The organism is Bacillus sp. L75, from assembly GCF_003676355.1.
Taxonomy (GTDB): Bacteria; Bacillota; Bacilli; order Bacillales; family Bacillaceae; genus Bacillus; species Bacillus velezensis.
This window is the reverse complement of record NZ_ML064907.1, coordinates 1-57,671: the sequence shown is the minus strand read 5'-3', so window position 1 is coordinate 57,671 and position 57,671 is coordinate 1. Positions and strand designations below refer to the sequence as shown.

Sequence of the window (57,671 nt, the reverse complement as noted above, 5' to 3'; positions counted from 1 at the left end):
CGGCTTCCTCAAGCTCCCGTCCGCTGTTTACGATCCGATAAGGCGCGACTTGACAGCCTGCTGACTGGATCGCCTTTTTTTCCGTTTCCCTGTTTTGGGTGATGAGCAGCAGCTCGCTTCCCTGGGGAAGATATGCATGTTCTTTGAGCCAGTTGAGCGCCTCGTAATCGATATTTTCAAATTCATAGGTAATGATGTCACTGACTCCGGCCAATTTTTGAATCGCTTCACGGTCATTGTACTGGGCGGTAATCTCAATATCGGCGATCTGTCCGCAAGGCGAGTCTTTCACGGGATCGACGACAGCGACTTTATAGCCCATTTGTTTTGCGGCGACAGCCATCATTTTTCCGAGCTGTCCGCCTCCGATAATGCCGATGACGGCGCCGGGGTAAATCGTTTTTTTATCAGACAAGCTGATCACTGCTTTCCAGCACCGTTTGTTTTGTCGCATTTCTTCTCGCCTCTAGTTTATCCGCAATGTCATCGTCAAATGCCGACAAAATTTGCGCGGCTAACAGACCCGCGTTCACTGCGCCCGCTTTCCCGATCGCCGTCGTCGCGACCGGCACGCCGCCGGGCATCTGTACGATAGACAGAAGAGAATCAAGCCCGTTAAGCGATTTTGTCTGAACCGGTACGCCGATCACCGGCAGCGTCGTTTTGGCCGCCGTCATTCCCGGCAGATGCGCCGCTCCTCCGGCTCCGGCAATAATGACTTTTAAGCCCCTGTCTCTGGCGCTTTCTGCATATTCAAACATCAAATCAGGCGTCCGGTGCGCGGATACCACCTGTTTTTCATAAGGAATGTGAAGTTCGTCAAGTATGTCGCATGCATGTTTCATTGTCTCCCAATCGGAAGTGCTTCCCATGATGATTCCTGCTAGCGGCTGCATTCTGTTCCCACCTTCTCATGCTTTGTTTTTCAGAAAAAAAAGCCCGGCTTATATTGCAACTATGAGGAAGCAATACAAACCGGGCATGGCGCGCGTATCGTCAGTCGTTCGCTTCTGCGATATCCATGTCAGCTGTTTATCACTTTCCTGCATAGTCCGGCCGTTTACGGCAGCCGGGTAGAAACTTATGGGCCATATTCCCAAGATTATATGAGGTCGTGTTTTGATTTCATGTTTATCTTAACAACGGACTTGGATAATGTCAACGACATTATCGAACGATATAAAAATTCTTTCTTTTAATGTTCGTGTTTAGATCAATTTCCCTTCAAATACGATTTTTTTCCCGCAAGGAACGACTTGAATTGATCCATTTTCTTTCTTTTCTGTAAAGATCGGCTCTTCCATCCGCCGGACGGGCATATAACCCTCTTCCTTCATTAAAGTGAGAATGGTGTCAATCGTTTCATCTTCCGTTACTTCAAACCGTTTCTTTTTTGGCTTTGTCATTCCTTAATTCTCCTCTTCTTCACTGCTTTCACCCAGAATCCGCCGTGGATCGTTTTCGGCTCAAAGGCGATGATAAACGCTTTTTCATCAAGCGTTTTAATCGTATCATAAAGCTGAAGCTCATATTTGCGCGGCGTCAGAATCTGCATGGCGGTCCGGTCTCCTTCAAGTCCGCCCGCAACCCAGCTTGTAACCCCGTATCCTTTTTCCCGGAGCTGTTTCGGCAGGTCCAGATCGAGCTCCTTCGTAATGACGTTGACTGTAATATAGCCGAGCGCCAGTTTTTCCTCAATTTTCATTCCCACTATAACACCGATGCCGTAGCCGAGCGCATAGGCAATGACGTTTTGAATTTGATTCAGATTGCCGAGCACAAGACTCAGGCCGGTCACATACACAAGGATTTCAATCGTACTGATGCCTGCGGCGAAATAGCGCTGTCCCTTTAATGTCAGAATCATCCTGATCGTAAAGAAAGAGACATATATAATGTTAATGATGAGAATAATGAGAACCATACCTATACTGTTGGATAAAATCGTCTGCATCACTGATTCCCCTCCTCTGATACTTTGAAAAGCATCAATCCTTCAATTAAGGATAGTTTACCCTCTTTTCATCATTTTCAAAAGAAAAAAAAGCCCGCCCCGCAAGGCAGACTTTCAAGCTCTTATCAGTGAAGCTCGGCTTTTTTCAATCGTTTGACGGCTTCATATTCCTTCTCAAGTTCACTCAGCGTGTACCCGGACAGTTCCTGAACATGGTCTTGATAAAACCCTGAGCGGATCAGTTTTGTCCTCAGGTGCTGTTTTTTCCGATTAATGGCTTCTCGCAACAACGGGGCCATCTTCATCATCCCTTTCCGAATCATAAAGAGTAGTGCCGCTTTCGAATTGCTGTTGCTCTCATCATATCTCGGCCGGGTCCTCAAAACAACACGCTTTATTAGAAAAATTTGTAAACATTGTGAAAGACAAATTTCGACTTATAAAGGGATCAGCGAAGCAGTAAAGTACTCTGAAATAAGCGGCCATGTCACAGCCGTAAAAATGAGCATGATGATAACCGCCGCGGAAATACAGTACATCACGTCAGCCGCAGGCTTTTCAGCCGATTTGTATAGAATCTGCACAAACTGCACCATCGCCGAGGCGGCCAGAAACAAGGTCAGCGCCGTAAACACCACGGTGATGACCGGCAGATTCAATACCGCGAAAATCATCCACACGATAGAGCTGGCGACAGCCGGAACCAAAAGCGATCCGACCCCCGCGGCCGCATCCCGCATCGTGATTTTCTGTTTCATCATATAGCGAGATACAAGCCAGACCGCGCCCGCCGCAGCGGCAAAAAAGACGAGCGTATACACGAGAACGACGGTAAAGCCGTCAAAAAACGTATGATGCCGCTCCCCGTATCCGAGAGGCCTTTGCTGGCTTGCCCTCAGCTGAAACCAATTTCCGATTGAGAAAAAGATACTGAATACAAGCATTGAAATAAGAGCATATTTAAAGCGGGAAAAGCCGTCTTCCCCAACGACCTTCACCGGTGATGTCAAAATGCGCAGCGCGAAACGGCAATAACGTTTGACCGCGGCCCATGCAGAAGCGAGTTTTTCCGTAAAAGCCGGAGCCGGGCGCCGTTCCTTTTCTTTTTTCTTTTGCTTTTGATAACGTCCCGCATTTCTGGACATTCTCGACAGCGGTTCTTCATCAGTTCCCTGATGCTGTTTTTCTTCTTCCAACGTTTCTTTTCTTTCTTCCGTCATGTCAGCAACTCCTATCAAAAAAATACGGCGGAATTTGTTAAACAAGAAAATAAAACACTTATATAAGGTACCGAAGCGTCCTCAAACAGTCAAGCGGTTTTCTTCACCCGGACACCCACATGACGTTTTATAGTATGTATTGGTTTTACGGAATAGGACAAAAACAAAAAACCGGCTTAACTCAGCCGGTTTTTCCGTTATTTCAAGAAGATGAAATACAGGATAAAGATGACGAACAGCCCGTACATAATCGGGTGAACGCTTTTTCCTTTTCCTTTGCAGATCATTGTAATCGGGTAGAATATAAAACCGATCGCAATCCCCGTCGCAATGCTGTACGTCAGCGGCATCATAATCATCGTTAAGAATGCCGGCACAGCCACCTCGAATTTATCCCAGGCGATCTTACCGAGCGGCGCCACCATCAGCGCGCCGACAATAATTAAAGCCGGAGCCGTCACATTCGTGGTGACAACTGACAGAAGCGGCGAGAAAAACATCGCCAGCAAAAAGAGAATGCCCGTCACAACAGCCGCGAAGCCGGAGCGCGCCCCCGCCGCAACGCCTGAGCTGGATTCAACATAAGAAGTCGTTGTAGACGTACCGAGTACGGCTCCGATAACGATTGATGTTGAATCCGCCAGAAGCGCTCTTCCCGCACGCGGAAGTTTGTTTTCCTTCATCAGCCCGGCCTGTGTCGCTACAGCCACCAGCGTTCCGGCCGTATCGAAAAACCCGACGAACAAGAAAGTTAAAATGACAATCAGCATTTGGACGGAGAAGATATCCGGAAGATGCATCCACGCCTGTCCGAAAGTCGGCGCAAGACTCGGCACGCTGCCGACAATGTGCGTCGGAACCGGAATCAGTCCGCAGACCATGCCGGCAACCGCCGTCAGAAGCATTCCGATAAATACGCCGCCGTTTACGCGAAGCACCATCAGAATGACCGTCACAATAACACCGAAAACCGTCAGCAGTACAGGGCCGCTGTGAATATTGCCGATAGACACCAAAGTCGATGAGTTTGCTTCAATAATGCCCGAACCCTGCAAACCGACAAATGTGATAAACAAACCGATACCCGCGCCGACCGCTAATTTCAGCTCAGGCGGAATCGCATTAATGATTTTTTCCCGCAATCCCGTCAGCGAAAGCGCCACGAAGATAATTCCGGAAATCAAGACGCCGGAAAGCGCAGCCTGCCATGAAATCCCCATGCCGAGGACGACAGAGAAAGCAAAAAACGCATTTAATCCCATACCCGGCGCAATCGCGATCGGATACTTTGCAATGAGCCCCATTAAAATACAGCCGGCCGCAGACGCCAAGGCTGTAGCGGTGAACACCGCGCCCTGATCAATTTTTAATGCTTCGGGAAATCCTTTCACACCGTTTAAAGACAATGTCAGCGGATTGACGAACAGAATGTACGCCATTGACAAAAAGGTCGTTAAACCGCCGATGATTTCATTACGATAGCTTGTCCCCAGCTCATCAAACTGAAAAAATTGCTTCAAGCCAATTGCCTCCTTCATTCTCTCCCATTTATTCTGCCCGTTATCCGCCAAATAAAAAACGCCCCAAATACATTTGGGACGCTTGACTACATACGTTCAGTCTGAATAAATAAGAATGGATTATTTATATCAAACGATTGAGATTGATCCGTAGTCAAGCCATTTACGGTAGCTTGGTAGAAACTTGCGGGCCATATCCCCGCCATTATACGATATCTGCATATTTGATTTCTGAGTCTATTGTATCAATTCAATTTTGAAAACTCAATAAAAAAACGAACAATCCCGTTGAAAAAAATTGGTTTATTCGTTAATTGACCAAAAATGGAAGACGGCAAAAGCCGCCTTCCTGACATCATTTTCCATCCGCAGGCCGGACCGGCACCGCGAATGTGATTCCGCTGTCATCCGCCAGCAAGTTCATAACCGTTTGATTGACGTACAAAGCATATGAATCGAATGAAAAATCGCGCAACGAATAGTCTTTATCGGATGAATCATCTAATTCAAAAACGGATTCCATTTCACCCGTTTTAAGGTTCGTGACTTTCGCCTTATTCCCTTTCAGATAATAGCCTTTTTCATACTCATTAAGCGATGGCCAGGTTTTCATTTTTTTCGTATTGCCGAGACCGATTGACTCACCGACATTGATCAGCTGATCTTCATCCGCCTTGCTGTAATTAATTCCTGTGAATTGATAATCGACGATCACCCGTCTGCCTTGCTGTTTGATCTTTTTGACGGTAATGCCGACATGATGATGTTTCGTTTCATAACTGACAGGCAGTTTTGTTTTCAGAGGCACGATTTCTCCAGGCTCTGATTCTGTTTTTATATCGCCCGTTATGAAAAGTGTTTTCGCTTTCGGGTCTATCGGTTTGCTGAATTGAGTTTGGCCGCGTATTCTTTTCCCGCCGCCGGGAAGATTCTTTCTGCCGCCAAGTTCAATATTCGACGCCGTCATTTCATAATGGTTTCCGGCATCATCCGTTGCCTCGTCAATCGAGATGGCATCATTTTTGGCTGCATCAGAGAAGTCGATAGAATACAGGAGAGCCGATCCCATCGTTCCGTTTTCCGCCCGGATATCGAAAAAGCGGTATAATCCGTGATTTACATTCACAGCTTTCGTTCCTTCAAGAGAAACGGACTTTTGTTTTTTGATCGGAAGTGTAAAGCGCCAGTTTCCGGGGATATCCTTGATTTGTGTAATGACAAGCGGAAGCTTATCACCGTCTTTCAGCTTTGAGCCGTCCGTGAACAGGCGAAGCTGCCCCGCGTACCGCCCGTCTTTCATTTTTTTCATATCACTGCTGTCATAATCCTCTGCTAACATATTCCGTGGATCTTTATAATCAACTTGAAAAGAGATGCTCTCCTCATCTGATTTCAAATTGTCAACGGTAAAATTGTAAACGAGCTGTCCGCTGTCGTAATACACACTTTTCACTGTCACCGTAATCCCGCGTGATTCCGCTTTCTCATTCAGTTTTGTCACCAAATTGCTTTTAAACAGCGCAGAACCTGCCTTATCCTGAAACAGACTGTAAATTTGTCCGGCAACAGGAATGTTTCCCATAGCCGTGTTAACGGAGGGCATGAATAAGCCTGAGGACAAATACAGAATAAACAAAGCAGCAGCAACCGCGAGTCCGTTTATCACTTTTCGTCCCCATCTCCGTCTGACGGCGCCTTCTTTTCCGGCACGGACAACAGCGCTGGATATCACGTTTTTCAACTCAGCTTTCGGCACGTCAATGTCCTGATACAATTGCTTCATTTGATGCTTTTCCATATATGTTTATCCTCCTTTTCCAGCTCCTGCTTCAATGCTTTTCTCGCCCTGTGGAGATGCGTTTTTACAGTGCCTTCCGCCATACCGGTCTGTTCAGCGATCATAGCAATCGAGAAATCTTGAAAATAATAAAGCTGAATGGTCAGCTGTATATGTTCGTCAAGCGTTTCCAAGGCATTCCGAAGATCTATGTATTCTTCAATGTTCTTATTCTCCGCGCGTGTATCATGTTGCGGCTCAAACGGGATGACGTCTCCGTGCTTTTTCCTCATCGCAAAAATCGTATGAAGCAAAATCCGGATCAGCCACGTTTTAAAATATTTCGGCTCCTTCAGCTGCGCGATATGAAGAAAAGCCTTGTAAGCCGTTTCCTGAACAGCGTCCAGTGTATCTTCCTTGTGATGCAAATAGAGATAAGCTGTTTTATATAAAGTCTCCTGATGAGCTGTGATCAGTTTTTCAAAGGCTGCGGCATCACCTTTTTTCGCCTTTTTGATCAATCGTTCTTCCTTCACCTTATCCACCTCCTATGCTGTTAGATATGAATCAGGGCAAAGCGGTTTCAAAAAGATGAAAAAAAACGCCTCTTTTTTAAAAGAGACGTTTTTTTATCTTCATTTATTCCCACTCAATGCTTTCTAAACATTATAAGAATTAATTTATTGAATATCAAGCCTTTTGGGGTTTGTAGTTCCTTGATTTAGAAGTTACCATTAAAAATATTGCTCCCCCGTGTTCTGAATATTATGGGAGGGGGTAAATACTGTGATTTAGTGTTTTAGTTGACCTTATAATAAAAAAAGCGCACTAAATCGAATTGAAAGGTGCAAAAACATGATTACAAATCAACAATTAGTCATAAACAATTTGGAAGAAAAATTAAAATCATTTACCCATACAGTTAGCGGAGAGCTTACAAAGGAAGAAGATTTCATCATAGCAAATACAAAAATCCCCACTGATACATTCAATGTAATATTACCGAAATCTCCAAATATCAAAAATACAGTTAAGATCAGACATGGAATCGATAATTTTTCATATAAAAAATATCCCTTTAGTATATGGATTGATGCTCAGTATTTAACTGAGGATTGGACAAAACTTATACAAGAATATGATCTAAAAGAAGCGGAACGTAATGTAATGATGAAACTTGAAAATACTCTTAATGTTGGGCAAAGAATTTCCCATCAGCTTATGATTACTGCTGTGAAAAATGATGAAGAACTTTTAAAATATATAGACATATTCACGAGCTTATTTGAGGGTACACCAGAAAAAGATGCACTAGAAAGTTATTTTAATACGTTTTCACAAGTAAAATTAGGTTCAGAAGTTCAGATGTTTATTGGATGCATAGATGAAATGCCTGTAACTACCGGTTTATTAATAGAAACCAAAGATAGCTATGGTATTTATGATGTGATGACAAAAGAAACATTTAGAGGTAAAGGAATTGGCAGTGAAATGTTTCAATTTCTTCTAAATCAAACAAAGGATAAACAAAAACCAGTTGTATTACAGGCTTCAGAGGATGGAAAAAATATCTATAAGCGATTTGGATTTATAGATGTCGGAGAAATGGTTGTATTTGAATAGAGGGTTTCTTTAATTTGCTTAATTTGAACAAACTTTATTCTAAAACAACATTAATTATTATCCCATTGTGGAATACTTTTTCTTTAAAATTCACGATTCAATTAATAATATTGGATCAATTGTTGCTATAAAAGAAAAAAGAGCTTAGAACCCTTATAAACCAAGGATTCTAAGCTTCTTTTGACTATTCCCACTCAATCGTTGCAGGCGGCTTGCTCGTAATGTCATACACGACGCGGTTGATGTGTTTCACTTCGTTGACGATCCGTGTCGAAATCACTTCAAGCACATCCCAAGGGATACGCGCCCAGTCAGATGTCATGCCGTCAATTGATGTTACGGCACGGATACCGATTGTGTAATCATACGTTCTCGCATCTCCCATGACGCCGACGCTGCGGATGTCAGGAAGAACCGTGAAGTACTGCCAGATGTCGCGCTCAAGGCCGTGATTCGCCACTTCTTCACGCAGAATCGCGTCTGATTCACGAACGATTTCAAGTTTTTCTTCCGTTACTTCGCCGAGTACGCGGATGCCAAGTCCAGGGCCCGGGAACGGCTGACGCCATACGATATCATCCGGAAGGCCGAGCTCTGTGCCAAGCGCGCGCACTTCGTCTTTGAAAAGGGTGTTCAGCGGCTCGATCAGTTCAAACTGCATATCTTCAGGAAGTCCGCCGACATTGTGATGCGATTTGATCGTTTGCGCCGTTGCAGTACCGCTCTCGATAATATCCGTGTAAAGCGTTCCTTGCGCTAGATAATCGATGCCTTTAAGCTTGTCCGCTTCATCATCAAATACGTAAATGAATTCGTTGCCGATGATTTTGCGTTTTTGCTCAGGATCAGAAACACCTTTCAGCTTGTTTAAGAATCTGTCTTTCGCATCAACTTTAATGACATTCATATTAAAGCCTTCGCTGAACGTTTTCATGACGCCTTCCGCTTCGCCTTTACGAAGCAGGCCGTGATCGACGAAAATACAAGTCAGCTGGTCGCCGATCGCTTTATGAATTAAAGCAGCCACAACAGAGGAATCAACACCGCCGCTTAGCGCGCAAAGAACCTGCTTGTCTCCGACTGTTTCACGGATTTTTTGCATTTCGATTTCGATAAAGTTTTCCATTGACCATTTGCCTTCACAATCGCAAACGCCGAATACAAAGTTTTTCAGAAGATCATTGCCGTATTCAGAGTGGCGCACTTCCGGGTGGAACTGAACGCCGTACCAATTCTTGTCCGCTTTGCTCATCGCTGAATTCGGACAGTGATGGCTTGTTGCGTCAACAGTGAAGCCTTCTGGAACTTCTACAACCAAATCGCCGTGGCTCATCCAGACAACTTGTTCTTCCGGAAGATCTTTGAACAAGTCAGGAGTTCCTTGAATCTGAATGTTGGCTTTTCCGTATTCGCGCTGGCTTGCCGCCTCGACTTTTCCTCCGAGATAATGAGTCATCAGCTGCATGCCGTAGCAGATGCCTAATACAGGAATATCTAGTTCAAAGATTTTTTCGTCACAGCGGAAAGATCCTTCATCATATACACTGTTCGGTCCGCCTGAAAGGATAATTCCTTTTGGATTCATTTCTTTGATTTCCTCAGCTGTCAACGTATGGGGGTGCAGCTCGCTATATACGCCAAATTCACGGATCCGGCGGGTAATCAGCTGGTTATACTGACTGCCGAAATCAAGAACAAGAATCATTTCATTCACTAACTTCGTCATGGTTGTCACCTAATCTCCTCTAAGTTTTTGACACAGAAAAAACGGAGGACAAACGTTCAGCCCTCTGTCGCGCAAGACTTGTCCGGAAGCCCGGCTTTTTAACGCTCCCGGGCTCCCATTTAACATTCATTTATTCTAACAACAGGACGATATGCGGTCAAGACTATCTTGTTTTAATTATATTTTCCCACAACTGTCCCGATTCATTCCAAAGCTCCGCTGCATTATCCCTGCGGTATAAGGCCCGCTCATAGAGCAGCGTCAGCTCGGACATGTCGTTTGTATGGTACGCCTCGTCAATCCTCGCGGCAAAATCGCGCAGTGTTTCTCCGTCTCCCCTGCTGAATCCTTTTCGTTTCAGCTGGCGGAGCAGCGCGGCATATGCGTCGAAAAAGACGTCTTCATCCGTACGCCGCTTCAATCTGGCTGCTGTAACGTGCGGAATCCAGCGCGCCCGGAGCACCCAGGCGAGTGCCGCCGCGGCTGAAATCACGATGACGATGGCTGCATACGGCCATAGCTGTGCCGCGGTTTTGTTGTGGATCACAGGCTGCGGTGCCGCGCTGTGATCCCGCTTTTTCGGCTTTTCCTCTTTTTCCGGCTTTGTTTCCTGACGCTGCTTGTCAGACGGTTCATCCGAATTTCCCGCTGAGCCTCCGCTGTCTTTTGCCGCCGTATGATTTTGCTCTGACGTAAACTCCGTCGGATTGGTGAAGCCTTTTGTCGGCTCAAACGTCACCCAGCCCTGATCGGGAAAATACACTTCTACCCACGAATGGGCGTTGTTGTTTGTGACTTCATAAATGTGGCCGTTATGGTCGCCTGCCCCTTTATATTCGCCGGATGTATAGCCCTTCACCCAACGGGCGGGGATTCCCGCAGAGCGGAGCAGCACGGCCATTGCCGATGAAAAGTTATCACAATATCCTCTTTTCGTTTCAAACAGAAATTGATCGACATAATCCTGATTGTGCTCCGGAACCGCGACATCCTGTGTATTATACGAAAATGCGGAAGATCCGAGATAATCCTCGATCGCCTTCGCTTTATCGAACATATTATGGTGATCCCGCGTCAGTCTGTCCGCAAGCTGTCTCACTCTTTTCGGAAGGCTGTCGGGGACCTGTAAATACCGGTCATTGAATTGATTCTGCTCACGGTATCGTTTCACTTTCACTTTTCTGAGATCATTCAGCTTAAAGACGGGCGCCTGAAAAGTCACCGTGTACCGTCCCATATTGCGGATGTTGCCCACTTGTTCACTGACCGGCGTAATTTGCTCGGTGTTTCCGTTCATTTCAAGCTGAATCGAGTGCTTCGGTTTAATATTGGAGACGCCGATCGGATACATGACGTGATTATAGAGATAATTTTCATCAATGGACACCTGTGCCGTATACCGTCTCGTCTGCACACTCCGGTCAAACCATATATCTTCCACGTTGCCGCCGTTCAGTTTATAGGACATGCCCTGATCGGTCTCCACCCAGCCTTTCCCCGTGTATGTATCCTTCGTTTCCACCCGGAAGTACGCCCGTTCTTTTCCCTTCCATGTAAAAACCGGCGTATCATCCTGCTGAAAAGGGCCGCCCAATGTTTCATCATGATTGCCGTAGCCGATTTTGCTTTCGGCGGCGGGCACTTCCTTGTGGTTTGTTATTTTTTTAAGAAACGGCACGGGGTCCGGCCAGTTCGGGTCTGATTTCGGAGCCGCCAGCCCGAACACGACGGAAGCGCAGATAAACAGCATCAGCGGCAGAAACCATTTGAGTATCAATCTTTTTTTAAACGCTATGTGTTCCGTAAGCCGGATGCGCTCCATATACAAAAGCCCCATCATCAAAAAGCCGATAAAGACGATCCGGATGACGGCGTACGCGGCATCATAAGGAGTAAACGTATCAAGCACGGTGATATACGCCACCGTCATGATAAAAAAGAATAATATTTTCCGCTGATAGATCACCCAGTAATGCAGCAAATACACGAGCAGCCATAAAAGCACAAAAAACAGCAATGTGCGGAATGACGGATTCATGTCATTCCATCTTCCGGACCCGATGTGGCGGGCATTTTGCATCACGTCCCGCAAAAAAGAAACGAGCCATTCCGGCTGAAAAACCGAACCTTTATAAAACAGGATGTGAATACTGATCAACGTAAACAGAATGCAGGACGGCACGGTGACGTACCACCTCATCCGGAAGAATGACAGCAGAAATGCCAAACCGATAAAAACGATGAAAAAACCGGTATGTTTTGTATCTGTAAAATTGTGCAGCGGCCTGAGCCATTCCCATAACAATAAAAAAGCGAGAAAATAAAACAGCAGCAGACTCAGCCTGCTTCCCTGGTTCTCGTCATGCGGCATGGCGCGCCACCTCTCTTTCTAAACAACATGGGACACCCGTTTGTCCCTGATCATTTGCACCTTAATATTTTTTTGAGCGAAGATGAGAGCGAGTTTCCGTTCTTTCTCTGAAAGCGCGGCATTCGTTTCTTTCGCCAAAAACACCGTCATGTCAGCACGGCCGGGCTCAGCCTGTTTGAGAAGGTCTTCTGTAAGACTGCCCGTCACGACGGCAATGGAAGCTTTGCGGACGCGCGGATCCGCCAGCTCTTTTCCTAAACGCCCGCCTGCATCAGCTTCTTCCGATTCTGAAGCTGATGCCAGGTAACGCAGCATCTTTCTGAAATGCCGGTCTCCCTCCCGGACGGGAAATACGGTCCGGTCGCTCCCCAATGAAATAAATCCTGCGGGAGAGCCCTTCACAAGCGCCGTGTAAAGCAGGGATGCCGAAGCTGATACCGCGGCTTCAAACGATGGGGACGGCCTGCAGTCCAAAAGGAGAGTCATATTCACACTCTGCAGCGGGTCAAATTCCTTCGTCATCAGCTCATTTCGCCGCGCTGATGTTTTCCAGTCAAGTGCGGAAAACCGGTCGCCCGGCTGATAATTTCTGACGCTCGCAGCCATTGCGGAGCGGTGTACCTGAAACGGAGCGCCGGCAGCCGCACCCTCTTCTCCGGATGCGGCCTGCGGCTTATAGTGAACAGACCCGTACGCCGGGAAAACCAGAACCGTATCCGTAACGGAAAACGACGCCGTCTTGTCCAAAAGCCCGAGAACATCTCCCGTCCGCACTCTTATCGTATGTAAATGATGCTCTCCGCGCGGCACCTGCGGCAGCTCATATTGTAACGTCAGCTTCCTTTGAAACCACGGGAACACGAGCTGTTTCGCACTGCGCCTCTCGCCAAGCGTTTCCGGCATCACATCTTCAATGACCATATATGTCAGCGGAAACGGCAGGCGCCTCGTCAGCCTGATGGTGACAGACAGCCTGTCGCCTGAGGTTAACTGGGCGGAGGACACGTCACGCGTCACCTGAAACGCCCGCAGCGGGTACACAGCGACCAGCCCGGCGTAAACGGTAAACGGCAAAAACGCATAAAATAAAAACCAGCTCACAAATCCGCCCTGAAACATGGCATAAGAAAAGACAGCCGCCGTCAGTAAGGCCAACATAAGCAGCTTCCAGCCATATAGAAGCCAATGCATCTTCTTTCTCATTAGCGGACCGACATCCTTTGAACGGGCACTTTTTCCGTTTGCATGATGTCTTCTATAACCGCTTCCGGGGTCACATCGTTAAATTTCGCCTCGGCGGTCAAGATCATTCTGTGCGGCAGCGTATACGGAGCCAAATACTGGACGTCATCAGGAATGACGTAATCGCGGTCATGAAGCAGCGCGTACGCCTGCGCGGCTTTCATTAATGAGATTGAACCGCGCGGACTTACGCCCAGATGTACGGACGGATGCCGGCGGGTATGCTGAGTAATGCCGACGATATACGCTTTAATTCCATCATCCACCCGCACCTGCTCCAATTTTTGCTGAAGGCTGATAAACTGTTCTTTAGAAATGACGGGCTCGATTGTTTCAAGCGGATTGCGCCCTTCCTGCAAAGACAGAACTTGAAGCTCTTCCTCGGCAGTCGGATAGCCCATGCGCAGCTTAAATAAAAACCGGTCAAGCTGGGCTTCGGGAAGCGGATACGTTCCTTCATATTCAACCGGGTTTTGTGTGGCCATGACGAAAAACGGCTCAGCCAGCCGCATTGTCTTTCCGTCAATCGTGACATTCCCTTCCTCCATTGCCTCAAGCAGGGAAGACTGCGTTTTCGGAGAGGTTCTGTTAATTTCATCAGCCAGCACGATATTCCCCATGATCGGTCCAGGGCGGTATTCAAATTCCATCGTTTTCGTATTATAAATAGAGACACCCGTCACATCTGACGGCAGAAGATCCGGCGTGAACTGAATCCTCTTAAAGTCAGCTCCGATCAGCTTGGCCAAAGCGCGGACCATCATCGTTTTTCCGACTCCCGGCACGTCTTCCAGCAGCACATGCCCTTTTGCGAGAATGGCGGCCAGACTGAGTATGGCGATATCCCGTTTTCCTATGATGATGTTTTCAATATGCTCAACGGCTTTCTCCAGCAGCGGATGCAGCTCTTCTTTATAAGCCATTCTTCTCCTCCTAGTCATCTCTCAAATTTCAATTATCGTAACCTAACTTTACCACAAAATATAAACAGTATAAAAAAACGTTTCCAGCGAATTGTTTCCAGTCTGAAAAAGGAAAAAGCTCCCTTTAGAAAGGAAGCTTTATTTCAGCTGGAGAGGCTCCATATGAACGTGTGAATGGTCAATGGCATGTTCATCTTTCATCTTGCGTTCTACCTCATTTGCGATCTCATGACTCTCTTTAATGTTCAGATCTGACGGCACTTCAATGACGACATCAATATGAACGGAGCTGCCCAGATATCTCGCTTTAATATCTTTTAAACGGCTGACGCCCGCAATCTGTTCAATCGTCTTTTTATAATCAGAAATATGTTTGACATCAAAACCGTCAGTCAGCGAATGAGAGGATTCCTTAAAAATATCCCACGCGGTTTTGCAGATGATCAACCCGATGATAAACGCGGTAACCGTATCCACCCAAGCCAAATGGAACTGTGAAGCAAAAATTCCGATAAACGTGCCGATACTGACGAGCGCATCTGATTTATTATCAGCGGCCGCAGCTGAAAGCGCCTGGCTGTTTACCTTTTTCGCAAGCCCTTTCGTATAGCGGTAGACCATCAGCATCACGACGGCGCTCCCCGCGGCCGTCCAGGCGGCTATCATATCCGGTGTTTCCTCTTTAACGGAAAAAATAGATTGCGCGGCGCTGAACAGCACTTGCATTCCGACAAGCATCATAATAATGGAAGCAATGAGTGACGCGACGGTCTCCGCCCGAAAATGGCCGTAAGGATGATCTTCGTCAGGAGGTTTCTGAGAGATGCGCAAACCGATGAAAACAGCCGCAGATGCCACGATATCAGTCGCATTATTTAAACCGTCGGCCTGAAGCGCTTCTGAGTGAAACAAATAACCGATCACAAGCTTCACAGCCGACAATGCCGCATATGCGCCAATACTGACAATCGCTCCGGTTTCGCCTTTTTTCAATTCATGATATCTCTCCACTGAAAATCCTCCTTCCCGTTCAATTTTTCCTTCATTATCATACAAAGCGAGGACACAGTGGGTCTATAGAAACATGATTCACTTTCCACAGAAAAATAGTAAGCATAGAACATTTATGCGCTCAGGAAACTTATTTTCATTCACAAAACCCCTCTCATCCCAATCGTATCAAGGATTCTCGCCAACCCATGTTCATGGAATTATTTTCAAAAGCATTAAAACACAGAAATAACAGAAAATTATTTCTTTTCCTTCCGGCACTTTCTGCTGTACGGACGAGAAAAAATGTCATATTTTCTTACATCATTTTCAACTGCCTGTGGCATTTATGATAGAATAATACTTGTCTGAATATTCAGCATAAACAAACCAAAAGGAGGCAAAGAATGAATCAGCCTAACTCTTTATCAAAGGGATTAAAAACCCGGCATATGACTATGATTTCAATTGCCGGCGTGATCGGCGCCGGATTATTTGTCGGAAGCGGATCAGTCATTCATTCCACTGGACCCGGAGCGATTGTCTCCTACGCTTTAGCAGGATTATTAGTGATTTTTATTATGAGAATGCTGGGGGAAATGTCCTCCGTCAACCCGACAAGCGGTTCGTTTTCACAGTACGCGCATGACGCCATCGGTCCTTGGGCCGGTTTTACGATCGGATGGCTGTATTGGTTTTTCTGGGTCATCGTCATTGCCATTGAAGCCATTGCAGGCGCCGGAATCATACAGTACTGGTTCCCGGGCATTCCGTTATGGCTGACGAGTCTGCTTCTGACCGTGCTGTTAACACTGACGAATATTTATTCAGTTAAATCGTTCGGCGAATTTGAATACTGGCTTTCCTTAGTGAAGGTAGCGACGATCGTTGTCTTCTTAATCGCGGGATTTGCGTTCATTTTCGGAATCGTCCCCGGCAGCAAACCGGTCGGGCTGGAAAATCTGGCGGGCAGCGGCGGATTTTTCCCTAAAGGTCCAAGTTCCGTTCTGCTCGGCATCGTCGTTGTCATTTTTTCTTTCATGGGATCTGAAATCGTCGCAATCGCAGCGGGAGAAACGTCAAATCCGGTCGAATCCGTCACAAAGGCGACCCGCTCAGTCGTTTGGCGGATCATTATTTTTTACGTCGGTTCCATTGCGGTTGTGGTCACACTGCTGCCGTGGGATTCAGCCAATATTTTGGAAAGCCCCTTCGTTGCCGTTTTGAGCCATATCGGGGTTCCCGCTGCCGCTCAAATCATGAATTTTATCGTCCTGACAGCCGTTCTGTCCTGCCTGAACTCCGGGCTTTATACGACGTCACGGATGCTGTATTCACTGGCGGAGCGAAATGAAGCGCCGCGGCGTTTTATGAAACTGAGCAAAAGAGGCGTACCGGTTCAAGCCATTATCGCCGGCACCTTTTTCTCCTATATTGCCGTTGTTATGAACTACTTTTCTCCCGACTCCGTATTTTTGTTCCTGGTCAATTCATCAGGGGCGATCGCACTGCTCGTCTATCTCGTCATCGCCGTCTCACATCTGAGAATGAGAAAGAAAATCGAACGGACAAACCCTGAATCTCTTAAAATCAAAATGTGGTTTTATCCGTACTTAACCTACCTGACGATCATCGCCATTTGCGCCATCTTGTTATCTATGCTGTTTATCAGTTCAATGCGGTCTGAATTTCTGCTGACAGGATTTATTACTCTGCTGGTACTTGCCTCATATGTATTCCGCAAAAAACAAAAACCGAAAGAGAGCGCTTCCGAAAGCCGGATTGCGCAATAACCGCAAACACCCCCCTCAAAAAAGGGCGGGTGTTTTTTTAACCAACCTGTTCAAGGCAGCATTAACTGTAGTACAGGATTTCAATAAATGATAAGGACAGGATGAAAAATGGCACTAGAAAAATTTGCAGATGAACTGCCGATTATCGAAACACTCCAGCCGCAGAAGAAATCAGACGGCAGCACGTATTATGAAGTCACGATGAAGGAATGCTTTCACAAGCTGCACCGCGATCTCCCGCCGACCCGGCTGTGGGGGTATAACGGTTTATTTCCCGGCCCGACGATCGACGTGAACCAAGATGAAAACGTCTATATTAAATGGATGAATGACCTTCCGGATAAGCATTTTCTGCCAGTGGATCATACCATTCACCATTCAGAAAGCGGCCATCAGGAACCCGATGTCAAAACCGTCGTCCATTTACACGGAGGAGCAACGCCGCCGGACAGCGACGGCTACCCGGAAGCATGGTTCACAAAGGATTTTAAGGAAACGGGTCCTTATTTTGAGAGAGAGGTATACCATTATCCAAACAAACAGCGCGGGGCTCTGTTATGGTATCATGATCACGCCATGGCGATTACGAGGCTCAATGTGTACGCCGGGCTTGCCGGGATGTATATCATTCGCGAGCGAAAAGAAAAGCAGCTGAAGCTTCCCTCCGGAGAGTATGACGTACCGCTTATGATTTTGGACCGCACATTAAATGACGACGGTTCCTTGTCTTATCCGAGCGGACCTGCTAACCCTTCCGAAACGCTGCCCGACCCTTCCATCGTCCCGTTTTTTTGCGGAAATACCATTCTCGTCAATGGTAAAGCGTGGCCGTATATGGAAGTTGAACCGCGGACATATCGTTTCCGCATCCTTAATGCCTCCAATACGAGAACATTTTCTCTCTCGCTCAATAACGGCGGGAAGTTTATCCAAATCGGTTCTGACGGCGGGTTGCTTCCCCGCTCTGTCAAAACACAATCTATCAGCTTAGCCCCGGCAGAGCGGTATGATGTGCTCATCGATTTCTCCGCCTTTGACGGAGAACATATCATTTTAACGAACGGCACCGGCTGCGGGGGCGACGCCGATCCGGATACAGACGCCAATGTGATGCAATTCCGCGTCACAAAACCGCTGAAGGGAGCAGACACAAGCCGGAAGCCTAAATATCTTTCAACAATGCCTAATGTGACATCAAAGAGAATACACAATATCAGGACGCTTAAACTCACAAATACGCAAGACAAATACGGCCGGCCCGTTTTGACGCTGAATAACAAGCGATGGCATGATCCTGTGACAGAAGCGCCGAAGCTCGGCACAACGGAAATCTGGTCGATTATCAATCCGATGGGGGGAACACATCCGATACACCTGCACCTTGTTTCCTTCCAAATCCTTGACCGGCGCCCTTTTGACTTAGAGCGTTATAACAAATTCGGCGACATTGTGTATACAGGCCCCGCCGTCCCGCCTCCTCCAAGTGAGAAAGGCTGGAAAGATACCGTGCAGGCGCACTCGGGAGAGGTCATCAGAATCGCGGCGACCTTCGCTCCTTACAGCGGACGCTACGTATGGCACTGTCATATTTTAGAACATGAAGATTACGACATGATGAGACCGATGGACGTCACGGATAAGCAGTAAACAAATATCACCCCTTTTAGAGAAGGGGATTTTTTATTTATCCAAAAAGAAAAAATAAGAAGACACTTATTTGCATATACTGTAATAACAGGAAGACGATGCACCCTCATTGGAAATCTGGATAAAAAAAGGAATTAGGAGATTAGGGAAAAGTATGAGACAATGAAGGAGTGCACGAAAATTCATAAGGGAAGAAGTGACTTTATGTCTTACTACAACAAACGTAATCAGGAACCGCTGCCTAAAGAAGATGTCAGTACGTGGGAATGCACAAAAGAGGACTGTATCGGCTGGAGCAGAAAGAATTTTGCCGGCAGTGATACCCCGACTTGCCCCCTTTGCGGCAGTAAAATGATCGACGGCGTCCGTTCGTTGGTAAATCTCCAAAACAATAATCAAACGGCATCAAGTTAGACCTCCCTTTTACGAGTCTCAACATAGAGAAGGCCTCCATGTCTCATGAGAGGCCTTTGCGTTATCATTTCCTTTTATGATGCAAAGGAGCAATGAACATGAAAAACGATCGGCAGCAGAAAGATCTGAAGGAAATGGCAAAACGGCGGAAAATGAACCTTGCCGCACAGTCATTCATCGAAACGCTTCATTTTGCCGTTCCGATTCTCCGTTTTTTCAAATGGCTCGCCTCAGCCGCAGCCAGCTTTGTTCATTAAAAAACACCCAGCGGGCGCTGAGTGTTTTTTTCATGATTGGATGACGGAAAAACTGTTGATAATGCCGTTGTCATTTTCCCAGACTTTTTCGCATTTTTTCGTATCCAAATGATAAGCATAAATGGTCCGGACCTTCGCATTCCGCCCCGTTTCATCCTTCAGACGCTTAGCGCCTTTTGCTTCCGCCATGAAATAAATGATGCTGCCGTCTTTAGAAAACTGAGGCTGGGCATCAATCAGCGGAGCGAAGTCCTTCCCGTTTGAGATAATCGTTTCATCTTTTTTCGTTTTGACATTCATCAGACGGATGGACGCTTTTTGTTCCGTCCCTTTTTGGGTATAAGATGTAAAGACAAGGTTCTTTCCGTCCGGTGACACCGCCACGTCGCTGATAAACTGTTCAAGGTTTGTCAGATCCTGAAGGTGTTCGCCCGCTCCTGCTGCAAACCGGATATTCGTCGGTTCAGGGTCAATCCCCTTCTCATTTGCCTCATCCGTTTTTTGATAATCCTCTTTTACGGAATAATGCAGAAGCGCAAAATCGTTTTGGCTGCGGTTATAAAAGAAGCTGCTCACACTGTCGTCTTTCTCATCGGCGGCGGGATACAGATTTTCATAACGTTTCGTTTTCAAATCAAAAGATGCGAGACGGAAAATATCTTCATCCGCTTTTCCGAGACGGAAATAAATGTGCGTCAGATCCTTTGATAAAAACAGACTGTCAGCGCTTGCCGTTCCTTTATAAAGCACCGTCTTCTTTTTCGTCTTCAGATCAAGCTTATAGAGACGCATCTCATTTTGGTCATTATTCCCGACAAAATAGAGCACCTGATGGGCGTCATCCAGCGCAAACGCCGGATATGCCGAAAGCTTTTCCTCGTACAGCACGCGGCCGTCCTCGTAATATTTCGTCATCAGATCTTTGTCTGTAATGGAAACAAGCAGCTTGTCATGGCCGCCGGAGACAACGGCTTTCCCGCCGCCGTCGCTTTTTCCTTTAATCAGTAAAACGGACGCGATGACCGCCGCCGCCAAAACGGCAGCCAGCAACATCCAGATCCATCGTTTCTTCTTCATTATCAATCTCTCCGTCAATCAGAAAAAGCAAGAATCAGTGTCCTTGCTTTTTAAGATGGTCTATTTTAATAGCTGTAGTGTCCGGATACTCTTCCTTTGCTTAATGGATATCCGAGCGCTTTGAACGCTTTCGGGCTGACATCCAATACGGCATTCGGCAGACGGCCTACATCATTTTTGTATACGGTGATAACCTTTTTCGGTTTTGCTTTCGCATAAGCTCTGATTTTCGTTCCGTTTCTCGGAACGTCAAATCCTAATTTTGTCGCGCAATCCCAGTGCCCCAGTTTTTTACCGGAAGATCCTTTTTTACCGACTCCATTATACCATGTAATATTTCCGTTCACTTTTTTAGCACTTGCATCAGAAGAGTAACTGATCGCTCCCAGCGTGCTTCCTGCTAAAATCAATAAGGCTAAGAATAACTTCTTCAAGCTTTCGTCCTCCTGATTCTTTATTCTAGGCAAAATTATACACCAAGAAGACGATTATAATATTTCAATCACTTTACATGTTCATTACAACGTGATGAGACATGCACATAACGACGGCACAATTTCCCGTTCTATATAATTCCATGGTAAATTATACTACAAAATTTAATTCATTAGCGTTATAATATTCATAGAGTATTTCTGCATTCAATATGGACTTTTTATAAGGCCTATTGATAGTTGCATAATATGATATATTTTGAGAAATCAGGCTTTAGGAAGCAGGCACTTTATTCCTTTTAACCGTGGTTCATATTGATCATGTACCTATACTCGTTTCAATCAGACTAGGAGTGATAATCAATGAAAGCGGCAAGATGGCACAATCAAAAAGACATTCGAATCGAAAACATTGATGAACCTAAAGCAGAACCGGGTAAAGTCAAAATTAAAGTCAAATGGTGCGGGATTTGCGGAAGCGACCTTCATGAATATTTGGGAGGCCCGATCTTTATTCCGGTCGGCAAACCTCATCCGTTAACAAACGAAATGGCGCCCGTCACGATGGGTCACGAATTCTCAGGAGAAGTCGTTGAAGTGGGCGAAGGCGTCAAAAATTACAGCGTCGGCGACCGTGTCGTCGTGGAACCGATTTTTGCCACACACGGACATCAGGGAGCCTATAACCTTGATGAACAAATGGGATTCTTAGGCTTAGCTGGAGGCGGCGGCGGATTTTCTGAATATGTATCCGTTGACGAAGAATTGCTGTTTAAGCTTCCTGAAGAGCTTTCTTACGAACAGGGCGCGCTTGTTGAGCCGTCAGCGGTAGCGCTTTACGCCGTCCGCCAAAGCAAATTAAAAGCGGGCGACAAGGCGGCGGTTTTTGGCTGCGGACCGATCGGGCTGCTTGTGATTGAAGCCCTGAAAGCGGCCGGCGCCACAGATATTTACGCGGTTGAACTTTCACCGGAACGTCAGGAAAAAGCGAAAGAACTCGGCGCTATCATCATTGATCCGTCAAAAACGGACGATGTCGTTGAAGAAATCGCTAAACGCACAAACGGCGGCGTTGATGTTTCTTATGAAGTAACAGGCGTTCCTGTCGTTCTCCGCCAGGCGATCCAGTCAACAAACATTGCCGGTGAAACGGTTATCGTCAGCATCTGGGAAAAAGGAGCGGAAATTCATCCGAACGATATCGTCATCAAAGAACGGACCGTAAAAGGCATTATCGGATACCGCGACATCTTCCCTTCCGTTCTTGCATTGATGAAAGAGGGCTACTTCTCAGCAGATAAGCTCGTCACGAAAAAAATCGTGCTCGACGATCTGATTGAAGAAGGCTTCGGCGCTTTAATCAAAGAGAAAAACCAAGTGAAAATCTTAGTCAAACCGAACTAAACCGTTCAGCTGAATATCAGACACATCCGAAAAAGAGCCGTTCCGGCTCTTTTTTTCATCTCATCGTCTTTCCTTCCTTTTCCTTTTAAAAATGATCCCCTCTGCGCAAACTATTTTTTACCCTGTCCCGTCTATCCTTAGGCAACAGCCTATGATACGTATTTTAAAAAAAGGAGCCCTTTGAAGCAATGAAGAACGAAACAGCCAAAGCGTCGCTTGTGACGTGCATAACTGAGCGCAAGGAAGACTTTTACCGGCTGGCGTACAGTTACGTAAAGAACAAGGATGACGCGTTAGATATTGTTCAAGAATCAATTCAAAAAGCGCTGACATCGGTCGAATCCGTCAAAAACCCCGATGTGATCAAAAGCTGGTTTTATAAAATTTTAGTGCGCACGGCCATTGATTTTCTCCGCAAACAGAAAAAACTGAAAGTGATGGATGATGAAACGATCGAGTTTTTAAGCCGAGGAAAGGAAGATCACTACAAGGACACAGACCTTCACGAAGCGCTTGATGACCTGCCGCATCAATATAAAACCATTATCATTCTGCGTTTCTTTGAAGACCTGAAATTAGAAGAAATCGCGGACATCACGGGGGAAAACATCAACACCGTCAAAACACGCCTTTACAGGGGGCTGAAGCTCATGCGCATTCAGCTGACGAAGGAGGATCTTTCTTAATGGAAAAGAGATTAGAACAATTAAGAGAAGAGTATAAAAGTGTGCCCATTCCTAAGGAACTGGACAGCATTGTCGAAAAAGCCCTTCAGCAGAAACCGAAGAAAAAACGAATCGTGATGTGGCCGACATCCGCGGCAGTCGCTGCGGCCGTCTTATTTACCGCCGTTGTCAATATCAACCCGGATGCCGCACAAGCCATGTCTAAAATCCCCGTCATCGGCAAAGTCGTCCAAGCCATCACATTCACGGAGATGAAGGAAGAAAAGAACCAATCAAGCATTGATGTGAAAACGCCTGCTCTGTCCGGCCTTTCCGATCATAAACTCGAAGACAGCATCAACCGGCATTATATGAAAGAAAGCAAAGAGCTGTATCAGGAATTTATGAAGGCGACCTCAAAAAGCAAAAAAGGCCACCTCAGTATTTACAGCGATTATGAAACCGTTACTGACACAGCGGATTTGATCTCAATCCGCCGTGATATCGAAAAAACGCAAGCTTCCTCTTATACGCAAAGCCGTTACATCACGATTGATAAAAAGAATGAGGCCGTGCTTACGTTAAAGAGCTTATTTAAAGATGACCGTTATATTAAAGTCATCAGCGAAAATATTAAAGAACAAATGAAAAAACAGATGAAAGAAGATCCGAATAAAATATACTGGGTCGAAGATAATGATATGTCGGAGCCTTTTAAAGCCATCCGCGCCGACCAGAATTTTTATATTACAGATAAGCACAAACTTGTCATCTCATTTGATGAATACGAAGCGGCACCCGGATATATGGGCGTTACAGAGTTTACAATACCGACCTCCGTCATCTCCAAGCTGCTTGTCGGAGACCGCTACATCAGATAAAGAAAGAAAAAAATCCATGATATCCGCAGATCATGGATTTTTTCTTTCGTCCCGCAACAGCCAAGATGCACAAGGGACCCTTTTCATATATCAGACGCCGGACGGGGGCTGAAAAGTTTAAGAAAATCACAGCATTTCATTCATTTTTTCTGAAACAAAATCCCCTTCCGAATGCGTCTAATTAACGGAACAAATGGAAGACTGTACAGAAATCTGCCATAGCCATCCGCAAAACAGCGAGAATTTCCGCACACATTATTGGAGGAATACCATGTCAGACAAGTCACTGCATCACCGCTATATTCCCGGACTGGATGGACTTCGCGCCTTTGCCGTCCTCGCAGTTATCGCATATCATCTGAATTTTAACTGGGCCGACGGCGGTTTCATTGGTGTTGATGTCTTTTTTGTTTTATCGGGGTATTTAATTACATCTATTATATTGCCTGCCCAAGGCAATGCCATCACCCTTGATTTGCGTGATTTTTGGGTGCGCCGGATCAGGCGGCTTCTGCCGGCGGCTTATCTCATGATTATCACGACGGTCATTTGGGTCGTATTGTTTAACAGCGAGCTCCTGCATACCGTACGCGGGGATGCGGTCTCCTCACTTTTTTACATAAGCAATTGGTGGTTTATCTTTCATCAGCTTTCTTATTTCGACAGCTTCGGCTCCCCTTCGCCATTAAAAAACCTTTGGTCGCTGGCGATTGAAGAACAGTTTTATATCATATGGCCCTTCCTGCTGCTTGCGGGAATGTACATATGTAAAACACGGGCCCGGCTTGCGGCCGCGGTCATGTTCCTCGCGTTATGTTCGGCAGTCGTAATGAGTATGATGTATGTGCCCGGCGGAGATCCGAGCCGCGTTTATTACGGGACGGATACCCGCTCATTTGAATTGCTGATCGGCTGCGCTTTAGCTTTAGTGTGGCCGATGAAACGATTATCTTCCAAACGGCTGCCGAGCAGCATGAAACACCTGCTTCACGGGACGGAGCTTGCCGCTTTTGCCGCGCTGCTGCTTTGCGTCTTTTACACGGATGAATATGAACCCTTCCTGTACAAGGGCGGCATGCTTTTGATCAGCATCACCGCAGCGGTTCTTGTCGCATGTTTATGCCATCCGAGCAGCTTTTTGGGACATGTTCTTTCATGGAAGCCGCTTCGCTGGATCGGAACGAGATCATACGGAATCTATCTTTGGCATTACCCGGTTATCGTACTGAGCACACCCGTGCAGGAAATCGGAAATCCGGTTTATTGGCACTGCGCCGTCAGAATCGGCGCCACTTTCATTCTTGCCGAGCTATCTTACCATTTCATTGAACAGCCGATCCGCACTGCGGGCTTCCAGCCATTTTTACGCCGCGTGTTTCTGAACCGCTTTTTGGAATGGAAGACGTCCTCTGTCATCAGCAGAATGTCGCTCGGCCTCATTCTTGCCGCCATTCTCGTATTTGCGGGCGGGCTGTCAGGAATAGCCGAAGAGAAAAAACAGCCGCAATGGACGTACGCGCAAAATGATCAGCAAGAAACCGCCGCCTCTTCGCACAAGACGGCCGATCACGATCAACCGGCAAAAGAAGATGACAGCAAGAAAAAACACGGCGGCGAAAAAACGGATACCGCGTCAGACAAAAACAAGAAAGAACCAACAGACAAATCAAATACAAAGAAAAACGAAGAGAAAAAGGAACAGTCATCTCAAAAAACGGCTGATCCAAAACAAACACAGCCTCAGCAAGACGTGCTGGCCATCGGTGACTCGGTGATGCTGGACATTGCGTCATACCTGCGGCAGTCCCTCCCTCATGTCACCATCGACGGAAAGGTAGGAAGACAAGTCTCTCAAGCACTCCAGCTCACTTCGGAATATGCGTCATTTAATCAGCCGAACAAAGCGGTCATCATCGAGTTAGGGACGAACGGCTATTTCACAAACAGCCAAATTGAATCACTGATCAGCTCCTTTTCAAAAGCCGATATCTATCTTGTCAACACACGTGTGCCGCGGCAGTGGGAAAGCAAAGTAAACGAATCATTGCGCCGGCAGGCCGAGTCACGGAAAAATGTGACGCTTGTCGATTGGCACGCAAAAGCATTGCAGCACCCTGAATACTTCACACCGGACGGCGTCCATCTCATACCTGAGGGGTCTAAAGCGCTGACATCCCTCATCGTTCAAACAATGAAATCATGACAAAAAAAAGAGGCCCCAAAAAGGCCTCTTTTTCGTATATCGTCAGGCAAGCTTCTGTCCGCAATTCGGGCAAAAATTCGCGCCTTCCGTTTTCGTTCCGCAGTTCGGACAAAATTTCGGCTTAGCCGCTCCTTCCGAGCCGTTCGCCGGTGCCGTCCCCTGATTCTGCTGACTTTGATTTTGCTGCGGCTGGTTCTGCTGATTTTGGTTCATTTGGTTCATCATTTGATTTGCCGCATTCATTCCCATCATCATGCCCGCCATGTCTGAGGCGGCGCCGCTTCCGCTCATTTTGCCGGATGACATTCCGTCCGTCATGGAAATCTGCTGATAGCGGTTCACATCGCCCACCATGCCGTAAGAAGCGTTTTTCGTAATCATATCCTGAACTTCCTGCGGATAATTAAAGCTCATAATATTGAAGCCCGTAATCGACATGCCGTCTCCGATCAGCTGCATATCAAGATCTTCTTGAATCCCTTTTCCGATTTCAAAGGAATTCGACTGCAGATTGAACATGTCTTTTCCTTCTCTGGTGATCCATTTCATCAAAAGCTGATCGAGAATAGACGTAATCCGGATTTTAATGTCCTCCACTAAATAGCTGTCTTTGACACCCGCAATCTTATCAATCAATCCGATGTAGTCAATGACCTTGAAGTTAAATGTGCCGTTTGCGCGGATCGGCATACCGCCCGGCATACCTGCCGCCGGAATGTTGATGGCGTTTTTTGTGCCCCACTTCACGGTGAACTCCTTCGTATTCACAAACAGCACTTCAGCCCGCATGCCGCTGTTAAAGCCAAACTTAAACCCTTTTAGTGTAGATAGAAACGGAATGATTTCTGATTCGATATCATAATCGCCGTCATCACGGAAAATCCCTTCAATCTTCCCGTTGTATAAAAAGATGGCATCCTGTCCCGGCCGGATGATCAGACGGCTGCCTTTTTTAATTTCACGGTTGTTCCATTTATAGAAAACCATGTCATCTCTGAATTCTTCCCATTCCACCACATTTGCTAACTGATTTCTGAAAAAACCCATGTATGCTCAAATCCTTTACATATAATTTAAAAACTTCCCTTGCTTCCGCTGTAACTCGTGCCGCCCCTCGTGACTCCGCCGTCATTGTCATTATCTTTATCAGGCTTTTTTTCTCTTGTAACGTCGGTTCGGATATATGTGTCGTGCTGGCTCAGCACTTCAGACGTATCGTGATCCATATACGTGCTGCCGGTGACGGTGACCTTGCCGCCGGAATTGTACACCATCACAGTGACGGCGATTCCGGCCGCGGCTGCGGCAATAATGAGCTGAAACCACCATGTGAGCAGCAGATTGTCAGACTTGTCGTCCGGGCTTTTCCCCATATCTTTATAAGCCATCTTGATGTAGGTCTGAAACGCCTTTTCATAATGGCCTGCGGAAATATCTGACGAGATCGTATTTCTGATCGTATTCAGCCGGCTGTTATTCAAATACGTCTCCGCCTTTTTATATCCGGAGATAAATACTTCCCGCTTTTTCATATCAATGGTCAAAATCGCCGTGCTTCCGCTAAAATGACTGTCATAAAAATCACCGGCGTACTGCTCGATGTCCTTACCGCCCGTTCCGTTTGCGGTAAGAATGATAAAATCGGTATGGCGCTTTGCCCCGAGCTTCCCGGCCAATTCCTCAAGTTTCTTCGTTTCATCCTTCGTTAATAAATGAGCATTGTCATAAACATATTGCTTCTGTTCCGCGGCAGACGCCGATGTATGTAAAGAAAAAGACATCATCAGAAAAAGGACGAAACAGAAGAGACACGCTTTTTTTATCGATACTTTCATCAAAAACCGCCTCCTATCATAAGTGAGACGAGTCTTAATGCTAAAAACGCACCGGCGGTTATGCCGCCGAACCACGCGGCCACTTTTCCGGCACTGATCGGCGGTTTGCCGACAACCTTGCCCGTCTGCCCGTTCATCGCAAAAATGTGCTCAGCCCGCTCATAGTCGTAGCTGACCATCCAGACCGGAAGCAGTACGTAAAAGCTGCTGATTTTATCGGTCTGAATCTGCTCATCCGTAATGTCAGCCGTCGTATATCCGGAGAAGGTGGATCTGATATAAGAATCAATATAATGGCTGATTTTATCCTTCGCCCGCGGAAAGAGATCGTCATCGGTATAATTGTACTTTTCCGCAATATATCCCGCTAAATAGGCCGTATTAAACTCCTTCAGCTCACTGTATGAGTAAGGCTCCAATTTGTCCATTAATTCATCATTCATTTTTTCTGAAGCGTCGACCGGAATTTTGAGATAATCAAGATTGATATCGCGGTACGCGTTGTAATACTCGGTCTCCGTCACCCGGTATTCTCCATCTTCATAGTGATGCACTCTCGTACAAACGGCATTGACCTGAACCTTGCTGTTTAAGTCAAACATCCAAAACGGCACGTACATGCCGGTTATGCTCTTCACCCGATCGGCAGTCATAAACCCTTTCGGTGTCAGACGGCCGTTTCGGCACCACTTTTTAAAAGCGCTCATGGCTTCTTCCTTGCTGATCGTAAAAGGGATCACCATCGAAGGCGCGAGATTTCCCGATAATCGGTCGGCGAGAACGGCGGCTCCTCCGCAAAACCCGCACGTCGTGGCCGTCGTTTCCGCCTCAGTCATTAATACCGCGCCGCAATTTTCACAGCGGTACTCGTTCGCCTCATTTTCGGAAAATCTCGTCGTTATATACTCCTTTGGCAGGCTTTCAATCTGATCCTGCCGCCCGCAGCTGTGACATGTCAGCATGCCGGATGAACTGTCAAAGACCATATCATCGCCGCAGTTCGGGCATTTATAAGAAATGATCATTCTGTTTCTCTCACTTTCTCTTTATATCGGACAAAGCTGCAGCCCGCTGTCTATTGATCTTTACTGAAAAGCATTTTCTGCTTAAGCGCCGCCAATTCATCATCGACACTGCTTTGATTGCTGTCATATTTAGCCGTCAGATCGTCAATATCGTCTTTCGGAGACGCGTTCAGCTCAGCCATCGCATTGGCATGATCAAGCGCTTGGTTGACCTTGTCTTCCATTCTGCCGAAAGCTGTCATCGATTGGCCCGCATTTGACACAGAGGACCCCAATTTGTTCATTCTCTCCTGCGTTTTTGCCACAGACCACTTCGCTTTGATGGCATTTCTTCGCGACTCAAGCTCTCCGATATCAGCGACAAGCTTGTCATGCATTTTGCGCATTTGAGACGCGTTGGAAGAAGCGAGCTGATAAGCCGTCTGCAGCTCGGTCAGTCTTGATTCAACAGCCGCTTTCCTTTCCAAAAATGTCCGCGCATCAGCTTCATTGCCGGCCTGCAATGCTTTCATCGCATAATTTTCCATCTTTTCGGCATCAGCCTGGCATTCTGTTAACGCTCTTTTCGCCCGCTGTTCCTCAGCCATGACAGAAGCCGTCTCCGCTTTCACTTTTCCTAAATCACTGTTCAGATTCCGCAAATATTGATCAACCATTTTTTCAGGGTTTTCAGCTTTATCCAGCAGCGCATTGATATTGCTTGACATGATGTCTTTAAATCTTCCTAAAATACTCATTTTTCATTTTCCTCCCAAAATTAAATAGTAACAAGTTCACAGTTATCTATACTGTTTTTTTCAAAAAAAGTTTCATTTTCTCTTTAATTTATGTATTTTTATATGAAAATAGTCTCATTCAGCCCATTTGTGCCGGCGGAAATTCTTTATGACCAGATACAGTGAGAACAAAAAATAAACAAACAGCCCGATCATCAACCCGCTCATTAACGGATAATGTTTCGCAGCATACACAAAGAAATCAAGCTGCGAAATCTGTTCAGGACTTGTAATCGTATCCGTCCCATTCAAAAGCTTTGAAAATTTCGCCGTATCATTCCAATCAAACGAATCAGAAACAAGCTCACTCCCCTGATACCAATTCACAGCGGCGAGACATAAAAAACAAAAAACAGAAAACGCGCATTGCACAATAAGAAAAACATGTTTCATGAAAAACATTCCTCCGCGGTTCAATATCATGGGCCGTCACACTATACATGACGGCAGCAGCAGAAACTTGGTTTTACTCAGAACTGATAAAAACGTGATTGTATGTACTTCACATCGGTTCAATTTACTGGATGCTTTTCTAAAGTATACCGTATATCGAAAAGGGTTTCAGACCTAAATAAAGAGGATGCTTCCCGAAGTCCGATGACTTTCAAGAAGCATCCTCGATATTTTACAGAGTCACTCCAACCTCTTTTAAGCTCGGCAAAGCATCAATCGCACCGATTTTAGTGCACACGAGCGCCCCCACCTTATTGGCAAATGAGACAATATCACGCAGCTTCGCAAAATCTTCGGCTGCCGTCTGAATCTCATCCGTGCGCGCCAGCTGATACAGCGCCGCGCCGACAAACGCATCTCCCGCTCCCGTTGAGTCTATTGATGTCACCGGAATGCTCGGAATGATGTCAATATCCTTCCCATTTGAAAGAAGGGTACCGCTTTTCCCGAGTGTCACCGCAACAATGCCGGCCCCGAGCTCATGAAGAACCGCAACACCTTCTTTATGATCCTTCGCACCGCTGATGATCTCAAGCTCTTCGTCACTGACTTTCACAAAATCACTTACGGCAACGGCTTTTTTTGCGGTGTTTATAAACTCTGAAACTCTTCCTTTCCATAAATCCTCACGGTAGTTAGGATCGAAGGAAATAAACTGTCCATTGTCTTTCGCAATCGACATCAGCCGTAAATAGGCTGAGCAAAACGGATCAGATAACAATGCCGTCGCTGACCCGAAATGAAGGATTTTGGCATCGTTTACCTTTTCCAGATCAATATCATCCAGCGTGAACAAAGCGTCCGCTCCTCTGTTAAACACAAAGTCGCGCTCCCCATTTTGTTTTAATGAAACAAACGCAAGCGTTGTAGGCGCTTTCTCATCCATGACGAGCATAGAGGTATCGACATGTGCGGCGTCCAATGTCTGCTTCAGAAAATACCCGAACGGATCTTTGCCTGTTTTTCCGCTGAAAGCCGCGTCTCCGCCCAGCTTAGCAATGGCTGCCGACACATTCGCCGGTGCGCCACCGGCACTTTTTAAGAAATTACGCCCTTCCGTCAAATCAACATCCACATCGGTACAAAAGAAATCAATTAACAATTCTCCAATACAAATAACAGATTGGCTTCCCACATTATCACACTCATTTATCAATTCTCGATTATAGTTTCAGTATAGTGCTTTCTGTCATAAATACAACCGTTTACATAGAATATTTTAAATTTTACGTATACTTATCTGGCAGCCCTTTGTTCCAGATCAGACATCATCTGCTGATATTTTTTTTCAGTTAAAGGATAAAAAGAAATAAGAATAATAGACAGCAGAATGAACAATCCCGGGATGAGCGCATTCATATTTTTAATCGCATTCAATGACGAGGCCGTCTGATCGGTATTCGCGGCATATCCGGCGATTCCGAGATAAACGGCCGAAAATGACCCGGCTAACGCAACTCCGAGCTTATTGATGAAACTCATGCTCGAAATCACCACGCCATCAGCCCGGACTCCGGTTTTCCATTCCGCATAATCGACACAATCGGCAACCATTCCCCAAGCAAGCGTATTTAAAGGCGTCGTAAAAAATCCCGAAACGAAAAGCCAAAAGAAAATAAGCGGCAGCGAAGAATACGATGTAAACTGAAGGCCCGCATAAGAAATCAGCGATAGCGCCGCCGTGATGATCATAACCTGCTTCCGGCCCCGCTTCTCAGAAAAGAAAGGAATAAACAGATTGCTGATCAGCGCTGCGCCGAAAAACAACACGGTTCCTAAAAATACAAATTCCTTATGGCTGACGTTATACGTAAAATAGTACACCATCGTGCTGAGCTTAATGTTAAACCCAATCGCAAACGCCAAAAATGCAGAAACCAAAATGAGCAAAGGCTTGTTTCGGAACAAAACGGACAACGTTTTTTTCATTCCTTGTTTTTTTCTTTTTTCAGGCTGAATCCGTTCCCGCACAGTAAAGAAACTGAACAGATTCAACGCGATGCTCACCGCCGCATAGATAAGCGCCGTCATCTGAAATCCGAACGCCTGATCTTTCCCGCCGATGGCGTCCGCAAGCGGTGTCGCACAGGAAATCGATAACAGAATTCCGATATAAACCAAAATCATCCGGGTCGTCGTCAGAACCGTCCGTTCCTCCACGGAATTCGTCATCCGACCCGTTAAGCTGTTGACCGGAATCGTCTGCATGCTGAAGGACATCCCAAGCAGAATATAAGTGATGTACGCATAAACCATGTTCCCCGTCTCGCCGAAATGAGGGGTCGTAAAGCATAAAAACGTAAATAGCGCAAAAGGAAACGCCACCCACAAAAGATACGGCCTTGCCTTTCCCCACTTTGTATTCGTCTTGTCTAGAATCACGCCCATAATCGGGTCAAAAATAGCGTCCAGCACCCTTACGATAAGAAACAAAGCTGCGATGACCGCAGGCTTAATGCCGCCGACGTCTGTATAGTAGAATAATAAGTATGCGTTTACAAACTGAAAGATAATATTGTACGACATATCGCCGAATCCGTAGCCGATCCGTTCCATCCAGGACAGGCCGCGATGTTTCGTCTTTACTGCCGCTGCTTTTTCTGTTTCAATCATCATTTCCCACCCCAAGAATCCGTTTTCATTTTTGATAAGCAAGAGGGAGAATGCAAAGATCCTCCCCGTTCACTCAGCGATTTGGATACACCATCACTTTTAAGCATTCATTTTTGTATTGAAAGGCCCGTTCCATCGCCTCTTGCGTCTGCTCCAGCGGATATTGGTCCGTTACAAGATGCTTCGTGTCCACAATGCCGGAAGCGAGAAATTCAATTCCCTTCGGATACGTATTCGCATAACGGAAGATTCCGTATATATCAATCTCGTTATCTGCAATAAACGGCACATTGAGCGGGATCTCGTTCTGAGAAGGCAAACCGACAATCGCCAGTTTTCCGCCCCGGCGCACGGAAGCCAGTGCGGATTGCAATGCCGCCGGATTCCCCGCTGTTTCCCAGGCAGCATCAACGCCTCTGCCATTCGTGATCGTTTTGATTTCTTCACCGGCATCCTGTTCCCGGACATTGATGACATGCGTCGCGCCCATTTTTTTCGCGGCATCTAACCGCAGCGGCTCCAAGTCGGTCACAATGATTGTGCCTGCCCCGTATGCTTTCGCGGCCGCAACGGCCATCAGCCCCACAGGGCCCATTCCCATGATCGCAACCGTAGAACCGGGCTGGAGCTTCGTTCTCGCGGCCGCATGAATGCCGACAGAAAACGGTTCAATCAAAGCCGCATCTTCATAGGATAGTGAATCCGGAATTGAAAAAACAAAGTCCTGACGCATTTTAATATATTGGACAAACGCGCCGTCAACCGGCGGTGTCGCTAAAAACTGTACATCCGGACAAAGATTATAACGCCCTTCCTTGCACGCCTCACAGCGTCCGCACGTGACACCGGGTTCGACAGCGACCCGGTCTCCTATTTTAAATTGATCGACTGACGATCCGACGGCGGCTATTTCTCCCGCGCATTCATGACCGAGGATAAATGGTTTTTCCACTACATAATTGCCTATTCTGCCATTTGTATAGTAATGCAGATCAGATCCGCAAATTCCGACAGCCATCACCTTAATCAACACTTCATCATGATTGATGTCAGGCACGGGCAATGTTTCGATTTTGATTTCTCTCGTGTTGTGCATAACCGCCGCTTTCATATTTTGAGGCACTGTGTGAGTCATTTGGCAAAATCCTTTCTCTGCTTTGAAATGTAAGTGCATACATTTTTGTTTTCTCTATTACTGCCCCTATTTTATCTGCTTTTCCATACGTACAACAGCCTTTCCTGCTGTATAAAAGGACAGCCGCACTGTACTTTTTATTTTTTCATATACAAAAAACACTGAATTGATAAAATAGTACTAATAGGAGGTGCAGGCTAATGGCTGAACTTGAAAACCGGACACATTTTGCAGAACTGCTGGCACCTGCCGTCAAATCGCTGAAACTTCATCCTGATTATAAAGTCAGAAGGAAAAAGAACGAAAAAACAGGACAGTCTTATATAGATCAAATCGCACTCCGATTAGGCGTTTCCTCTAACACGATCAAAAGCTGGATCGGACAGATGGGCGGAAACTACATTCCCGGACGAATTGACGACGGAAAGCTGTTCGGCATGATCTGGATCATTATAGAAAAGACTGATATGGATTCTGAATGGCTGACCGATCTTCTGGAAACCACCACCATACCCGTCATCAAACCCGCATTGCCCGTTTGGACGGCGTCTTGTCTAAAAAAAGCAAAAATACTCCGGAAAGACGGATCATTCGGAGCGCCGAGTGATGAAGATGTTGAAAAAGCAGTAAAGCGGCTGTTTCATGACAGACCCGGCCACGAAACGAATGCGCTTACAAGAAAGTCCGTCACGCATAACTTACCGTCACGCCGGACGGGGAACTTTATCGGCCGCTGCTTTGATATAGAGGCGATTCGACAATGGATGCTGTCTCCGTCACCGGTCTGTTTAATCACAGGCTGGGCCGGCATGGGAAAAACAACGCTCGCTCTTGAAGCAGCCTACCTTTGTGCCGGCGGTTCACCAGATTGGCCGGCATTCAACAGCATCATCTGGATCAGCGCGGACTGGAAAGGATTGAGCTTCAGCGATTTTTTAAACACGATCGCCTATCAGCTCGGACGCACCGAACAAATCGATAAATCAATCAACGAAAAACGGTTCGTCGTCCGCAATGCATTAGCCGCTCATTCAAATGAAAAACCAGTATTGCTGATCGTTGACAGCATTGATACAGCGGAACGTCACATTCACGAATTTATCATCGGCCTTCCGCAAGGCGTAAAGGTCCTCCTTACGGCACGGAAAAACGTAAAACAAACATACCGGGACGGCCTCGGAGAACTGGCGGCCATCCAGCTGAGCGGCCTTGAACAAACGGATGCCCTTGATTTTTTTCATCAAGAAGTGCACCGCTGTCTGCAAACATGCAACCTCCCGCAAAAACGGGAAAAGCTGGAGCAGCTGCTGCGGCTATCGCCTGCCCTTAAGAATGAATTCATCTCGGCAGCCGCCGGCAACCCGAAGGCCATGGCACTCAGCGTCGCTTACATGTCAGACGACGATATCCCCGCTCCCCAGCTCATACAAGAACTTAAACAAGCGGGCTACTCATTATTGGAATTGTTTGAGGTTCTCTTTGGCCGCACATGGGACAGATGTCATGAAGACACACGAAAACTATGGCAGACGCTTTGCTTTTTCGCTAAGCCCCTTGATGAGAAAAGCTTGGCTCAAGCAGCCGGATTAGACGTCCGGCGGTTTCATTACGCGATTGAGCAAATGCGGTCATATGCTTTAATACAGCCGGAACGAGGCGAAGGAAGAATTCAATACGCAGCCCATCAAACCGTTGTCGCTTACGGAGAACAGCACTTATCCGAAAATCACGAATTTGCAAAAGAAGCCCGCAGCCGCTGGGCGCATTATTATATTGATTATGCGGAAACCCATTTAAAACGGGAACGGCCCAATTCTGTCTATTGGAGCTATCTGTTGGGACGGAATTTAGAGCAAATGAAAAAGGAATGGCCGAACATCCTAAAGGTCATCGAATGGTCGGGCGAAACCGGACAACATGACATCCTGATTAAACTCATCATCCGCATCAGCCATTTTCTAAGCAGAATCAACCTGCCCCTGCGAATCGAATACGGATTAAAAGCCGCCGATGCCGCCCGTCAATCAGGCGAACACACGCGGGAAGCTTACTTTCGGATCGACACGGCAGGCTGGGCGCTGATGGAAGTCAACGATTCAGACGGAGCTCTCAGGCAAATAGAAGCCGGCCTGAAGATACTCGAACAATCAGGCGCGCCGGATCACGACGACTTGAAAGTATGGGGAACCGCCCTGCAATCGAGGCTGCTGTTAAAAATCGGAGAACCGGACAAAGCGGCAGCAATGCTGGACGGCATCAAAGATCAGCCCGTCTCGCCCATTATCCGGCACAGGGTTCTTCTGGTCCGCGGCGACCTGAGTTTCGCCCGCTCTCACTACGAAGAAGCCATCACATTATACGAAGCGGCAAACACAACCAGCGCCGCATACGGCGGCGAAAAAACGATAGAAGCCTATTTCAACCTCGGCATGGCTTACGTGAAGTGTGATCAGCTCGCAAAAGCGGAAAAAGCCTTTGAACAAATGCTATATGACAAACATAACGCCAATCAAGTTGAACTCATCTACTATTATTACGGAATGGCACAGCTGTTGTATCGTAAAGGAGAGAAAACGAATGCAAAGGAAGCTAATCAGAAGGCGATTCGTTTGATTGATTCGTGGGAGCCTGGGATTGGGATTCGGGGTGAGGTTGAGAGATTGGAAAAGGTGATTAAAGAAAACAACTAGTACACATAGTAGTTCTGTCATCAACCTTATGATGTTTCTTTATAATAAACAGAATAGGCCAACTCAAGATTCGCAGTAGTTGGCCTATATAGACTTTATCTCAGCTCGCCATCCAAAGGTACAATGACTTCATCTAACGTCTTTCTCCACTGACGCTTCAACTCTGGTCCGTATTTCAAAGGTTTTGCATCTGGATGTACGGCTTTGTACCGATCAAATTGCTTGCTATTGATGATTCCCCCGATATTCGGAATAGGAGCTGCCCCTATCACATATTGAACTGCAGATAAATGCAGTTCATCTTCTTCCACAAACCAAGTATTTGCAAATTCATGAATTGCTTTGTCTCGTGCTTTCGTGAAAAAGCTTCGTTTCACGACAAGAATATCTTCCTCTTCATCTACGTTTTTCGTATCAATGGCATTTAACATCTCACGGTATACATCTTTAACAATGTCTGATTTCTCCAGTTTTTGAAGTGCGCTTTCGATCTCATCACGGATATTCTGGTTATTGGCCGAGTATGTTTCTAATAGTCGATCAATATACGTTGAATCAATATCATAGATCTTCACTGCGTTTTCTCCGTAGAATTCAATGTCCGAAAAGTCCAGCTCCGGGCCATCTTGACCCTCTTCATCTATAAGTGAACCTTTAATCGTGTTATAGATACCAATATATTCTTCTAGTGTTTTCACCTGTTCTGGAAGTGCTGCTGATTTCTCCATATCATCGTTGTAGTCATTATATGTAACTAACGCTTCGTAAGAATTGTTTAGCTCTTGAAATGCTTTCACGAACTCAATTCGGGTTTCAAGAGATGTGTGCTCATCAATATCGATTGGATTGGGAATTAACGTAGTTAGCGCTTTGTGGGCCTTCTTAAAACGTTTCTTCGATTCATCATACGTTGGATAAACAAGACTAGATTCCTCTTGTGCATGAGAATATAACTTCGTCGCATTCTTTACGTTTTGTTCCATTGTGAAAGGTTTACGGAATGTTACAATTAACCCTTTGGTCTTTCCTGGATACGTACGATTGGTTCTGGAAAAGGCTTGAATCAAATTGGCATAACTTAAATTTCGATCGACAAATAACGTTTGAATCGTTTTTGAATCGAAACCTGTCAATAACCGATCGACTACAATGACTAGGTCAATTTGTTTCCCAAATTCTTTGAATTCCCCTTTTTTACGAGCCAAGCGATTGTTAATATCTCCGTTATATCGTTCAATATCTTCTAGCGACCATGCCGTGTGATAGTAATCGTTATAATCCTTGATGATCTCCTTCATTTCATCGTGAATTTGTTTGGAATCTTCCTCGTTTTCTTGCATTGAATACGTAATCGCAATCCGGGGAAAGTCAGGATCTTCAATTGTACGCCCTGTTCGGATCGGGTGTCCCGCAAACTCTTTTGTCAGCCAATTTGTATCTTTCGTCATTTCTTTAATGGCCTGATAGTAACGTTTCGCCATATCAATGGAACTCGTTGTTAAAATAGCTGATTTTTGCGGGCGGCCGTTTTGAAAATCAAATTTAATATAGGCATTATCCGGCCTAAAAATCTTATGAATGACTTTTTGAATATGTTCATCATTCTCGAACGAAGATGGTTCAAGATATGCTTCTTTTTCGATTCCATCCATTTGATCAATCATATCGTTGATTTCATCATCACTACAATTGGCGTATTTTTCTTGATGACGCAGCTGTACGAAAATATGATTATTTAATGAAGTGGGGTCAATTGTATCTTCATGCTCTACTTGAAACCCTAAAACAGCACCATCATCCAATGCATTTTTAATGGTATAAGAGTGCAAAACGTCTCCATATTGATCACGAGTGGTACGAGCTAATCGACCTTTAGCCTGTTTTTTATTTTCATTAAATATCGGAGTCCCTGTAAATCCGAACCAAGTTGAATTTGGAAAGAACCCCTTAATGACTTCCATGCCTTCTGCACTCATCGCACGATGGCATTCATCCACGACAAAGACAATATGCTGCCCCAGCAGTTTCTTAAAGCGCTGAGTACCTTTTTGCTCCTCTTGCCTTTGGGCATAGCGCAAGGCAGCTTCTAGCTTTTGACGAGTGGTAATAATCACTGTATTGGAATTGGCATCAGACAGTAGAGTATCACTTAACTCCTTCGCACTTCCAGTTCCGACAATCAAGCTATTCGATATTGCATCACCAGAAGAAATGCCGGTATTATACTCGGAAGCAAATTTGGTGAATTCTGTCGTCGTTTGATTATCTAAGTCTTTTCGGTCAATCAGCATAATCGTACGGTCTACACCTGATTTGCGAGCCAATAACTTGGTAGACACAAAACTTGTCAACGTTTTTCCTGATCCGGTCGCATGCCAAACAAAGCCGGATTGATGCCTCATGGCGGATGTAAACAAGGCTTCTATGGCATGAATTTGATACGGCTTTAACACCACTAGAGCTTTGTTGTCTTGGTCTTCACTCACAATTGTATAATTGGCAATTAAACGGTGTGCATCTGGAATGTTTAACACTTGTTTCACAAACTCATAGAGATTTTCTACTTTTCGATTATCCGTTGTCCGCCAGCTAAAGATCAATTTCTTATGCATATCTTTTGGCAGCGCATTGGCAAAATAGCGAGTCGTTTGTTCGTTGGAAATGACAAATAACTGCAGGGTGGAAAAGATATTGTTTCGAAACATTCCTTCTTCTGCGTATTTCTTGATTTGATGATAAGCTTGAAATACGCCGTCTTTTGCACTTGCCTGCTTTAATTCAATTTGAACAATGGGCAATCCATTAATGAGAAGTGTCACGTCAAATCGCCGATCTCGACCGTCAACGTTTGCTTTTTGTTTCGCTATCTGGTGAACGACTTCGTATGTAGAAATTCCTCCGCCAATGTCTTGATTGGAATACAGCACCAGAGACATCGAACCTAAAGAGACATCTTCACGTTCAATCGTAATTCGAGCAATTCCATTTTCCCCTTTGAGCCATTTTGCAGCATCAAAGGGTGTCTGTGATTTTGATAATAACTCTGTCTTTATCTTGTCAAATTCTTTATCAGTCATTGGATGTTCCCCAATTTCTGATAAGTTATTTTGCGTAATCTTTTGCCGCAAGTTCTCCCACAGGTCTTCTTCCGATTTTAAATCAGGACGATAATTCCACTGATTATACCCTTCGCCTAACACTTCAATCAGGCGGCGCTCTACCTCTGTTTCATCTTTATGTTGGATCGTTGCCATGATTCTCCCCCTCTTTATTCGTTAGACAAACATCTTTTGTAGGAAAGCTTTTTTCGTTTCTTTTAAGGCGTCTAATCCTCGTTGGTGAAGGGCGATGGTGTCGTCTAGTCGTTTGAAGAAGTTGCCCATTTTGGTTTGTTCTTCAAATGTTGGGAACAAACTTTCGAACCTTAAAAGGTTTGTTGCGCTAATTCCAAATACCTTCATTCCTGTTCCAGCCTTATAACCATACTTCCTAAAAGTTTGGGAGTTAATCAAATAGTAAAGAAACAAAGAATCTATTTGCTTCGGTCTCAAAGCTATCGTATGAAGTCCAGAAACTAATTTGTATGGCACATCTATAGTAATTACTGCAGGTGCGGCTATTCCTTGGTAATCTTCTGAAGCATCAGCTAATACTAAATCTCCTTTTTTCAGAAGTTCATAGTTTCCAGCTTTAATATTTGGCAAATCGCTAAACTCATCTATTATATCGGCAACTTTTGTATGGATGTCACCATAATGTATATATTTGTATCCTGTATATTCAGTCGTCTCGACATCACGAGATAAAGAATATGATTTTACTCTATCCACAATTGAATCTAACTTGTGCTCTTCCCACTCTCCATCAAACCCCGGAAACCGAATCTCCGGCACAGACTCCCCTTCTTTTGGAAACATCTTTTGCAAGAATCCCTGTTTTGTTTGTTTGAGGGTGGTTAGTTCTTGCTGATGAAGAGCGATCGTGTCGTCTAGTTGTTTAAAAAAGTCTCCGATTTTAGTTTGTTCTTCGATCGAAGGGATCGGAATAGGCATTTCACGAAATAAAGAATCTTTGATAGCAAATCTGTCTGATCGTGCACCGGAGTCTCCATTCAATTTCATAAATATATGCCAACTATTGGATGAGAAATATTTTTCTAAATATATTTTATCAACGCCATGTGTACGGAATACATAATAAAGAGGCGACATTACGCCAGTTCTTCCTAACTTATTTCGCTTAATTGGACCTACTGGAGCGAGATTGGAAATCCTCGGATTGTAAACAAAATCATCTGGCCGAACAACATAATAACCATCTAAATTCTTTTCGTTTGAAATATCCTTATCAAAAAAATCACGTTGATTTATGATTCCAAACTCAGCTGAATTAGTCAGAGTTTCAGAATAGATATTATTTTTATTCTTCTCAGTTACTTTTTCTGAAATCTCGCCCAACTTACGCTTTTCCCAATCCCCACTATATCCTGAAAATCGAATCTCTGGTGTTCGTTTATTTCCCACGATTAAACACCTCTAACGCACCCTTGATCCATTCAGCATTTTCTTCATCATATTGTAGCGAAGAAATCATGTCATATAGGCTAGACTCTAATTCCGCTTTTTCTTTTCGAATATCTTTGATAGATGCACCAATCGCAGCCATATCCACAGGTTCTTCTTCTTCAAAGGTATCTACGTATCGAGGAATGTTCAAATTAAAATCATTCTCTTTGATTTCATCGAAAGTTGCAACGTGAGCATATTTCTCAACGTCTTCTCGCTTCTTATATGTTTCTACAATCTTATCAATGTTTTCATTGGAAAGTTTATTTTGGTTCTTTCCTTTTATAAACTCTTTACTTGCATCAATAAATAACACATCACGAGTGCTGCGATTTTTCTTCAAGATGATGACTGTTGTTGGAATCGATGTGCCAAAGAATAAGTTACCTGGCATACCAATCACGGCATCAATACTGCCATCTTCCAATAATTTTTTGCGTATTACACCCTCTGCCGCTCCACGGAACAGGACCCCATGCGGTAAGACGATGGCCATTGTGCCCGAATCTTTCAAATGGTAGAACCCATGTAAAAGAAAAGCAAAATCGGCTTTTGATTTTGGCGCTAACTTGCCGTAACGATTGAAACGTGAATCATCTAAAAATGTAGCATCCGCAGACCATTTGGCAGAGTACGGCGGATTCATCAGAACAGAATCAAACGTATATGGCTCATCTGTCGGCCAATCTTTGTTCAATGTATCTCCATTGCGTAATCGCATATCTTCTTTATTCACACCATGCAAGATCAAGTTCATTTTCGCTAGGTTAAACGTCGTTGTGTTTAGCTCTTGCCCGTGGTATTTTATACTTTCTGGATGATGAATATAGTTTCGAATATTTAACATTAAAGAACCAGAACCCATCGTTGGGTCGAATACGCTAAATAATTTTTTGTCTTCTTGACCGATTGCGGCAATACGCGCCATCATGTCAGATACTTGATGAGGTGTGTAAAATTCCCCTGCTTTCTTACCAGCTTCAGAGGCAAATTGACCAATTAAGTACTCATAGGCATCCCCAATGACATCTCCGTCATGACCGATTACATTGACATCATTTAGTTTCTTCAATACTTCAGTAATCGTAATGTTTCGCTGTTGATCATCTGATCCCAGTTTTTTTGATATCAAATCCACATCATCAAACAGACCGTTGAATTGGTCATACTTCGTGGACAACTCGATAAATGCTTTATTCAAGTCATTAAGCTGAAATGTATTTTGTTTCGCTTGATTGGCTAATACATTGAATAAATGCTTTGGTGCAATATCATAACCTAATGTATCGACTAACGTCTCGATCAAATCATTTTTGATCTCTTCATCCGCTAATAAATTCCGGTACAACTGCGTTTGTTTTTCTTGAGTGTTGTATTCTTCTAGCGATTCATCTGCGATTTCAACGACTTTTTCTAATAACTTATCAGACAAGTATTTGTAAAAGATCAATCCCAATAAGTAGTTTTTGTATTCTGATGCATCCATTTTGCTTCGCAAGTTGTCTGCGGCACTAAATAATTTTGAGTGTAATTCAGCCATAGTTGTGTTCCTCACTTTTTCTATTGTTGGTCTAATCTCTTCAATGCCTCTAAATAAAGTTGCTCTTCAAGTTCCGCTTGTTTCTTCGCCAAAGCTTGACGCTTTCTCAAACAGAAATAAGCATTTCCAATCATCCGTTGTTTCTCAATACTTGGTAATTCAATCTCCAATTCTTTTAATATCGCTGGAGTTAATTTTGGTACAGTACTTCCTTGCATGGAAATAGCCATTTGCTTTTTCATTGTGTGCGACTCATTTAATGCATAACATAAATATCGACTATCCAAATCATTGTGTTCAATCATGAGTTTCGCAAAATTTTGGTTTATGACCTTTCCCTGATGTAAGTTACTCACGATCCCAGCCTTGGAACTAACAAAGCTGAAAACAACATCTCCGGCACTGCTCAAATAGCTTTCTTTATGATTTGATTGTTCAGCACCAGATCTAACTTGTGAGTCTAGAAACGAGCCATCTAAATCATTTATTAAATCCTCATATGTATAAGCAACTAATGTCGGATCATTTTTCTCATGTCCTCTAGAAAGATTTCTCCCTATTTTAACCGTCACAATCTCTTCAAGTCGCATATCCCGCCCTCTTCAAAAAGTAATTCTTTAAAATTACTGATTTTCATCACCATTGAATCTTATCACTTCAAAAATACTCCGTCAACATCTTTTATGTACTTTTTAAGAATTACACCACCAAATGTAAGCAAACAGGGTATAGAAATTTTCTCGACTCTGAGATCCTAATAAAAGATGGATCCTTTTCATTAATAGCGCTTCTTCAATTTTCGCTTTTTCTTAGATTCATCAAAGCCGTCAGCTTTACATCCAACTGGAACCGTCTAACGACATTGCCAGTCTCCCAAAAAGTGATTCATACAGGTAAAATGGCACAGATCAAATTGATCATTTCACACTTTTGTATCACATTTCGTCTGTTTCTTCATTTTCCCATGGTAAAATCTTGTTGATCTATTTAAATGAAAGGATATGAATATGAAAGTATTTGAAGCCAAAACACTGCTTTCAGAAGCAGATAAACGTGCAAAAGAATACAAAGAATTAAGAAGCCAGATGGTCAATCTTAAAAAAGCCTTCAAAGCCGTAGCTGATTTAGATGACAGTGAGTTTTCCGGAAAAGGCGCTGACAACATCAAAGCATTTTATCATGATCACGCTGGTGTGGCTGACAATTGGATTGATCTAATTGATATGAAGATTGCTTTTTTAACAAGCCTTTCAGGCGCTTTAGAGGACGCCAGCTTGTCTGACGCATACATAGAAGAATCCTTCCTGGAACACGAACTGGCTAACGCCTACACCAAGTCAAAATCCATTATGTCTGAACAAAAGAAAGCAATGAAAGATATCCTGCTTGATATCAATGATATTCTTCCGCTTGATTTGTTCTCGACAGAAGACTTCAAAGACGAACTTGCAGATGCAGAGGACAAACGTAAAAAAACAGTCGATAAATTAGGAAGCGTGGACGAAGCACTTGTTACTGAATATGCCCAGTCAGAGCCAATCGAGCAATTCATCAAGAAAGACTTCCAAAAGCTTGAGGAATCTACAGGCAAGGGCAAGAATGCTACACCCATTCACTACAATGCCAATGCTTATCGAGAAAGTAACATACATAAGAAGAAAGGCGATATCGAGAAACAGACTGAAGCTTATCTGAAGATCAAGAAAGATGAAGCAAAAGAACGAGAAATCAAAGAATTGAAGAAGAAACTGGCTGACGGAGTGACGGACCCGGATGAATACTTAGAAATTGCCAAGAAGGTCGGGTATGAGAGTCTTACCCCTGAACAGCTTCAGTATGTGGTACAGCTTGAACAAGCAAAACAGCTGAAGGCTGTCGGTGAAAGTGTGATCAACGCAGGTAAAACGGCATTGGATATCATCGATGGGGTTAATGATGGGCTTAACGATGCGATTGATGATACGATATATGGCATCAAGGACTTGGTTGTGGGCGCATGGGAATTTTCACAACTCCCTATTGAACTAAAACTTACAAAAACGATTACAACAGTCTTAAGTGTCCCCTCCTACCCTAAAGTAATTTGGAAAAACATCGTCGATTCATGGAATGATAAAATGATAAATGGCGATGCATACACAAGAGCACATTATATCAGTTATGCGGTCGGTAATATCGTTGGTCCAAAAGGTGCAGGTGCCGCAGTGCAAACCACTGCCAAGCTTTCTAAAGTAGGTAAAGTGGTTGAGAGCGGAACAGCTGCTGCTCATGTGAATAAAGGAATTACAAAAGGCAACAATTTCTTTAATCCCTTTTTTAAAAACAGATATGAACCTGCACTTGTAGGAATTGCACAAGATATCGAGAATACTCACAATGTTAAAAACACACCATTGTTAAAAAGTATAATTGAAGAAGAAAAAAATAATGCTTTTTCCAAAATAAATGTTACTTTTAGGCAAGGATATGATACCCATTTAGTTGAAGTAGAAGATATAGTCAGAAAGAAAAATAAAGGTATTGTCGGCGGTCATAACCTACAGAATTTTGAGAAGGCATTTATTGAGAAGGGTTGGGATTTAGAGAGTTGTATAATTTCAAAAAGGGAACACCCCACAATTGATGGTATCTATGAAATTGAATATGGATTACCTGCATTAGATAGAGAGGGAAATATCAAACCTGGAGAACTAAAAAAAGTTCGTACTCCAAAGACAGTTTATGATCCCGAGAAGATTTCAAACGAACAAATGTTGCAGTGGGGAGAAGAAGCAATGAAAAATGGAGAAGTAGTCGGGAGAAAAGTAACTGGATACGCTAAAAATGGTCTTAAGTTTGAAGGTTATATTGATGAAGCAACTGGAGAAATAACAAATTTTTTCCCAACTTTAAATGATTAAATAATTCGGAGTGAAAATGAAATGGATAATAAAAGTAAAGATTTAATTAACTACTTTTTTCAGGTGATGGGTGATGAACGTTTTTTACGAATTTTAGAGAAATTTTCCAACGGGGAAGGTTATGGTATAGAGAATGTCTGGTGTGTATTTGCTGATGACTACGAAGAGTGGGAAGATGATTACTTTGGAGATGAAGGTATTGCTTTTTATTTCGACTACCCAGCAGTCAAAGAAGATGAAGAAGTAATTTTAGATTACGAAAATTTCTATAAATATTTAAATAAAATTGTTGATCAATATCTAGAACGACACCCAGAAAATAAACCAGACGTAGAAGAATACATGCAAAAAATTATAGACAAATATAATATTAAGCTATAGGAAAAGCTGTTAATATTTCATTGATGAACATGCTATGTTTTTTGTTTTGAATTTGAAGCTTTAATCGATTACATAATTTAATCGAAAGCCCGCAAGACAGAAAAAAAGAAGCTTCTCACAAGTTCAGTGAACTCATGAGAAGCCTCAAAAAATTTATAAATGGCATCAAGAGGGCATTAAAAATGACATCCGTTGCCGACAACCCTTGTAAACCAAGGGTTTTTTGTCGGTTTACATCATTCCGCCCATACCGCCCATGCCGCCCATGTCAGGCATTCCTGCGCCGCCGGCGTTTTCTTCCGGTTTGTCAGCGACAACGGCTTCAGTTGTCAGGAGCATTGCTGCTACAGAAGCTGCGTTTTGCAGAGCAGAACGCGTCACTTTTGTCGGGTCAACGATACCTTTTTCGATCATGTTTACCCATTCGCCAGTTGCAGCGTTGAAGCCTACGCCGATTTTTTCGTTTTTCAGGCGCTCAACGATGACAGATCCTTCAAGACCTGCATTGTGCGCGATTTGACGGATCGGCTCTTCAAGCGCGCGAAGCACGATGTTGATACCTGTTTGCGCATCGCCTTCAGCTTCCACTGCAGCGACTTTGTTGTATACGTTGACTAGCGCTGTACCACCGCCGGATACGATGCCTTCTTCAACAGCTGCGCGAGTTGAGTTGAGTGCGTCTTCGATGCGAAGTTTACGCTCTTTCAGCTCAGTTTCAGTCGCAGCGCCGACTTTGATGACAGCTACGCCGCCGGCAAGTTTCGCAAGACGCTCTTGTAATTTTTCTCTGTCGAATTCAGAAGTTGTTTCTTCCACTTGAGCGCGGATTTGGTTGACGCGTGCAGCGATTTTTTCAGTGTCGCCGGCGCCTTCTACGATTGTTGTGTTTTCTTTCGTTACCACAACTTTAGAAGCGCGTCCCAATTGTCCGATTTCAGTAGATTTCAGGTCAAGGCCTAAGTCTTCTGTGATTACTTCTCCGCCTGTAAGAACAGAGATGTCTTCAAGCATTGCTTTACGGCGGTCACCGAAGCCAGGAGCTTTAACGGCAACAGCGTTGAATGTGCCGCGAAGTTTGTTGACAACGAGTGTAGCAAGAGCTTCACCTTCAACATCTTCAGCGATCAGAAGCAATGGTTTGCCTTGCTGTACAACTTGCTCAAGCACAGGAAGGATTTCTTGAATGTTTGTGATTTTTTTGTCTGTGATTAAGATGTAAGGATTGTCAAGAACCGCTTCCATCTTATCAGAGTCAGTCACCATGTAAGGTGACGCATATCCGCGGTCGAATTGCATACCTTCAACAACTTCAAGCTCAGTTGTGAATCCTTTAGACTCTTCGATTGTGATAACGCCGTCGTTTCCTACGCGCTCCATTGCTTCAGCGATAAGGCTTCCGACTTCCTCATCAGCAGCAGAGATCGCAGCAACCTGAGCGATAGACTCTTTGCCTTCGATCGGCTTAGAAATTTCTTTTAAGTTTTCGATTGCTACAGTCACGGCTTGTTCCATACCTTTACGCACACCGACAGGGTTAGCCCCCGCAGTTACGTTTTTAAGGCCTTCGCGGATCATAGCCTGCGCAAGTACAGTCGCAGTCGTCGTACCGTCACCGGCAACGTCGTTTGTTTTGCTGGCTACTTCAGCTACAAGCTTCGCACCCATGTTTTCAAACGCATCTTCAAGTTCAATTTCTTTTGCGATTGTCACACCGTCATTTGTAATTAACGGAGAACCGAATTTTTTCTCCAGAACCACGTTGCGTCCTTTTGGCCCTAAAGTTACTTTTACAGCGTCAGCAAGCGCATCGACACCGCGAAGCATAGCGCGGCGTGCTTCTTCACTAAACTTAATATCTTTTGCCATGTTAACGAAACCTCCTCGAATTTTTAAAAATATTTATTTGCTTAGCCGATTACAGCTAAAATGTCGCTTTCACGTAAGATTAAGTATTCAGTACCTTCGTATTTCACTTCAGTACCGGCGTATTTTGAGAAGATAATGCGGTCGCCCTCTTTTACTTCTAAAGCAACGCGCTCTCCGCTTTCCAACACGCGACCTGAACCGGCTGCCACGATTTTGCCTTCTTGCGGCTTTTCTTTTGCAGAATCCGGTAATACGATTCCGCTGGCAGTTTTTTCTTCAGATTCTACGAGTTCAATGACAACGCGATCACCTAATGGCTTTAACAATGTAATAACCTCCTCAATAGTATGAATATGTAATTTTAGCACTCAGCTCTAAAGAGTGCTAACACAGTTATTATAATAAAGAATCTCACTTCCAATTTCAAGTCATAAGAATAAAAAATTTTCACGCTTACATGATTCTCTCTCACACTGATTTTCTCCTTTTTTCACGTCAAGTTCACTTGTGTTACAATAAGAACAAATAAGTTGATTTTATAGGATAAAGGAGTACATATCATTTGAGAAAACAGTATTGGTATATCATTTTGACATATGTTATCATGCAGCTTTCCGCATTGATCGGCATTCCTTTAATGTACAAATTCGGCTATGCGGGCGGACACCCTACGAATGCGAACCTCACCATGGCTCAGGGGATTTATTCCGTCGTAAGCTTTTTTATCTGCCTGATTATCGTTCTCTTGATTTTGAGAACCGCGCCGAAGCAGACATTAAGAAACGGGAAGAAAGCATCCGCCGGCATGTCCGTTCTCTGGGCGGTCGCGGGAATATGGCTCGCTTTATTTTCTCAGGGAATCGCCGGGATGATTGAGCAGTATGTCTTTCATGTGGGCAGCGGTTCCGAAAACACGAAAGCCATTCTCAGCATTATTAAAGCCATGCCGCTCATGATTATCGTTTCTTCTATCGTCGGGCCGATTCTTGAAGAAATCATTTTCCGGAAGATCATTTTCGGTGTATTATATGAAAAAACGAATTTCTTTATCGCCGGACTAGTCAGTTCCGTCATTTTCGGCATTGTGCATCAAGACCTCACGCACCTGCTGCTGTATACGGCCATGGGCTTTACCTTTGCGTTCTTGTATGTGCAGACGAAACGGATTATTGTGCCGATATTCGCCCATGTCATGATGAATACCATTGTCGTGGTCATGCAGCTCGGCCCCGCCCAAAAATATATTGAACAGCATAGTGAGCAAATGCAATTAATTATTGGAGGATTGTTTGTATGAGGAACCCAATGACTTGGGGCTTGATTTATTTCGCAGTCGGCTGTATCTTTACGTATTTGGCCGCAAGCTCTCCGGGAAGCATGTGGTCTTTTTATTCCATACTGCTGATGGTTTTCGCCGCTTATAATATCAGCATCTCGTTTAAAATGTTCGCTTTCTCATTTAAAGTGAAAAAAAATCAAAAATAAAAGAAAAGCCATTTCTCATCATTGAGAAATGGCTTTTTTTATGCTGATACGTCCTGATCGGATTCGCTGCTGCCGTTCTGCCTTTTCCGATACGCCGCTTTTGAGATAAGAATGCTGATCTCATATAAAATGCAAAGCGGAATGGTAATCATCAAGTGAGACAGCAGCTCAGGCGGCGCAATCATCGCGGCGATCACAAGCAGCACAAAATACGCGTACTTCCTGATCTTCGATAAAAACATCGGCGTGATAACACCGAGTCTCGTTAAAAACATGATCAGCACCGGCATCTGAAACAGCAGCCCAAACGGAATCGTCAGCTGCAGCAGAAAATGAAAGTACTCGGTGATCCCGATCACCTGGTTGACATCCAGGTCATTCGAAACCCGCTTCATAAAATCAACGACCAGCGGAAATAAAATATAATAAGAAAACGACACACCGCCGACAAACAGCACGATCGAAATCGGAATATAGCTGAGTGTTACTTTGCGCTCCTTCTCATACAGACCCGGGCTGACAAACGCCCAAATCTGATAGAGAATAATCGGCGAAGTCAAAATGATGCCGATGATAAACGCGAACTGCAAAAAGATAAACAGCGGATCCGTCAGGTTAAAAGCATTAAGGGTGAGCTCTTTTACTTCATCGGCTTTTTGAAGATACACAATGATAGGTTTTGCCAGAAAAAAGCCGGCAATAAAGAAAACCGTAAAGGATAACGCCACAATCAGCAATCGTTTCCGAAGTTCGGCAATATGCTCCACAAGCGTCATTTGATTCACTCTCATACGCGTCATCCTATCTTACTGTTCTTCTTTCTTTTTTTCCTCTTCTTCACCGGCTAATCCCTTAGTAGCGTTCTTAAATTCACGAAGCGTGTCCCCCGCCGCTTTTCCTAATTCGGGAAGCTTCTTCGGACCGAAAATAATCACCGCTACCACACCGATAACCGCCAGGCTTCCAGGACCGATCATGTGCAGCTCCTCCTTTCGCTATTCAATTTCTTCCAAAACAGAATAATGCTTCAAGAAATAAACCAATGATTGAAGCTCTACAGCTAAATCTATATGATGAATTCGAATGTGATCCGGCACATTCAAACGGGCCGGCGTAAAGTTAAGGATTCCCTTGATTCCGAGCGACACGAGCCGGTCGGTGATTGACTGGGCGGCAACCGCAGGAACGGTAAGAATCGCCACGGGTTCATCCTTAATGTGAAGCTCTAAATCATTAAGATCAAAGACAGGCACACCGCCTACCTCAGTTCCTATTTTACTCTGATTCACATCAAAAGCCATAGATATTTTTGTGTTATTATTTTTTGTGAAATTATAGTGAAGAAACGCCGTCCCTAAATTCCCGACACCGATCAAAATGACGTTCGTCGTTTCATCCTGATCCAGTGTTTTTCTGAAAAATGACAGCAGGTAATCCACATTATAGCCGTATCCTTTTTTGCCGAGCGCCCCGAAATAGGAAAAATCCCGGCGGATCGTGGCCGAATCGACTTTTACCGCGTCGCTCAGTTCAGCGGATGAAACGCGCTGTTTTCCTGACGCGTGTAAATTCTTTAAAAAGCGATAATAAAGCGGCAGCCGTTTTGCCGTCGCCTGTGGAATTTTTGATTGATCCTTGTTCATGATTGGTCCTCCACTTTATACTCAGATGCATCTCTTTTAAAATCACCGTTTTTGCCTCCTGTCTTTTCCATGAGGCAGGTCGGGCCGATGACCATTCCTTTATCCAGCGCCTTGCACATGTCATAAACGGTCAAAGCGCAGACTGAAGCGGAAGTTAGCGCTTCCATTTCCACACCTGTACTCCCTTTCGTTTTTACGCTTGCCTGTATATGAAGAACGGCTTCGGAATCCTTTTCCTCCCAGCCGAATGAAATGTCGACGCTGCTTAAAGAAAGCGGGTGGCACATCGGGATAATCGCTGACGTCTGCTTTGCGGCCATAATTCCTGCCACCTGTGCGACAGCCAGCACGTCTCCTTTTCCGATCTCGCGGTTTTTGATTCTGCTGTACACGTCATGCTTCATGTGTACGCTGGATATCGCAGCGGCAGTACGGACTGTTGAAGATTTATCGCTTATATCCACCATGCGGGCACGGCCTTCTTCATTAAAATGAGAAAATCCATTCATATTTAAACTCTCCTTACTTCTGATCATACACTATTTTCTCCCTGATGTCTTATCCTATAATGTTCCAATTCTGATGTATTGTTTGCTGACAGCAGATTGATAAGCTACACTTAACTTATTATAACAGAGGTGAAATAATATGATGATCTTACAAATTAATCAGCTATCCAAATCTTTTGGCGCTGATCCTATTTTAAACAATATAAAGCTTGAAGTCAGATCTCGGGATCGCATCGCCATAGTAGGCAGAAACGGAGCCGGCAAATCAACTCTCCTTAAAATTATCGCAGGTCACCTTTCATATGAAAAGGGTGAATTAATCAAACCGAAAGAATTAACGATGGGATATCTCGCCCAGCACACAGGCTTGGAATCCCAGCTTACCATAAAAGAAGAACTGCTGAGTGTTTTTGATTTCCTGAAAGCAATGGAAAAAGAAATGCGCTCTATTGAAGAAAAGATGGCCACGGCCGCCCCCGCGGAGCTTGAGACGCTGATGAAAACCTATGACAGGCTTCAGCAGGATTTCAAGGATAAAGGCGGCTATCAATATGAAGCGGACGTCCGATCTATCCTTCACGGACTCGGCTTCGGAAAATTTGACGATTCCGTGAAAGTGCAAAGCCTGAGCGGCGGTCAGAAAACAAGGCTTGCGCTCGGAAAACTGCTGCTGACCCAGCCTGATCTGCTTATTCTGGATGAACCGACGAACCATCTCGACATCGATACGCTTACATGGCTTGAGCATTATTTACAGGGATATTCAGGCGCAATCCTGATCGTTTCCCACGACAGATACTTTCTTGATAAAGTCGTCAGCCAAGTGTACGAGGTCTCACGGACAGAAAGCAAAAAATACCTCGGCAACTACAGCGCCTATTTAGAGCAAAAAGCCGAGCAGTATGAGAAAGACCTGAAGCTGTACGAAAAACAGCAGGACGAAATCGCCAAGCTTCAAGATTTTGTCGACCGCAATCTGGCCAGAGCTTCTACAACGAAAAGAGCCCAAAGCAGAAGAAAACAGCTTGAACGGATGGACGTCATGGCAAAGCCGCTCGGGGATGAAAAATCAGCCGCCTTCCGTTTTGACATTACAAAACAGAGCGGAAACGACGTCCTGCGCGTACAGGATGTTTCCATCAGCTATGACGGCCAGCCGCCGCTCTTGAAAAACCTGACCTTCGGCATTACAAGAGGCGAAAGCGCCGCCCTCGTCGGACCGAACGGAATCGGCAAATCAACCTTGCTGAAAACCATTATGAACACGATCAGCCCGGAATCCGGGTCGATCACGTACGGTTCCAATGTCACAATCGGCTATTACGATCAGGAGCAGGCTGAACTGACCTCGTCCAAACGCGTGCTGGACGAGCTGTGGGATGAATATCCGGACATGCCGGAAAAAGAGATCAGAACATGCCTCGGCAACTTCCTGTTCAGCGGAGACGATGTCCTGAAACCGGTCCGCTCGTTAAGCGGCGGGGAGAAAGCAAGAGTCGCGCTTGCCAAGCTGATGCTGCAAAAAGCAAACTTTCTCATCCTTGATGAACCGACAAACCACCTTGACCTGGACAGTAAAGAGGTGCTGGAAAACGCCCTGATCGACTACCCGGGAACACTGTTATTTGTATCGCATGACCGCTACTTTATTAACAGGATCGCCACAAGGGTGCTGGAGCTGTCTCCGGATCATGCAGAAGAATATTTGGGTGACTATGACTATTACACCGAGAAAAAAGCCCAGCAGCTGGAACTGGAAGAAATGAAGCGGCAGGAAAAGGAGCAGGCTCAGCCTGCCGGCAAGGTTAAACAGGATACGAAAAGAACTTACGAGGAAGAAAAAGAATGGAAGAAGAAAGAACGGCAGCGCCTGAGACGCATTGAAGAAATTGAAGCAGCCGTCTCATCCGCCGAAGAGAAAATCAGCGCCAATGAGGAGCTGCTGTGCGATCCTGACGTGTATCAGGATCATGAAAAGGTACAGACCATTCACGCGGAGAATGAAGCTCTGAATCAAGAGCTCGAAAACTTATTAGCAGAATGGGAGGAACTCTCCTCAGAAGAATAGAAAAAGTCAAGCACCTCTTTAAGGGGTGCTTTTTTATCCACAGCTATCCTCCTTGTCAGCCATGTAAGTAAGCGTGTTATACACACTATCCACAAAATTTTCTGACTTTATCCACTTTACTAACAACTTACAGCCCCTTATCCAGCCTGGATTTCTGGATATATTCACAATCCTGTGGATATGTTAGAATTATCTGTTAATAAGTAAAAAAAAAGCCTCACGTTTTACAACGTGAGACGATCAAAAGATGTTAATTCCAAACCGGGCTGTCCGTTCATATCGTATGAACCCCGAATCCCCTTTTCAAAAGCAACGGTTCCGGCAGCCGCAATCATCGCTGCATTGTCCGTGCATAAAGAAAGCGGCGGGATGATAAGCTCGGGATCTCCCGAATGGCTGAATTCCTGCTGCAGTGCGGCTCTCAGCCCTTTGTTAGCGGCTACGCCCCCTGCCAGCAGCACTTGTTTAACCCCGTATTCTTTCGCGGCCTTAGAGGTTTTTGCCGTCAGTACATCAATGACACTCTGCTGAAAGCTTGCGGCAAGATCCTCCGGAGGAATCACCTCATTTTTTTGCGAGGCGTTATGAAGCGTGTTAATCACGGCTGACTTCAGGCCGCTGAAGCTGAAATTGTAAGACCCTTCTTCCAGCCACGCACGCGGAAGCGGAATGGAATCCGTTCCCACAGCAGCCAGCTTATCAATCTGCGGCCCTCCCGGATAAGGAAGCCCCATCGTTCTTGCCACTTTATCGTAAGCTTCGCCTGCGGCATCATCCAGCGTTTCACCGATAACCTCGAATGAACCGTGCTCTTTCATATAAACCAATTCCGTATGTCCGCCTGACACAACCAAAGCAAGCGCCGGGAATTGAAGCTCTCCTATCAGCCTGTTTGCATAAATATGGCCCGCGATGTGATGGACGCCGACTAGCGGTATTTGATGGGCAAAGCTTAACGCCTTTGCCGCATTGACTCCGATTAACAGGGCTCCGACAAGTCCGGGTCCTTCCGTTACGGCAATCGCATCAAGGTCATCAAAGCCCATCTCCGCTTTTAAAAGAGCTTCCTCAATCACAAGGGTAATCTGCTCCACATGATGTCTGGACGCTATTTCAGGCACGACCCCGCCGAAACGTTTATGGCTTTCAATTTGAGAAGCGACAACGTTTGAAATAATTTCATTCCCGTTTTTTACGACCGAGGCCGCTGTTTCATCACAGCTTGTTTCGATTCCTAATACATAAATATCTTGTTTTTCACTCATGTAATGTCACCCACATTAATAACGCATCTTCTCCGTTATCTGTATAGTATTGTTTTCTGATTCCTCCGGCCTGAAGACCGAATTTTTTATATAAGGATTGGGCGGGATGATTTGAGACCCTGACTTCGAGAGAGAGCCTTCTTGCCTTTTTTTCTCTGCACAATTCTATCGCAGAGCGAAACAGCGCTTCTCCCAATGATTGGCCCCGATATTCCGGCTTAATGGCTATGTTCGTAATCTGCGCGTCATCTATAATAATCCAGATTCCGCAATACCCCGCCAGACAGCCGTCCTTTTCAATGACAAGGTAGTGGGCATACGGATTTTCCAAAAGCTCATGATAAAATGAATCCTTCGTCCACGGAGAAGTAAAGGATGCTGTTTCAATTTCATAAATTTGATCAATATCTTCCGGACGCATGCTTCGAATCGCCGTTTTCGTTTTCATCCCTATCACCCTATTTTTGAGATTCCATCCATTTCGCTTCAGCCTCTGCCAGACGCAAATAATCCGGAACAAGGCTGTGGACATCCGCTTCCTCTTTTTCCAAGCCTAAAAACGCCAGCTCTGACGGCCGCGGATTATGCTGTGCAGCCGTTCCAATCACTGCTTGAGATGTCAATTCATGCAGAATGGTTTCTTCATGAATGGCTGTATCGTGTCCTAAAAATAAAACCGGAGACGCTTTTTCTTTCAGCATGCCGAGCCAATCAGTCAAAAGGACATTCTGATCAGGAAGAACGGATTGTAATCGGCCGTCCTGATATTCATAAAGTCCCGTATATACCTGTCCGCGCCGGGCATCAAATAACGGGCAGATCAGTCCTTGAAAGTGCCGTCCGTTAGCCGCCAGCACCTCCAGGCTCGAGACAGCGGAAACCGGAAGCTTCAGCGACCATGCCAATGTTTTTGCCAGCGTCACACCGATTCTGACACCTGTGTACGATCCCGGTCCTTTCGCCACCGCTATTTTCGTAAGGTCCTGCGGTGTTAGGCCGCAATCCTTCAGCAATGAATTGACAGCAGGCATGGCCCGCACGGAATGATTCTTTTTTAAATATGTAATATACTCCGCCATCACCGTTTTGTCACGAACGAGCGCGGCACCCAACGTGTAATTTGACGTATCAATTGCCAGTATTGTCATGTTTATTTATCTCCTCACAAAGCGTTTCATACCGTGTTCCGCAAGCCGTAAAGGTAATGTCCCTTGCCTCATCACCGGCTCTTGTGATGACGATCTGCAGCCGTTCAGCAGGCAGCTGATCCTGAATTAAATGAGCCCATTCAATTAAACAGACGCCTTGTCCCTCAAAATATTCTTCAAGCCCTAAGTCTTCGCTTTCATCCTCCATACGATACACATCCATATGATATAGAGGAAGCGAACCGTCATGGTATTCTTTTATAATTGTAAAAGTCGGGCTGTTTACCACTTTCGTGATTCCCAGTCCTTCGGCAAAACCCTTTGTAAAAGTCGTTTTTCCCGCGCCTAAGTCGCCTTCCAGTGTCAAAATGTCTCCCGGCTTTGCCAAAGAAGCGGCAAGCTTGGCTACGGCTTTCGTTTCTTCGGGGTTTTTCGTTCTCCATTGTAATGTCTTCAAAGTGAGTCACCCGTCTTATTTAAAATGATTGTATCCTTTTTTCTCAAGGACGATTTGTCTCTGATCATTGGCTGTCAAAAGAACACATGCTTCCTTCCGTTCAGTTACCGCTCCTATCTTCGCAATGGGAATGCCCGATTGAGTGCAGTAATCAAGCAGAGAGGTCCACTCTTGCTGAGAAACCGTTCCAACCAATTCAAAATCTTCACCGCCGAATAACACCCATTTCTTCCACTCAGAATCTGCCTCAGGCAAATCCGGATGCACCGGCAGAAGTTGTTCTTTAATTTCTATCGTAACTGAACTTGCCGCAGCTATTTCATGCAGCTCACTAGCCAATCCGTCACTGATATCATTCAGAGCCGCGCGCTGAAGCTGAGAGCAGAAGCGGCCGACCTGAACTCTCGGAACGGGCCGTTTATGTTTTTGGATAAAATAATCAGTCGTATGAAAAGCAGAAGGGAGTGTTTCTCCCAATAAAAGAGACAGTCCTGCTGCGGACGAACCGATATCCCCCGTAACAAACACAACATCTCCGGGTCTTGCCGAGCTTCGCAGACAAGCGCAATCCTTCTCAACTTCTCCGATGACAGTAACGGTAATTACGGCTTGACCGGAAGCGGAGACGGTATCTCCCCCGATCAAATCCATTTGATATAGTTTCGCCAGTTCCGCCATTCCTTCATACATTGCCTGGACGTCCGCTTTCTGCCAGCAAGAAGGAACCGCTAGAGACACCAAATAAAACTTCGGAATGCCTCCCATCGCCGCCACGTCACTAATGTTAACAGCAAGCGCCTTATAACCGATATCATGAGGAGAGGAATACTCTAATTTAAAATGGACATTCTCCACCATTGTATCAAGGCAGACAATTTGCTGCATATGGGGTGATGCTGTATAAACCGCACCATCATCACCGATCCCTACATCGACGGAAGGATGATAATGCGAATGCGGCGTAATACTGTGAATCAAATCAAACTCATCCATATATCTCCCGTCTCCCTTTCTGACGCTCTTGTGAAATACAGCTCTTTCTAGTGTATCGGATTATGTTTCAATATCCAAGACTTTAACGATATAAAAGAAAGCTTGGTTAGATACCAAGCTGCCAGCATTTAAAAGAAAACACAAAAAAAACGAAAACATGATCGTTTCGTTTACAATAAAAATGGCGGTCCGGACGGGACTCG

Annotated in this window: 54 protein-coding genes and 2 riboswitches (1 of these 56 running past the window's edge); of the genes, 15 read left to right on the top strand and 39 right to left on the bottom strand. The window is 45.0% G+C overall.

What is annotated here, in order from left to right:
• From purK to D5S11_RS12920, 9 genes are all read right to left on the bottom strand, one after another.
• Window positions 1–454, bottom strand: partial view of a 5-(carboxyamino)imidazole ribonucleotide synthase gene (purK, locus tag D5S11_RS12960; protein WP_108725134.1) — the 5' portion only. Its footprint begins 728 nt before the window's first position; the window shows 454 of its 1,182 coding nt (coding positions 1–454); its start codon is at window positions 452–454; its stop codon lies off the left edge, out of view.
• Window positions 408–896, bottom strand: coding sequence for a 5-(carboxyamino)imidazole ribonucleotide mutase (gene purE / locus D5S11_RS12955; RefSeq protein WP_007609846.1), 489 nt, complete (start codon window positions 894–896; stop codon window positions 408–410). Before purE ends, purK begins: the two co-directional genes overlap by 47 nt.
• A 132-nt stretch (window positions 897–1,028) precedes the next feature.
• A riboswitch (purine riboswitch) is annotated at window positions 1,029–1,130 on the bottom strand.
• A 78-nt stretch (window positions 1,131–1,208) separates the two neighbouring features.
• Entirely contained in the window at window positions 1,209–1,406 is a 198-nt protein-coding gene (locus tag D5S11_RS12950; protein ID WP_007609843.1) for an NETI motif-containing protein, read from the bottom strand.
• Window positions 1,403–1,957: a DUF2179 domain-containing protein gene (locus tag D5S11_RS12945; protein ID WP_025284369.1), complete on the bottom strand. Its 555-nt coding sequence runs from the start codon at window positions 1,955–1,957 to the stop codon at window positions 1,403–1,405. The genes D5S11_RS12950 and D5S11_RS12945 overlap by 4 nt, the downstream gene beginning before the upstream one ends.
• A 122-nt stretch (window positions 1,958–2,079) precedes the next feature.
• Entirely contained in the window at window positions 2,080–2,253 is a 174-nt protein-coding gene (locus D5S11_RS12940) for a Fur-regulated basic protein FbpA (RefSeq protein WP_003155777.1), read from the bottom strand.
• 138 nt (window positions 2,254–2,391) lie between these two features.
• Window positions 2,392–3,174 (bottom strand): DUF6574 domain-containing protein, encoded by a 783-nt coding sequence (locus tag D5S11_RS12935; protein WP_106080377.1) that lies wholly within the window; start codon window positions 3,172–3,174, stop codon window positions 2,392–2,394.
• A 197-nt stretch (window positions 3,175–3,371) separates the two neighbouring features.
• Entirely contained in the window at window positions 3,372–4,694 is a 1,323-nt protein-coding gene (locus D5S11_RS12930) for an NCS2 family permease (protein WP_007408891.1), read from the bottom strand.
• A gap of 131 nt (window positions 4,695–4,825) precedes the next feature.
• Window positions 4,826–4,927, bottom strand: a riboswitch (purine riboswitch).
• 122 nt (window positions 4,928–5,049) lie between these two features.
• On the bottom strand, window positions 5,050–6,492 hold the full coding sequence (locus D5S11_RS12925; protein ID WP_108725135.1) for a DUF4179 domain-containing protein: 1,443 nt from the start codon (window positions 6,490–6,492) through the stop codon (window positions 5,050–5,052).
• Window positions 6,474–7,007 carry a sigma-70 family RNA polymerase sigma factor gene (locus D5S11_RS12920; protein ID WP_007408889.1) on the bottom strand — a complete coding sequence of 178 codons (534 nt, stop codon included), beginning with the start codon at window positions 7,005–7,007 and terminating at the stop codon, window positions 6,474–6,476. The genes D5S11_RS12925 and D5S11_RS12920 overlap by 19 nt, the downstream gene beginning before the upstream one ends.
• Window positions 7,008–7,326: 319 nt before the next feature.
• Between D5S11_RS12920 and D5S11_RS12915 the strand changes: the two genes are divergently transcribed.
• On the top strand, window positions 7,327–8,094 hold the full coding sequence (locus D5S11_RS12915; protein ID WP_108725136.1) for a GNAT family N-acetyltransferase: 768 nt from the start codon (window positions 7,327–7,329) through the stop codon (window positions 8,092–8,094).
• A 184-nt stretch (window positions 8,095–8,278) separates the two neighbouring features.
• Here D5S11_RS12915 and guaA read toward each other — a convergent pair whose 3' ends face one another.
• From guaA to D5S11_RS12890, 5 genes are all read right to left on the bottom strand, one after another.
• The gene (gene guaA, locus D5S11_RS12910) at window positions 8,279–9,820 is read right to left on the bottom strand and encodes a glutamine-hydrolyzing GMP synthase (protein ID WP_007408887.1); all 1,542 of its coding nucleotides are present in this window, start codon (window positions 9,818–9,820) and stop codon (window positions 8,279–8,281) included.
• 163 nt (window positions 9,821–9,983) lie between these two features.
• Window positions 9,984–12,191, bottom strand: a complete 2,208-nt coding sequence (locus tag D5S11_RS12905) for a DUF4129 domain-containing transglutaminase family protein (RefSeq protein ID WP_108725137.1) — start codon at window positions 12,189–12,191, stop codon at window positions 9,984–9,986.
• A gap of 18 nt (window positions 12,192–12,209) precedes the next feature.
• Window positions 12,210–13,394 carry a DUF58 domain-containing protein gene (locus tag D5S11_RS12900; RefSeq protein WP_043021621.1) on the bottom strand — a complete coding sequence of 395 codons (1,185 nt, stop codon included), beginning with the start codon at window positions 13,392–13,394 and terminating at the stop codon, window positions 12,210–12,212.
• The gene (locus D5S11_RS12895; protein ID WP_007408884.1) at window positions 13,394–14,356 is read right to left on the bottom strand and encodes an AAA family ATPase; all 963 of its coding nucleotides are present in this window, start codon (window positions 14,354–14,356) and stop codon (window positions 13,394–13,396) included. Before D5S11_RS12895 ends, D5S11_RS12900 begins: the two co-directional genes overlap by 1 nt.
• A 138-nt stretch (window positions 14,357–14,494) precedes the next feature.
• On the bottom strand, window positions 14,495–15,367 hold the full coding sequence (locus D5S11_RS12890) for a cation diffusion facilitator family transporter (protein WP_020955438.1): 873 nt from the start codon (window positions 15,365–15,367) through the stop codon (window positions 14,495–14,497).
• 386 nt (window positions 15,368–15,753) lie between these two features.
• On the opposite strand from D5S11_RS12890, the gene gabP reads away from it, so the two are divergent.
• The 4 genes from gabP (at window position 15,754) to D5S11_RS19915 (ending at window position 19,457) form a co-directional block, all read left to right on the top strand.
• Window positions 15,754–17,139, top strand: coding sequence for a GABA permease (gabP, locus tag D5S11_RS12885; RefSeq protein ID WP_007408881.1), 1,386 nt, complete (start codon window positions 15,754–15,756; stop codon window positions 17,137–17,139).
• A 108-nt stretch (window positions 17,140–17,247) separates the two neighbouring features.
• A complete protein-coding gene (cotA, locus tag D5S11_RS12880) occupies window positions 17,248–18,786 on the top strand; it encodes an outer spore coat copper-dependent laccase CotA (RefSeq protein WP_015416957.1) in 1,539 nt (512 codons plus the stop codon).
• A 204-nt stretch (window positions 18,787–18,990) separates the two neighbouring features.
• Window positions 18,991–19,200: a cold-shock protein gene (locus tag D5S11_RS12875; protein ID WP_007408879.1), complete on the top strand. Its 210-nt coding sequence runs from the start codon at window positions 18,991–18,993 to the stop codon at window positions 19,198–19,200.
• Between the two features lie 98 nt (window positions 19,201–19,298).
• Window positions 19,299–19,457 (top strand): hypothetical protein, encoded by a 159-nt coding sequence (locus D5S11_RS19915; RefSeq protein ID WP_003155794.1) that lies wholly within the window; start codon window positions 19,299–19,301, stop codon window positions 19,455–19,457.
• Between the two features lie 30 nt (window positions 19,458–19,487).
• On the opposite strand, the gene D5S11_RS12870 is transcribed toward D5S11_RS19915, so the two are convergent.
• Window positions 19,488–20,534: a TolB family protein gene (locus D5S11_RS12870; protein WP_007408878.1), complete on the bottom strand. Its 1,047-nt coding sequence runs from the start codon at window positions 20,532–20,534 to the stop codon at window positions 19,488–19,490.
• 65 nt (window positions 20,535–20,599) lie between these two features.
• Window positions 20,600–20,968 carry a cell wall metabolism protein WalM gene (locus D5S11_RS12865; RefSeq protein ID WP_007408877.1) on the bottom strand — a complete coding sequence of 123 codons (369 nt, stop codon included), beginning with the start codon at window positions 20,966–20,968 and terminating at the stop codon, window positions 20,600–20,602.
• A 363-nt stretch (window positions 20,969–21,331) separates the two neighbouring features.
• Here D5S11_RS12865 and D5S11_RS12860 point away from each other — a divergent pair, with 363 nt between their 5' ends.
• The 4 genes from D5S11_RS12860 (at window position 21,332) to D5S11_RS12845 (ending at window position 26,121) form a co-directional block, all read left to right on the top strand.
• On the top strand, window positions 21,332–22,372 hold the full coding sequence (locus tag D5S11_RS12860) for a 2,3-butanediol dehydrogenase (RefSeq protein ID WP_007408876.1): 1,041 nt from the start codon (window positions 21,332–21,334) through the stop codon (window positions 22,370–22,372).
• Window positions 22,373–22,560: 188 nt separating this feature from the next.
• Entirely contained in the window at window positions 22,561–23,058 is a 498-nt protein-coding gene (locus D5S11_RS12855) for an RNA polymerase sigma factor SigV (RefSeq protein WP_003155802.1), read from the top strand.
• Window positions 23,058–23,918 (top strand): anti-sigma-V factor RsiV, encoded by an 861-nt coding sequence (gene rsiV / locus D5S11_RS12850; RefSeq protein WP_015416955.1) that lies wholly within the window; start codon window positions 23,058–23,060, stop codon window positions 23,916–23,918. The genes D5S11_RS12855 and rsiV overlap by 1 nt, the downstream gene beginning before the upstream one ends.
• Before the next feature lie 271 nt (window positions 23,919–24,189).
• Window positions 24,190–26,121 carry an acyltransferase family protein gene (locus D5S11_RS12845; protein WP_108725138.1) on the top strand — a complete coding sequence of 644 codons (1,932 nt, stop codon included), beginning with the start codon at window positions 24,190–24,192 and terminating at the stop codon, window positions 26,119–26,121.
• Window positions 26,122–26,163: 42 nt separating this feature from the next.
• On the opposite strand, the gene D5S11_RS12840 is transcribed toward D5S11_RS12845, so the two are convergent.
• From D5S11_RS12840 to gutB, 8 genes are all read right to left on the bottom strand, one after another.
• Entirely contained in the window at window positions 26,164–27,168 is a 1,005-nt protein-coding gene (locus tag D5S11_RS12840; RefSeq protein WP_020955434.1) for an SPFH domain-containing protein, read from the bottom strand.
• 26 nt (window positions 27,169–27,194) lie between these two features.
• Window positions 27,195–27,956, bottom strand: coding sequence for a TPM domain-containing protein (locus D5S11_RS12835; RefSeq protein WP_007408872.1), 762 nt, complete (start codon window positions 27,954–27,956; stop codon window positions 27,195–27,197).
• The gene (locus tag D5S11_RS12830) at window positions 27,956–28,981 is read right to left on the bottom strand and encodes a TFIIB-type zinc ribbon-containing protein (protein ID WP_007408871.1); all 1,026 of its coding nucleotides are present in this window, start codon (window positions 28,979–28,981) and stop codon (window positions 27,956–27,958) included. The genes D5S11_RS12835 and D5S11_RS12830 overlap by 1 nt, the downstream gene beginning before the upstream one ends.
• 50 nt (window positions 28,982–29,031) lie before the next feature.
• Window positions 29,032–29,718 (bottom strand): PspA/IM30 family protein, encoded by a 687-nt coding sequence (locus D5S11_RS12825; protein WP_007408870.1) that lies wholly within the window; start codon window positions 29,716–29,718, stop codon window positions 29,032–29,034.
• A gap of 114 nt (window positions 29,719–29,832) precedes the next feature.
• Window positions 29,833–30,150, bottom strand: coding sequence for a YjdJ family protein (locus tag D5S11_RS12820; protein WP_007408869.1), 318 nt, complete (start codon window positions 30,148–30,150; stop codon window positions 29,833–29,835).
• A 232-nt stretch (window positions 30,151–30,382) separates the two neighbouring features.
• A complete protein-coding gene (locus tag D5S11_RS12815; RefSeq protein ID WP_020955430.1) occupies window positions 30,383–31,345 on the bottom strand; it encodes a carbohydrate kinase family protein in 963 nt (320 codons plus the stop codon).
• A 101-nt stretch (window positions 31,346–31,446) separates the two neighbouring features.
• Window positions 31,447–32,823 (bottom strand): MFS transporter, encoded by a 1,377-nt coding sequence (locus tag D5S11_RS12810; protein WP_108725305.1) that lies wholly within the window; start codon window positions 32,821–32,823, stop codon window positions 31,447–31,449.
• Between the two features lie 73 nt (window positions 32,824–32,896).
• Window positions 32,897–33,958: a sorbitol dehydrogenase gene (gene gutB, locus D5S11_RS12805; RefSeq protein ID WP_039062720.1), complete on the bottom strand. Its 1,062-nt coding sequence runs from the start codon at window positions 33,956–33,958 to the stop codon at window positions 32,897–32,899.
• A gap of 200 nt (window positions 33,959–34,158) precedes the next feature.
• Here gutB and D5S11_RS12800 point away from each other — a divergent pair, with 200 nt between their 5' ends.
• The gene (locus D5S11_RS12800) at window positions 34,159–36,648 is read left to right on the top strand and encodes an NB-ARC domain-containing protein (RefSeq protein WP_108725139.1); all 2,490 of its coding nucleotides are present in this window, start codon (window positions 34,159–34,161) and stop codon (window positions 36,646–36,648) included.
• A 95-nt stretch (window positions 36,649–36,743) separates the two neighbouring features.
• On the opposite strand, the gene D5S11_RS12795 is transcribed toward D5S11_RS12800, so the two are convergent.
• From D5S11_RS12795 to D5S11_RS12780, 4 genes are read right to left on the bottom strand one after another with little or no spacing between them, the layout of a single operon-like run.
• Complete coding sequence (locus tag D5S11_RS12795) at window positions 36,744–39,902, bottom strand: type I restriction endonuclease subunit R (protein ID WP_108725140.1); 3,159 nt, start codon at window positions 39,900–39,902, stop codon at window positions 36,744–36,746.
• A 21-nt stretch (window positions 39,903–39,923) separates the two neighbouring features.
• Complete coding sequence (locus tag D5S11_RS12790) at window positions 39,924–41,171, bottom strand: restriction endonuclease subunit S (RefSeq protein ID WP_108725141.1); 1,248 nt, start codon at window positions 41,169–41,171, stop codon at window positions 39,924–39,926.
• Window positions 41,161–42,753: a type I restriction-modification system subunit M gene (locus D5S11_RS12785; protein ID WP_108725142.1), complete on the bottom strand. Its 1,593-nt coding sequence runs from the start codon at window positions 42,751–42,753 to the stop codon at window positions 41,161–41,163. The genes D5S11_RS12790 and D5S11_RS12785 overlap by 11 nt, the downstream gene beginning before the upstream one ends.
• Before the next feature lie 20 nt (window positions 42,754–42,773).
• Window positions 42,774–43,343 (bottom strand): restriction endonuclease subunit S, encoded by a 570-nt coding sequence (locus D5S11_RS12780; protein WP_108725143.1) that lies wholly within the window; start codon window positions 43,341–43,343, stop codon window positions 42,774–42,776.
• Window positions 43,344–43,760: 417 nt separating this feature from the next.
• Here D5S11_RS12780 and D5S11_RS12775 point away from each other — a divergent pair, with 417 nt between their 5' ends.
• Both D5S11_RS12775 and cdiI read left to right on the top strand, forming a co-directional pair.
• Window positions 43,761–45,653: a T7SS effector LXG polymorphic toxin gene (locus tag D5S11_RS12775; protein WP_108725144.1), complete on the top strand. Its 1,893-nt coding sequence runs from the start codon at window positions 43,761–43,763 to the stop codon at window positions 45,651–45,653.
• A 21-nt stretch (window positions 45,654–45,674) separates the two neighbouring features.
• Window positions 45,675–46,034: a ribonuclease toxin immunity protein CdiI gene (gene cdiI, locus D5S11_RS12770; RefSeq protein WP_020955422.1), complete on the top strand. Its 360-nt coding sequence runs from the start codon at window positions 45,675–45,677 to the stop codon at window positions 46,032–46,034.
• A gap of 231 nt (window positions 46,035–46,265) precedes the next feature.
• Here the strand turns inward: cdiI and groL are convergent, their stop codons facing one another.
• Both groL and groES read right to left on the bottom strand, forming a co-directional pair.
• Window positions 46,266–47,900, bottom strand: a complete 1,635-nt coding sequence (gene groL, locus D5S11_RS12765) for a chaperonin GroEL (protein ID WP_003155941.1) — start codon at window positions 47,898–47,900, stop codon at window positions 46,266–46,268.
• 41 nt (window positions 47,901–47,941) lie between these two features.
• On the bottom strand, window positions 47,942–48,226 hold the full coding sequence (groES, locus tag D5S11_RS12760) for a co-chaperone GroES (RefSeq protein ID WP_003155970.1): 285 nt from the start codon (window positions 48,224–48,226) through the stop codon (window positions 47,942–47,944).
• Window positions 48,227–48,462: 236 nt separating this feature from the next.
• On the opposite strand from groES, the gene D5S11_RS12755 reads away from it, so the two are divergent.
• Both D5S11_RS12755 and D5S11_RS12750 read left to right on the top strand, forming a co-directional pair.
• A complete protein-coding gene (locus D5S11_RS12755; protein ID WP_032867628.1) occupies window positions 48,463–49,197 on the top strand; it encodes a CPBP family intramembrane glutamic endopeptidase in 735 nt (244 codons plus the stop codon).
• Entirely contained in the window at window positions 49,194–49,385 is a 192-nt protein-coding gene (locus D5S11_RS12750) for a YdiK family protein (RefSeq protein ID WP_003155975.1), read from the top strand. Before D5S11_RS12755 ends, D5S11_RS12750 begins: the two co-directional genes overlap by 4 nt.
• 38 nt (window positions 49,386–49,423) lie before the next feature.
• Here the strand turns inward: D5S11_RS12750 and tatC are convergent, their stop codons facing one another.
• From tatC to moaC, 4 genes are read right to left on the bottom strand one after another with little or no spacing between them, the layout of a single operon-like run.
• Window positions 49,424–50,185 carry a twin-arginine translocase subunit TatC gene (tatC, locus tag D5S11_RS12745; protein WP_108725145.1) on the bottom strand — a complete coding sequence of 254 codons (762 nt, stop codon included), beginning with the start codon at window positions 50,183–50,185 and terminating at the stop codon, window positions 49,424–49,426.
• Between the two features lie 6 nt (window positions 50,186–50,191).
• Complete coding sequence (locus D5S11_RS12740) at window positions 50,192–50,362, bottom strand: twin-arginine translocase TatA/TatE family subunit (protein ID WP_003155981.1); 171 nt, start codon at window positions 50,360–50,362, stop codon at window positions 50,192–50,194.
• 18 nt (window positions 50,363–50,380) lie between these two features.
• Window positions 50,381–51,028: a redox-sensing transcriptional repressor Rex gene (locus tag D5S11_RS12735; RefSeq protein WP_003155984.1), complete on the bottom strand. Its 648-nt coding sequence runs from the start codon at window positions 51,026–51,028 to the stop codon at window positions 50,381–50,383.
• Entirely contained in the window at window positions 51,025–51,537 is a 513-nt protein-coding gene (gene moaC, locus D5S11_RS12730; protein WP_003155986.1) for a cyclic pyranopterin monophosphate synthase MoaC, read from the bottom strand. The genes D5S11_RS12735 and moaC overlap by 4 nt, the downstream gene beginning before the upstream one ends.
• A 139-nt stretch (window positions 51,538–51,676) precedes the next feature.
• On the opposite strand from moaC, the gene D5S11_RS12725 reads away from it, so the two are divergent.
• Window positions 51,677–53,605: an ABC-F family ATP-binding cassette domain-containing protein gene (locus D5S11_RS12725; RefSeq protein WP_020953910.1), complete on the top strand. Its 1,929-nt coding sequence runs from the start codon at window positions 51,677–51,679 to the stop codon at window positions 53,603–53,605.
• A 224-nt stretch (window positions 53,606–53,829) separates the two neighbouring features.
• On the opposite strand, the gene tsaD is transcribed toward D5S11_RS12725, so the two are convergent.
• Genes tsaD through thiL form a run of 5 tightly spaced genes read right to left on the bottom strand, consistent with a single transcriptional unit; the run spans window position 53,830 to window position 57,468 of the window.
• The gene (tsaD, locus tag D5S11_RS12720) at window positions 53,830–54,870 is read right to left on the bottom strand and encodes a tRNA (adenosine(37)-N6)-threonylcarbamoyltransferase complex transferase subunit TsaD (protein ID WP_047935387.1); all 1,041 of its coding nucleotides are present in this window, start codon (window positions 54,868–54,870) and stop codon (window positions 53,830–53,832) included.
• Window positions 54,863–55,318, bottom strand: coding sequence for a ribosomal protein S18-alanine N-acetyltransferase (gene rimI, locus D5S11_RS12715; RefSeq protein WP_003155993.1), 456 nt, complete (start codon window positions 55,316–55,318; stop codon window positions 54,863–54,865). Before rimI ends, tsaD begins: the two co-directional genes overlap by 8 nt.
• Before the next feature lie 10 nt (window positions 55,319–55,328).
• Window positions 55,329–56,018 carry a tRNA (adenosine(37)-N6)-threonylcarbamoyltransferase complex dimerization subunit type 1 TsaB gene (gene tsaB, locus D5S11_RS12710; RefSeq protein WP_007408854.1) on the bottom strand — a complete coding sequence of 230 codons (690 nt, stop codon included), beginning with the start codon at window positions 56,016–56,018 and terminating at the stop codon, window positions 55,329–55,331.
• The gene (gene tsaE, locus D5S11_RS12705) at window positions 55,999–56,475 is read right to left on the bottom strand and encodes a tRNA (adenosine(37)-N6)-threonylcarbamoyltransferase complex ATPase subunit type 1 TsaE (RefSeq protein WP_025284346.1); all 477 of its coding nucleotides are present in this window, start codon (window positions 56,473–56,475) and stop codon (window positions 55,999–56,001) included. Before tsaE ends, tsaB begins: the two co-directional genes overlap by 20 nt.
• Before the next feature lie 15 nt (window positions 56,476–56,490).
• Window positions 56,491–57,468, bottom strand: coding sequence for a thiamine-phosphate kinase (gene thiL / locus D5S11_RS12700; RefSeq protein WP_098081094.1), 978 nt, complete (start codon window positions 57,466–57,468; stop codon window positions 56,491–56,493).
• Window positions 57,469–57,671: the final 203 nt, after the last annotated feature.

Coding starts and splice junctions, on each gene's coding strand:
- purE (WP_007609846.1), bottom strand. CDS start 896: ATGCAGCCGCTAGCAGGAATCATCATGGGAAGCACTTCCGATTGGGAG.
- D5S11_RS12950 (WP_007609843.1), bottom strand. CDS start 1,406: ATGACAAAGCCAAAAAAGAAACGGTTTGAAGTAACGGAAGATGAAACG.
- D5S11_RS12940 (WP_003155777.1), bottom strand. CDS start 2,253: ATGGCCCCGTTGTTGCGAGAAGCCATTAATCGGAAAAAACAGCACCTG.
- D5S11_RS12935 (WP_106080377.1), bottom strand. CDS start 3,174: ATGACGGAAGAAAGAAAAGAAACGTTGGAAGAAGAAAAACAGCATCAG.
- D5S11_RS12925 (WP_108725135.1), bottom strand. CDS start 6,492: ATGGAAAAGCATCAAATGAAGCAATTGTATCAGGACATTGACGTGCCG.
- D5S11_RS12915 (WP_108725136.1), top strand. CDS start 7,327: ATGATTACAAATCAACAATTAGTCATAAACAATTTGGAAGAAAAATTA.
- guaA (WP_007408887.1), bottom strand. CDS start 9,820: ATGACGAAGTTAGTGAATGAAATGATTCTTGTTCTTGATTTCGGCAGT.
- D5S11_RS12905 (WP_108725137.1), bottom strand. CDS start 12,191: ATGCCGCATGACGAGAACCAGGGAAGCAGGCTGAGTCTGCTGCTGTTT.
- D5S11_RS12900 (WP_043021621.1), bottom strand. CDS start 13,394: ATGAGAAAGAAGATGCATTGGCTTCTATATGGCTGGAAGCTGCTTATG.
- D5S11_RS12895 (WP_007408884.1), bottom strand. CDS start 14,356: ATGGCTTATAAAGAAGAGCTGCATCCGCTGCTGGAGAAAGCCGTTGAG.
- gabP (WP_007408881.1), top strand. CDS start 15,754: ATGAATCAGCCTAACTCTTTATCAAAGGGATTAAAAACCCGGCATATG.
- cotA (WP_015416957.1), top strand. CDS start 17,248: ATGGCACTAGAAAAATTTGCAGATGAACTGCCGATTATCGAAACACTC.
- D5S11_RS12875 (WP_007408879.1), top strand. CDS start 18,991: ATGTCTTACTACAACAAACGTAATCAGGAACCGCTGCCTAAAGAAGAT.
- D5S11_RS19915 (WP_003155794.1), top strand. CDS start 19,299: ATGAAAAACGATCGGCAGCAGAAAGATCTGAAGGAAATGGCAAAACGG.
- D5S11_RS12870 (WP_007408878.1), bottom strand. CDS start 20,534: ATGAAGAAGAAACGATGGATCTGGATGTTGCTGGCTGCCGTTTTGGCG.
- D5S11_RS12860 (WP_007408876.1), top strand. CDS start 21,332: ATGAAAGCGGCAAGATGGCACAATCAAAAAGACATTCGAATCGAAAAC.
- D5S11_RS12855 (WP_003155802.1), top strand. CDS start 22,561: ATGAAGAACGAAACAGCCAAAGCGTCGCTTGTGACGTGCATAACTGAG.
- rsiV (WP_015416955.1), top strand. CDS start 23,058: ATGGAAAAGAGATTAGAACAATTAAGAGAAGAGTATAAAAGTGTGCCC.
- D5S11_RS12845 (WP_108725138.1), top strand. CDS start 24,190: ATGTCAGACAAGTCACTGCATCACCGCTATATTCCCGGACTGGATGGA.
- D5S11_RS12840 (WP_020955434.1), bottom strand. CDS start 27,168: ATGGGTTTTTTCAGAAATCAGTTAGCAAATGTGGTGGAATGGGAAGAA.
- D5S11_RS12835 (WP_007408872.1), bottom strand. CDS start 27,956: ATGAAAGTATCGATAAAAAAAGCGTGTCTCTTCTGTTTCGTCCTTTTT.
- D5S11_RS12830 (WP_007408871.1), bottom strand. CDS start 28,981: ATGATCATTTCTTATAAATGCCCGAACTGCGGCGATGATATGGTCTTT.
- D5S11_RS12825 (WP_007408870.1), bottom strand. CDS start 29,718: ATGAGTATTTTAGGAAGATTTAAAGACATCATGTCAAGCAATATCAAT.
- D5S11_RS12820 (WP_007408869.1), bottom strand. CDS start 30,150: ATGAAACATGTTTTTCTTATTGTGCAATGCGCGTTTTCTGTTTTTTGT.
- D5S11_RS12810 (WP_108725305.1), bottom strand. CDS start 32,823: ATGATTGAAACAGAAAAAGCAGCGGCAGTAAAGACGAAACATCGCGGC.
- gutB (WP_039062720.1), bottom strand. CDS start 33,958: ATGACTCACACAGTGCCTCAAAATATGAAAGCGGCGGTTATGCACAAC.
- D5S11_RS12800 (WP_108725139.1), top strand. CDS start 34,159: ATGGCTGAACTTGAAAACCGGACACATTTTGCAGAACTGCTGGCACCT.
- D5S11_RS12795 (WP_108725140.1), bottom strand. CDS start 39,902: ATGGCAACGATCCAACATAAAGATGAAACAGAGGTAGAGCGCCGCCTG.
- D5S11_RS12785 (WP_108725142.1), bottom strand. CDS start 42,753: ATGGCTGAATTACACTCAAAATTATTTAGTGCCGCAGACAACTTGCGA.
- D5S11_RS12780 (WP_108725143.1), bottom strand. CDS start 43,343: ATGCGACTTGAAGAGATTGTGACGGTTAAAATAGGGAGAAATCTTTCT.
- D5S11_RS12775 (WP_108725144.1), top strand. CDS start 43,761: ATGAAAGTATTTGAAGCCAAAACACTGCTTTCAGAAGCAGATAAACGT.
- cdiI (WP_020955422.1), top strand. CDS start 45,675: ATGGATAATAAAAGTAAAGATTTAATTAACTACTTTTTTCAGGTGATG.
- groL (WP_003155941.1), bottom strand. CDS start 47,900: ATGGCAAAAGATATTAAGTTTAGTGAAGAAGCACGCCGCGCTATGCTT.
- D5S11_RS12750 (WP_003155975.1), top strand. CDS start 49,194: ATGAGGAACCCAATGACTTGGGGCTTGATTTATTTCGCAGTCGGCTGT.
- tatC (WP_108725145.1), bottom strand. CDS start 50,185: ATGACGCGTATGAGAGTGAATCAAATGACGCTTGTGGAGCATATTGCC.
- D5S11_RS12740 (WP_003155981.1), bottom strand. CDS start 50,362: ATGATCGGTCCTGGAAGCCTGGCGGTTATCGGTGTGGTAGCGGTGATT.
- D5S11_RS12735 (WP_003155984.1), bottom strand. CDS start 51,028: ATGAACAAGGATCAATCAAAAATTCCACAGGCGACGGCAAAACGGCTG.
- moaC (WP_003155986.1), bottom strand. CDS start 51,537: ATGAATGGATTTTCTCATTTTAATGAAGAAGGCCGTGCCCGCATGGTG.
- D5S11_RS12725 (WP_020953910.1), top strand. CDS start 51,677: ATGATGATCTTACAAATTAATCAGCTATCCAAATCTTTTGGCGCTGAT.
- tsaD (WP_047935387.1), bottom strand. CDS start 54,870: ATGAGTGAAAAACAAGATATTTATGTATTAGGAATCGAAACAAGCTGT.
- rimI (WP_003155993.1), bottom strand. CDS start 55,318: ATGAAAACGAAAACGGCGATTCGAAGCATGCGTCCGGAAGATATTGAT.
- tsaB (WP_007408854.1), bottom strand. CDS start 56,018: ATGACAATACTGGCAATTGATACGTCAAATTACACGTTGGGTGCCGCG.
- thiL (WP_098081094.1), bottom strand. CDS start 57,468: ATGGATGAGTTTGATTTGATTCACAGTATTACGCCGCATTCGCATTAT.